This is a genomic window from Methylobacterium planeticum, from assembly GCF_008806345.1.
In the GTDB taxonomy this organism is placed as follows: Bacteria; Pseudomonadota; Alphaproteobacteria; order Rhizobiales; family Beijerinckiaceae; genus Methylobacterium; species Methylobacterium planeticum.
The window spans coordinates 55,118-110,486 of record NZ_VZZJ01000011.1; the positions used below are offsets into that span (position 1 = coordinate 55,118).

The following is a 55,369-nucleotide window of genomic DNA, read 5'->3' on the forward strand; positions in this document are numbered from 1 at the left end:
AGCACGAGGCCGATCGCCCGCTGGAGGTCGACCGGGAACGGGCCGTCGAGGGCCTGGGGGCTCGCGTCCGCGGCCTGCGCCGCCCGGGCCCGGGCGACGAGATCGGGGAGCCAGGTGCGGAGGTCGGCGAAGAGCGGGTCGATCCGGGCCCGGCGCAGGCCGGGATCGTAGCCGTCGAGGAGCGCGTCGTAGGGCGCGAGGCCGAGCACCGCCCCCTTGGCGGCGCCGATCTCCCGCTGCAGCCGCAGCACCTCGGCGAGGTCCGGGGCGAGCAGGGGAAAATCGGCGGTGCGCCGCGCCTCGCGCCAGGTCATCTCGGCCCGCGACACGGCGCGCGAGCTCGCCTCCACGAGGTCGCGCGGCACCGCGGAGGCGTGGATCCAGGCGCGGCGCATCTCGCGCAGGTTCGCCCCCTCCCAGGGGCCGAGCCCCGCGGCCTCGTCCTCGGCCGCCGCGAGGCCGTCGACGGTCTCGGGCCCGGTCAGGATGTCGTGGGCGAGGCCCTTCAGCACGGCGAGCTGGTCGGCACGGGGACCCGCCGCACCCTCCGGCATCAGGGTCTGGGCATCCCAGCCGAGGATGCCGGCGGCATCCTGCAGCGCGGCCAGGCGCGCGAAGCGGCTCTCCAGGGCACGATAGGCCTGCATGCGGTCTCCCCTCTCGGTCGCGCCCGAGGATAGGGGCGCGGGGTGCCGGCGCAAGCCGGCCTCAGCGCTGCGCCGACGCGCCCTTGATCGCCGAGCCCTCGGCCGCGAGCCGCGTCGCCACCGCCCGGATCACCGCGGCGGCGCGCGTGACGCCGGCCCGGTCGACGTCGAGATGGGTGGTGACGCGGATCTGGCTGCCGATTGCCCGGATCCGCACGTCCTCGGCGAGGCAGGCCTCGGCGAAGGCGGCGGCCGAGACGCCCAAGCCCGCGACCGAGAAGCACAGGATGTTCGACTGCCCGGCGGTCGGGTCGAAGCCGAGGCCCGGCAGGTCCGCGATCGCGGCGTGCAGCAGGTGCAGGTTCTGGTTGTCGGTGCGCAGCTGCTCGATGTGGTGGTCGAGGGCGTAGAGGCCGGCGGCCGCGATCACCCCCGACTGGCGCATGGCGCCGCCGAGCCGGTACTTCCAGCGCCAGGCCTCGACCACGAACTCCTTCGAGCCGCACAGCACCGCCCCGACCGGGCAGCCGAGGCCCTTGCTGAGGTCGAGCCAGACGCTGTCGAAGCCTCGCGCGTACTCGGCGGCCGGGATGCCGGTGGCCACCACGGCGTTGAGGAGGCGCGCCCCGTCGATATGGGCCTTGAGCCCCCGCCCCTGCGCGATGTCGCGGATGCGGCGCATGTCGGCAAGGTCCCAGACCGAGCCGCCGCTGAAGCTCGTGGTCTGCTCGATCGAGACCAGGGCCGAGCGCGGGGCGGTGCGGGCGGGCGGGCGGATCGCCGCCTCGAACTGCGCCGGGCTGTAGATCCCGGCCGCCGTCCTCAGGGGCGCCACCGAGACGCCCCCGATCGCGGCCGAGCCCGCCGCCTCGGTGTTGTAGATGTGGGACTGGTCGTCCACGATGATCTCGTCGCCGGCCCGGGTCTGGACCAGGATCGCCGCGAGGTTGCACATCGTGCCCGAGGGCATGAACACCCCGTCCTCCTGGCCGAGGAGCGCCGCGACCCGGTCGCAGAGGGCGCGGGTCGTCGGGTCGGAATCCGACTGCTCGTCGCCGACGACGGCCCGCGCCATGGCCTCGCGCATGCCCGGGGTCGGGCGGGTCTGGGTGTCGCTGAAGAGGTCGATCGTCACGGGGTCCCTCGCCTCGGCATTCGCGGGTCGTCTCGGCCGGCCGGTTATGCGTATGATCGCGGCGACGTGAATGCAAAATCCGCGTCGCCGCGCATCCGGGGGTCAGCCTGCCCAGGCAAGAGGCACGATGCCTCCCCGGGTTGCGCCGCTTCATTCCAGTTGAATTTTGTATTACAAATTCAACTGGAGACAAGAAGCCCGCTTCCGGGCCCGAGGAGGATGACGACGCGATGGCAGCGAGCGCTGAGCCCGTGACCAGCCGCAGGGCCGCGGCCCGCCAGGATTCCGGGCTCGCCCGGCGCCTCGCGGAGGCGCTGCAGGGCGAGGTGCGCTTCGACGCCTTCACGCGGGGGCGCTACGCCACCGACGCCTCGATCTACCAGATCGTCCCCGCGGGCGTGGTCTTCCCCCGCACCGCCGCCGATATCGCCGCCACCCTGACGATTGCGGCCGAGCACGCCGTCCCGGTGATCATGCGGGGCGGGGGCACCTCGCAGAACGGCCAGCCGATCGGCTCCGGCCTCGTGGTCGATTGCTCGCGCCACTTCAACGGCATCCTGGCCTACGATGCCGAGGCCGGCACCGTCACGGTCGAGCCCGGCATGGTGCTGGAGCGCCTGAACGCGCGGGTGAAGGCCGACGGCTGGTTCTTCCCGGTCGAGCCCTCCACCGCCACCCGCTGCACCATCGGCGGCATGGCGGGCAACAATTCCTGCGGCGCCCGCTCGCTTCGCTTCGGCAAGATGAGCGACAACGTCCTGAGCCTGGAGGCCCTGTTCCACGACGGCACGCCCTTCGGCTTCGGGCTCACCGGCAACGAGGCCGGCGGCGCCACCGGGGGCGCCCGCGCCGAGGACCTCGCCCGCCGCATGGTGGCGCTCGCCGAATCCGAGCGCGCGGAGATCCTGCGCATGTATCCGCGGGTGCAGCGCCGGGTCGGCGGCTACAACCTCGACGCGCTGATCGAGCCGCGCCCGAACCTCGCCCACCTCCTCGTCGGCTCGGAGGGCACCCTCGCCGCCACCACGGCGGTGACGCTCAGGCTGTCGCGCCTGCCGGTGCACCGGGTCATGGGGGTCTGCCACTTCCCCTCCTTCCGCGCCGCGATGGAGACCACCCGGGCGATCGTCGACCTCGATCCGGTGGCGGTCGAGCTCGTCGACAACAACGTGCTGGTGCTCGGCGCCGACATCCCGCTGTTCCGCACGACGCTGGCCGACATCACCCGGGGCCGGCCGAACTGCCTGCTCCTCGCCGAGTTCGCGGGGGACGACCGCGACGCGCTGATGCGCGACCTGAGGCGCCTCGACGCCTGCATGAGCGACCACGGCTTCGCCGACGCCGTGGTGGAGGTGCCCGAGCCCGCCCGCCAGAAATCCGTCTGGGAGGTGCGCGAGGCCTGCCTCAACATCATGATGTCGATGAAGGGCGACGCGAAGCCGGTCTCCTTCATCGAGGATTGCGCGGTGCCCCTCGAGCACCTCGCCGACTACACCGACGCGGTGACGGAGGTGTTCACCAGGCACGGCACCCGCGGCACCTGGTACGCCCACGCCTCCGTCGGCTGCCTGCACGTCCGCCCGATCCTCAACATGAAGGACGGGGGCGACGTCGTGACGATGCGCGCCATCGCGGAGGAGACCGCGGAGCTGGTGCGCCGCTACAAGGGCTCGTATTCGGGCGAGCACGGGGACGGCATCTCCCGCTCGGACTATGTCGAGCCCCTGTTCGGCGCCCGCCTCGCCCGCGCCTTCGAGGCGGTGAAGGACGGCTTCGACCCCGACAACCGACTCAACCCCGGCAAGATCGTGCGCCCGCTGCACATGGACGACCGGGCGCTGATGCGCTTCGGGCCCGGCTACGCGGCGACCGAGCCCATGGCGACCGCCCTCGACTGGTCGGACTGGGGCGGCTTCGGCGCGGCCGTCGAGATGTGCAACAACAACGGCACCTGCCGGAAGCTCGCGGGCGGGGCAATGTGCCCCTCCTACCGGGCCACCCGCGACGAGCAGCACCTGACCCGCGGCCGCGCGAATTCCCTGCGCCTCGCCATCTCCGGGCAGCTCGGGCCGGAGGCCTTCACCAGCCCCGAGATGAAGCGCACGATGGACCTGTGCGTCTCCTGCAAGGCCTGCCGCCGGGAATGCCCGACCGGCGTCGACATGGCCAAGATGAAGGTCGAGTTCCTGCACCATTACCACGCCCGCCACGGTCTGCCCCTCAAGGAGCGGCTGGTGGCCGGGCTGCCGCTCTATGCCGGGATCGCCGCCAAGCTCGCGCCGCTCCTCAACCTGCGCGACCGCTACGCCCCGCTGGCGCGGCTCTCCGAGCGGGTGGCCGGCCTCTCGGCCCGGCGCACCCTGCCGCGCTGGCGCCGGCCCTGGGCCGAGACCGGCGAGGCCGCTCATCCGGACGACGTCGCGGGCAGCTTCCGGGACGTCATCCTGTTCGGCGACACCTTCAACCGCGCCTTCGAGCGCGAGAACCTGGAGGCCGCCGAGCGCGTCCTCACCGCCGCGGGCTACCGGCTGCACCGGGTCTATCCGCCGAAGGGCCGCCGGCCGCTCTGCTGCGGGCGCACCTACCTCGCCTCCGGCCAGACCGACCGCGCCCGGGCCGAGGCGCGCCGCACCCTCGCGGCGCTCCTGCCCTTCCTCCGCGCGGGTGCCCGCGTGGTCGGCCTGGAGCCCTCCTGCCTCCTGACCTTCCGGGACGAGTTCCAGGCCCTGCTGCCCGGCGCCGAGGCGGACCTCCTGGCCCGGAACAGCCTGCTCCTCGAGGAGCTCCTCGCTGCCGACCTCGCGGCGGGACGCATCGCCCTCGGCCTCGCCGACCAGGGCGGCCGGGTCGCGCACCTGCACGGCCACTGCCACCAGAAATCCTTCGGGGCCATGGGCGCGGTCGAGACGGTCCTGCGCCACGTGCCGGGCCTCGACGTGCGGGTCGTCGAGTCGAGCTGCTGCGGCATGGCAGGCGCCTTCGGATACGGCGCCGACACCATCGACGTGTCCCTGGCCATGGCCGAGCTGTCCCTGTTCCCGGCGCTCCGCAAGGCCGGCCCCGACGACCTCGTGGTCGCGGACGGCACCTCCTGCCGGCACCAGATCCACGACGGGCTCGGACGGGATGCGGAACATGTGGTCCGCGTACTCGATCGTGCCTTGATCCCTCGACACTGAATTCGCCGGAGCTTAAACGTAGCTTGGAGTTCGGGCTCCACCCCCTAAAAATCGTTGAACCATGAACAAAATTGATCCGGGACTCGGCATCAGCCGGCGATATCTCCACGACGAGGTCGCCGATCGGATGCGCGAGCTGATCCAGTCCGGCGAAATGGAGCCGCGCGCCCGCATCAACGAGGGCGAACTCACCGAACGCTTCGGCATCTCGCGCACGCCCCTGCGCGAGGCGATCAAGATCCTGGCGACCGAGGGCCTTCTCGAGCTCCTGCCGAACCGCGGGGCGCGGGTGGCGAGCATCTCGCAGATCGAGATCGAGGAGATGGTGGAGGTGATCGCCGGCCTCGAGGCGACGGCGGCCGACCTCGCCTGCCGGACGATCACGGATTCCGACATCGACGTGATCGCGGCGGACCACGCGCGCATGGTCGCCGCCTGGGAGCAGGCCGACGAGGCCGGATATTTCCGCCTCAACCGCGCCATCCACGAGGCGATCATGAGCGCGAGCCGCAACGCCACCCTGGCGGGCATCTACACCAGCCTGTCGGGGCGCATCCAGCGCTCGCGCTACCGCGCCCACCAGACCGCCGAGCAATGGGCCCGGGCGGTCGCGGAGCACGAGGAGATGATCGCCCTGCTGCGCGCCCGCGACGGCAGCGGCCTCGGCATCCTGATGCGCGAGCATATCCGCGGCAAGAAGCAGGTCATCGCGGCCAATTACGGCGACGCCGGGGGCGAGCAGGGCTCGGCCCCCGTCCCGGCCGACCAGACCGCCGAGCCCTGAGGCGGCGACGCGGGAGCGTCACCCCGGGACGCCGCCTCGGAGGCCGCCTCGGGCCCGACGCGCGCGTCAGGCCCGGGGAGCCGGACGGGAGCGGCGATCGGGCCCTGAAGGCCCTTCACGCCGCCGCGTTGATCGAGCGCATGTTCGCCACGAGGTCGGAGAAGCGGTCGCCCTGAACCACCACGTGAGCCCGCAGCGATTCGGCCGCCCGCACCTCATCGCCGGAGGCGATCGCCTCGACGATCGCGGCATGCTCGGCAAGCGATTGCGAGAGGCGCTGGCGGACGCGCAGCTGCAGGCGGCGGAAGGGGGCGAGGCGGCGGCTGAGCTGGCGGGCCTGCTCGCCCAGGAAGGCATTGCGGCAGGCGCGGTAGACCACCGTGTGGAAGACGTAGTTCTCCTGGTAATAGGCCTCGGTGTCGCCGGCCTCCGCCGCGCGGGCGCAGGCGGCGAGCGCGTCCCGCAGGGCGGCCTCGTCCTCGGGAATCAGGCGCCGGGCCGCGAGGCGGCCGCAGGAGGCCTCCATCTCCGCCATGGTCTCGAACATGGCGAGCAGGTGCTGCGGCTCGGGCGCGCTGACGATCGCGCCCTTGCGCGGCTTGGTCTCGACGAGACCCGTCATGGTCAGCTGGATCAGGGCCTCGCGAATCGGGGTCCGCGAAACGCCGAATCGCTCGGCGAGCTGCACCTCGTCGAGGCGCGCCCCGAGGGCGAGCCGCCCATCGACGATCTCGTCCTCGATTGCCTGCTTGAGACGCTGGGCCTGGCTCATCGCGCTTCCCTCCCGGTGGGAAGAATTTTCCAACCGGCGCTATTATGCAAGACGGTTGACAAAATATACAAGAGACCCTCTTCTATATATCAGACGGTGCATTCAATATAAAACGGTGCACCGCACAAGGACGGCGCCAACGTTGTGCGCCGCGGGAGAAGAACGCCATGCCGCTGACACGACGCCACTTCCTCGCCTCGGGCCTCGCGGCCCCCGCCATCCTGACCTTCGGCCTGAATGCTGCGCGCGCGGCCACGATCTTGAAATTGTCGCACCAGTTTCCCGGCGGCACGATCGACGAGGGCGACTTCCGCGACCGGATGTGCCGCAAGTTCGCGCAGGCGATCGCCGAGCGCTCGAAGGGCGCCCTGGAGGTGCAGGTCTATCCCGGCTCGTCGCTGATGAAGACGAACGCCCAGTTCGCCGCCATGCGCAAGGGCGCGCTCGACATGTCGCTCTACCCCTCGCCCTACGCGGGGGGCGAGATCCCGGAGATGAATATCGGCCTGATGCCGGCGCTCGTGAGCTCCTACGAGCAGGCGATCGCCTGGAAGAAGGCGCCGGTCGGCCGCAAGCTCACCGAGCTCCTCGACCAGAAGGGCATCATCCTGGTCTCCTGGGTCTGGCAATCGGGCGGCGTCGCCAGCCGCGAGCGGCCCCTCTACGCGCCCGCGGACGCCAAGGGCCTCAAGGTCCGGGGCGGGTCGCGCGAGATGGACCTGATGATGAAGCAGGCGGGGGCGGCCACCCTGTCGATCCCCTCAAGCGAATCCTACGCCGCCATGCAGACGGGGGCGTGCGACGCGGTGATCACCTCCTCCACCAGCCTGATCTCGTTCCGGCTGGAGGAGCTGGCGAAGGCCCTCACCTCGGGCCGCGAGCGCTCCTACTGGTTCATGCTCGAGCCGATCATGATGTCGAAGACCGTGTTCTCGGGCCTGCCCAAGGACCAGCAGGACCTGATCATGACCATCGGCGCCGAGCTCGAGACCTTCGGGCAGGCGGGCGCGAAGGCCGACGACACCAAGGTCGAGGAGATCTTCGCCAAGGCCGGCGCCAAGGTGCAGAACCTCGACGAGGCGACGCTGGGCAAGTGGCGCGACATCGCCCGCGAGACCGCCTGGAAGGATTACGCGGGCAAGAACGCCAATTGCGCCGAGCTCCTCAAGCTGGCCGAGCAGGTGTCATGAGCCACGCCTTCGACGCGGCCTCGGCGGCAGCCGAGACGCACGCCGCGCCCGAGCCCCGCGTGCCGGGGCTCCTCGGCGCCTTCGACCGGTCCCTGAAGGCCGTCAACCACGTCATCATGCTGCTCGGCGGCGGCGCCCTGGTCTGCGCCTGCCTCGTGCTGAGCTACAGCGTCGTCATCCGCTACGTCCTGCACGAGCCCACCGACTGGCAGGACGAGATGGCGGTGTTCCTGATCGTCGGCGCCACCTTCTTCTCGGCCGCCGCCGTCCAGGCCAAGCGCGGCCACGTGGCGATCGAGGCCCTGACCGGCTTCCTCTCGCCCCGGGCCAACCGGGCCCGCCTGCTGATGGCGGACGTGGTCAGCTTCGTGTTCGTGGTGTTCTTCGCCTGGAAGAGCTGGACGCTGCTGCACGAGGCCTGGGTCGACGGGCAGGTCTCGCAGTCGAGCTGGGGGCCGCCGCTCTGGATTCCCTACGTCCTGATGGCGGTCGGCATGAGCCTGCTCGGCCTCCAGTTCGCCCTGCAGATCGCCGAGGAGATCCTCTACGGCGCCGAGAAGGCCGGCTGGGCCAAGCCCAAGATCGGCCTCGGGGCCGACATCAACCGCGACGTCCACGGCCGCCCCGACCTGACGCCGGAGGGCACGCATCCCCTGGGCGATCCCCTGGGCAACACCCGTCCGGACACGAAGATCACGGGGAGCCATCGATGAGTGTCGCGGCAATCGGCCTCCTCTACGCGGGGGCGACGCTGAGCGTGATGCTCGCGGGCATCCCCATCGCCTTCGCGCTCGGCTTCGTGGCGCTGGCCTTCATGTTCGTGTTCATGCCGGGCTCGTCGCTCGATACGGTGGCGCAGAACGTCTACGAGGAGATGGCCTCGATCACCCTCCTGTCGATCCCGCTCTTCATCCTGAAGGGCGCGGCGATCGGGCGGTCCAAGGCCGGCCAGGACCTCTACACCGCCATGCATGCCTGGATGCACCGCATCCCGGGCGGCCTCGGCATCGCCAACGTCTTCGCCTGCGCGCTGTTCGCCGCCATGGCGGGATCCTCGCCCGCCACCTGCTCGGCCATCGGCTCGGCCGGCATCCCGGAGATGCGCAAGCGCGGCTACTCGCCGGGCTTCGCGGCCGGCATCATCGCGGCGGGGGGCACGCTCGGCATCCTGCTGCCGCCCTCCATCACCATGATCCTCTACGCGGTGGCGGCCGAGCAGTCCCTCGGACGGCTCTTCCTCGCCGGCATCGGGCCGGGCCTCCTGCTGGTCGGCCTGTTCGCGGCCTGGGCGGTCTACCGCTTCCGCTCGGAATACGCCTCCGCCAAGGTGGCCTACGAGCGCGGCGGCGTGACCTCGCCGATCCTGGCGGAGGACACCTACAGCATGCGGGAGCGCTTCTCGACGCTGCCGCGGGTGCTGCCCTTCGTGATCCTGCTCACCGGCGTGATGGTGGCGCTCTACGGCGGCTACGCCACGCCCTCCGAGACGGCCGGCCTCGGCGGCCTGCTCGCCCTCGGCCTGATCGCGATCATCTACGGGGTCTGGCGCCCGAAGGACGTCAGCCCGATCCTCACCGCGACGCTGCGGGAATCGACCATGCTGATGCTGATCATCGGCATGTCGCTCCTCTACGCCTACGTGATGAGCTACCTCCACATCTCGCAATCGGCCGCGGCCGCGATCGTGGCGATGCAGCTCTCCAAGTGGGTGCTGCTGGTGACGATCCTCGCCATGGTGATCGTGCTGGGCTTCTTCCTACCGCCGGTCTCGATCATCCTGATGACGGCGCCGATCATCCTGCCGCCCCTCAAGGCCGCCGGCTTCGACCTCGTCTGGTTCGGCGTCGTGATGACGATCACCATGGAGATGGGGCTGATCCACCCGCCCGTGGGGCTCAACATCTTCGTGATCAAGAACATCGCCCCCGACATCCCGCTCTCGGACATCATCTGGGGCACGCTGCCCTTCGTGATCCTGATGGCGGTGGCGATCCTGATCCTCTGCCTCGTCCCCGGCATCGCCATGTGGCTGCCGAACGCGCTCCTGCCGACGACCCGCTAGGACGGGCGAGGGCGGCCACGAACGGCAGAGCGGCCTGGGCCCGGGAGGTCCGGGCCGCTCCGCGTTCTGGGGCAGCGGTGTCGGGCTCGTTTGTGTCGCTACGGATCCGTAACTACACTTGCGATGATGACGCTGCGCTTTACCTGGGACTCGGCCAAAGGCCGAGAGCAACCTGCGCAAGCACCGCGTCGGCTTCGAGACGGCGGCACGCGTGTTCGTCGATCCCTTCGCGCTCAGCGAACAGGATCGGATCGAGGGCGGCGAATTCCGCTGGCGGACCCTCGGGCTCGTGGACGGAGTCCTGATGCTCCTCGTCGCCCATGCGGTGCACGACGCGGAGGACGGCTCGGAGATCATCCGGATCATCTCGGCCCGAAGGGCCACGACGCAGGAGCGACGAGGCTATGAGCAGGAACGATCGCGTCACCTTTGATCTCGATCCACAGCGGGCGCACGCCCTGACCGGGGCGGAGCGGGCGGAGATCGCGGCCCTCGCCGCCCTGCCCGATTCCGCGATCGACACCAGCGACGAGCCGGAGCTGAACGCCGCGTTCTTCGCGAAGGCGGCGCGCAACCCGTTCTACCGTCCGGTGAAGGCGCAGCTCACGGTCCGCCTCGATGCGGATGTGCTGGCCTGGCTGAGGGCCGGCGGTCGCGGCTACCAGACCAAGATCAACGCGATCCTGCGGCAGGCGATGCTGCGGGACGCGGCCGGCGACTGAGCGGCGCCTCAGCGCCCCGTCCAGTTCGGCGGGCGCTTGGCCAGGAAGGCTTCCATGCCCTCGCGAAAATCCTGGCTCATGTAGCATTGCAGGATGAGGTCGTCGCCCGGGCCGGTATCGCCCTCCTGCAGGCGGCGCAGGCCCTCCTTGGTGGCCCGGAGGGTGAGCGGCGCGTGGCCGGCCAGCAGCGTCGCCAGCTCCGTGGCGCGGGCCTCGAGGGCGGGCGCGTCCGCCACCACCTCGCTCGCGAGGCCGATGGCCAGGGCCTCCTCGGCGCCGACGAGGCGGGCGGTGAACAGGATGTCCTTGACGCGGGCCGGGCCGATCAGGCCGGAGAGCCGCTTCAGGTTGCCCTGGGACAGGCAATTGCCGAGCGTCCGGGCGATCGGGAAGCCGAAGCGGGCGTCGCGCGTGGCGATGCGCAGGTCGCAGGCCGCCGCGATCGCCGCGCCCCCCCCGGTGCAGGCCCCCGCGATCGCCGCGATGATCGGCACCCGCAGCCCCTCCAGGCTCCCGAGCACCCGGTCCATGAAGCGCTCGTAGCCGAGGGCGTCCTCGGCCGTCGTGAAGCTGCGGAACTGGGCGATGTCGGTGCCGGCCGCGAACGCCTTCTCGCCCGCCCCCGTGATGATCACCGCCTTGATGCCGGCATCCGCCTCGATCTCGCGGGCGAGCCCGATCAGGCCCTCGTACATCGCGAAGGTGAGGGCGTTGCGCGCCTGCGGCCGGTTCAGGACGATGCGGGCGATACCGCCCGCATCCTTGGTGAACAGCAATTCGTCGGTCGGCGAGGCGGTGTCGGCTGTCATCGCGGGATCCTTCGTCCGGAACGGTGCGGGCGCGCGTCGGGCCCTATCACGCCAGGGTCTCGCGCACGACGCCGCGCGCGATCAGGCCGTCGATCTCGTCCTCCGGGTAGCCGGCGCCGCGCAGGATGGCGCGGCTGTGCTCGCCGAGGAGCGGCGCCGGCCCGTGGACCCGGCCGGGGGTCTGCGAGAACTTGACCGGCAGGCCGAGGGTCCGCATCGGGCCGATGCGGGTGTGGTCGACCTCGACCACCATCTCGCGGGCCCGGGTCTGCGGGTCCGCGTGCATGGCGGCGACGTCGAGGACGGGGCCGGCCGGCACGCCGCCGGCCTCGAGGCGGGCGAGCCAGTCGGCCGAGCTCGCCTCCCGGAAATGCGGCGCGAGGGCGGCCGCCAAGGCCTCGCGGTTCGCCATGCGGTCGCGGTTCTGGCCGAAGCGGGGGTCGTTCGCCAGATCCTCCGCCCCGAGGACGGCGAGGAGGCGCAGCCAGTTCGTCTGGTTGGCCGCCCCGATGGTGATCCAGCCGTCGGCGGTCTCGAAGGCCTCGTAGGGGGCGTTGAGCGGGTGGGCCGAGCCCATCGGGCCCGGCGGCACGCCGGTCGCCATGCTGATCGCCGATTGCCAGTAGGTCAGGGTGATGCCGGCCTCGAACAGGGAGGTGTCGACGACCTGCCCCTCCCCGGTCCTCAGCCGGTGGACGTAGGCCGCGAGCACCCCCATGGCCGCCAGGATCCCGGCGGTGATGTCGGTGACCGGAGGCCCGCACTTCATCGGCGGCCGGCCCGCGCCCTCGCCGGTGATGCTCATCAGCCCGCTCATGCCCTGCGCCACGAGGTCGAACCCGGCCCGGTCCGCGTAGGGGCCGGAGCGGCCGAAGCCCGAGAGCGAGGCGTAGATGAGCCCCGGGAACTCGGCCTTGAGGCTGTCGTAGCCGAGGCCGAGGCGCTCCATCGTGCCGGCCCGGTAGTTCTCGATCAGGATGTCGGCCCCGGCGAGCAGGCGGCGCAGGACCAGTTTGCCCTCCGGCGCCTTGAGGTCGAGGGCGATGCCCTGCTTGCCCCGGTTCATCATCAGGTAGGCGGCGCTCTCGCCCTCCAGCGCCGGCGGGACGGAGCGGCGGGTGTCGTCGCCGCCCTCGAACTTCTCCACCTTGATCACCTCGGCGCCCATGTCGCCGAGCATCAGGCCGCAGACCGGCCCCGCCATGATGTGGGCGAGCTCGATCACCCGAACCCCCGCGAGGGGGCCGCTGCGCTGGGTTGCGTCGTCCTGCATCGGCCGGATCCTCAGCGGGTCACCGCGGCCGCCCCCGGCAGGGGCGGGATCGCCTCGTCGGCGTCTTCGACGAAGGGACGCTCCGGGTGCATGGTGAAGGCCAGGACGGCGCCGAGCAGGCAGAGGCCGATCGAGCCCGCGAAGGGCAGCCTCCAGTCGCCCGTCATGTCCACGACGAGGCCGAACACGATCGGCGAGACGATGGCGGCGACCGCCGAGCCGGTGTTCATCAGGCCGCTCGCCGTGCCGGCGAATTTCGGCGCGATGTCCATCGGCACCGACCAGATCGGGCCGATGACGAGCTCCGCGAAGAAGAAGCCCGAGGACAGGAGCAGCGCCACCGCGGTGAGGTCCCGGGTGAAGAACACGCCCGCGAGGCTCGCCGCCGCCCCGAGGAAGCCCACCACGATGATCGAGAGGCGGGCGAGCTTGATGCTGCCGGTGCGCTTGAGGATGCCGTCGCTGAGGACGCCGCCCAGGGTGTCCCCGACGACGCCCGCGAAGAACACGCCCGAGGCGAAGAGCGCCGAGTTCTTCAGGTCGAGGCCGTAGCTCTGCTTGAAGAAGGTCGGCAACCAGCCGAGGAACAGCCACAGGGTCCAGCCGTAGCAGAAATACGTCAGCGTCACGGGCAGGATGCGCTTCGTGAGGCGGCCCCACGGCACCGATTGCTGGGCGCCGACCTTGCGGGGCGGGGGCAGGAGGTCGAGCTCGGCCTGGGTGATGTTCTTGTGATCGGACGGGTCGTCCCGGAAGTAGATGTACCAGACCACGACCCAGATGAAGCTCGCGAATCCGAGGATCACGAAGCTGTAGCGCCAGCCGACATGGTAGATCAGGAAGGCGACGATCGGCGGGGCGACCGCGTTGCCGAGGCGCGCGAAGGCGTGGGTGATGCCCTGCGCGAAGCCGCGCCGGCCCGGCGCCGTCCAGTTCTGCATCGCGCGGGTCGCGGTCGGGAAGGTGGCGCCCTCGCCGAAGCCGAGGAGCACGCGGGCCAGGAACAGGCTGACGATGCCGCCGACGAAGCCCGTCAGGATCGTCGCGGCCGCCCAGATGATGCCACAGGCGAGGAGCGTGCGGCGCGCCCCGAACTTGTCGCCGACCGAGCCGCCGATGACCTGGAAGATCGCGTAGGGGTAGGCGAAGGCCGACAGGATCAGGCCGAACTGCGTGTTCGAGATGCCGAGATCCTTCATGATCTCGATACCGGCGGTGCCGATGTTCACCCGGTCGAGATAGGTGATGAAATACATCAGGCAGAGCAGGAACAGCACGCTGTTCGTCGCGCTCAGGCGCTTCATCATGAGCCTTCCCTTTCGTTTCCAACCGTCGTGCCGGTTTGGCCCGGCTTGTCATGCGCGCCGGCCGCTCCCGTTCGGGATGCTCGCCGTCGATGCGACGGGGCCGTCAGGGCCCGCCGCCACGCGTAACGTATATTGAATTCATTATCTGGACATCGAATGCGAATGCAACCGAGGGCGGTGAGTTTCCAGGCTTTCCGCCGGGGCGCAATCCCTCCCGACGCATGGGAGCCGGCCCCCTGCGACGCGGAGCGCCGATGCCGGTGGCCTCGACCCCTCGGGTGATTTTCCCACCGGATCCTGCCGGCGCCTGCGGCGCAGGCGGCGAACGAACCGGTCCGACAGCGCTGGTGATGCGCGTGACCAGCGGCTTGGATCGTTGAACCACACCCGCTAGAGTTGCCTTGCAAACCTAGAGTTTGATTCTTCAGCGCGAGAGAGCCTGTGAGCACCTGCAAGGACGGGAATGGCGATACCTGGGAGATCTATCAGGTCGTCGGAGGCTGGCGCTGGCGCCGCACGGCTTCGAACGGCCGGATCGTCGGCGCATCCACCGAAGCCTATGTGAGCAAGACCCACTGCATCGAGAACGCGCGGCGGAACGGGATGACCTGCACGCCGACCTGAGAGCAAGTCCCGGGGCGCGGGCCAAACGTCCGCGCCTCAGCCCGGCGGCGGCGCGTAGAGTCCAGCCAGGAGCGGGTAGACGTAGTTCGCCTGGGCCGCGGCCGCATCGATGTCCTTGGCCCAGCGGTCGAGTTCGGAGGCGGCGTCGATCGTGCTGTTGACCACCTGCGCGGCGATGGAGGGATCGCAGGGGCGGATCGAGCCGTCCGCGATGCCGTCGGCGATTGGGAAGGCGACGCGTTCCCAGAGCCGGTGCATCGTGCGGGTCACGTCCGCCCGCAGGCCGTCCGGCAGGGCGCCGACCGCGATCCAGCGCAGGAGCGGCCCGGCTTCCGAGAGCTGGTGGGCCACGAGGGTCGCGGTGGCGGCCGCCAGCCGCTCCCAGCCGGTGCCGCCGGCGGCCTCGGCGGCGTCCTGCGTGCGGCGGATCCGATCGAAGGTGCGGGCGAAGCAGTTGGCGACGAGGTCGTCCTTGTTGTCGTTGTGATGGTAGAACGAGCCCTTGGTGACGCGCAGATGCGCCGAGATCTTCTCGACCGAGGCGCCCCGGTAGCCCTGCTCGTTGATCAGGATGGTGGCGGCGCGCAGGAACGCGTCCGTGGGCGCCCATTCGGGATCCGGCAGGGCGAGGTCGAGGCCCGGCGGCCAGGCGCTGCCGGGGGCCGCGAGCCCGTTGAGGACGAGGTCGGCCACCCGGGCGCCGGCGCGGGGGTAATCGTCCGGCTCGTAGCGATCGATCCAGACCCGCATGGTCTGCACCACGGAGACGAGCAGGTGCGTGCGGGCGTTGCGCGCCGTCCGGCCGAGGCCCGCCACCGCGTCCGCCTCCAGGCAGAGGGCCCGCATGCGGCGGAAGAAGGCGTTGTAGGCCGCGAACACCGTCTCGGCCTGGGGGCTCGGCAGCGCGCGCACGTCGTGGAAGCGGATCAGGGCCGGGCGCTCCCCTGTCGCCATGGCGGCGAGGCCGCGGCAGTAGCGGTCGAGGAACAGGCGCAGCCGCGCCTCCGGGCACTGCGCCGCCTCGGCCTCGGCGATCAGGGCGTCGAGCCAGGCGATCTTGGCGAGGAAGCAGGCCGCCGCGAGGTCCTCCTTGCGGCGGTAATAGTAGGTGATCGAGTTCGTCATCAGGCCGACGCTGCCCGAGACGTCGGCGAGCGAGGTGCCGCGGATGCCCCGTTCGTTGAAGCGCTTGGCGGCCGCGTCGAGGATCGCCCCGCGCTTCTGCTCGAAGCGCTTGGTCTGGCGCGGGGCGGGTCGGCTCGTGTCGGACATACCGTGGGTTGAGCATGGGCGCGCCGGGCTGACAAGCGCGCCGGCCGGCGCGGAGCGCGGGGCCCGGAACGCGAAAGCGGGGGCCGGCGGCCCCCGCTTCCTTGCCGTCCCGAGCCGCTGTCCGGCGCCCGGCGTCAGACCGTGGCGGGCTCCAGCCGGCCCTCGGGCGCGGCGGTGCGGGGGGCCGGGTCGAGGACCTTGCCGCGGGGGCCGACCCAGGTGCCGACCCACTTGCGCTGCCAGACGAAGAGGCAGCCGAGCACCACCGCGGCGATCACCGCGTAGGCGACGAAGCCGATTGCGAAGGAGCCCGTATACTGCTTCGAGAGGCCCATCACGTTCGGCAGGATCGCGCCGCCGAGCGCCCCGACCTCGCCGATCATCGAGCCGGCCACCGCGGTGTTGGTGGGCCAGCGCAGGGGAACGAGCTGGAACAGCGCGCCGTTGCCGGCCCCGAGGGCGGCGAAGCAGAGCATGAACAGGATCGTGGTCAGCGCGAGCGAGGGCGCCGCGGTGAGGAGCAGGAAGGAGCCGATCGCGGCGAGCAGCACCACCGACAGGACCAGGATGCCGCCGACCCGGTCGGCGAAGTAGCCGCCGACGATGCGGATGCCCGAGCCCATGATGGCGGCCAGCATGGTGAGGCGCCCGGCCTCGACCTTGGTCACGGCGAACTGCTCGTAGAAGAAGGTCGGCAGGAAGTTCGATAGGCCGATGAAGCCTCCGAAGGTGATGATGTAGACGAGGCTGAAGGCCCAGCCGTCCTTCTCGAACAGGCAGGCGACGTGCTGCTTGAAGGACTGGTGCTCGCGGTCCGGCGGCTCCTTGGCGAAGACGATCATCACCACGAGGGGGATCAGCATCACGACGCCGGCAAAGCCGTAGACCGCCTGCCAGCCATAGGCCTGGGCGAGCGGGGGGGCGAAGAGCACGGCGAGCACGGTGCCGGAATTGCCGGCGCCCGCGATGCCCATGGCGAGGCCCTTGTGCTCCGGCGGGAACCAGCCGGAGCCGAGCGACAGGGCGACGCCGAAGGAGGCGCCCGCGATGCCGAGGAGCACGCCCATGGCCAGCACGTCGTTGAACGAGTGCACGAGGAAGAACCCGAACGCCATCGCGGCGATGATGAGGCTCATCTCGGTGATCGCCGCGTTCTTGCGGCCGATATACTGGGCCAGCACGCCGAGGGGGAAGCGCATGATCGCGCCCGCCAGGATCGGCAGCGAGATCATGAACCCGGTCTGGGCTGGGGTGAGCTTGTAGGTCTCGGTGATGAACGGGCCCATCGCGCCGTTCAGGACCCAGATCGCGAAGCAGAAATCGAAGTACAGGAAGGCAGAGAACAGCGTCGGCGGGTGACCCGACTTCATCACGGTCTTGAAACTGGCCATGGGGGTGCTCGTCTTGTGGCGCGGTGTGCCTGTGGCGACCGCTCGTTCCGGGATTTCCGGACTCACACCGTCCGCATTGCGGGGCGCCGTTGCCCCGCGTGCCGCCGGGAGGCGACGGGGACGACTAAGCAGCAACCGTGCCAGAGGCGGCCGCGGCGGCGCCTGCCGGCTGCGGCGCTCCCGTTCGGTCGGGCCGGGGGGCGAGCGGCAGATTGCTGCACCGCAAGGCAGCCTGCCCAGGAAACGGGCGGCTCGCCGGCGGCGGATCCGCCGGAGGAGGACACTTTCGAAACCCGCGCGGATCGCGCCGGTTCGTGGTGTGCGGGCGCGGGGGGCCGGTCCTGGTTCCGGGATGCGCGGACACCCCCGCGCGGCTCGGGGCCGCCCCGTCGCGCCACGCCGTCGTCGAGACGGCCCTGAGCGACGATCACTCGCCTTTGTCTCGGAAAATTGCAACTTTTACTTGATTTAATCCCGTCTTACCGAGTCTATGCAAAACATTAACCCAACAAGACGTAGACAATCGAGACGTTGTCGGGAATTCTCTGCCGGCCTGCCGGGAGGTTCGGTCCTCATGGGCCCTCATGCACGAGCCTGCGGATACGGGACGCCACCGGCGCGGCATCTATGGGAGCGCCATGCTGCGCGTGTGTTCGGCTTTCTCGGGAGCTTCGGCGCGATCGTCGTGCCGTTCGCGCTCCTGGCCCTGCCAAGCGCGAAGGTGGTGGCCGTCGTCGTGGCGCCGGGAAGTGATCCGACCGATCTCGCCCGGATCGTCGCGCAGGCCGACGGCGCGATCGTGAACGCGGGCGGTTCGGACAACGTCATCCTCGCTCGCTCGGACAGCGACGGCTTCGTCTCCCGCCTCTACGCCGCCGGTGCCCACCTCGTCCTCAATGCCGACCTGGCCAAACGCTGCGGCCCCGCTGCCTTGCGCGCCGCATCCATCCCAACCGAGGCTTCGCCGCGATGAGACACCTTGACGGTCTGCGAACGTCCTTCGCCCGGTTCCTGATCCTGCTGCTGTGGGGGCACGTCCTGATCGTTGCGGGAGCCGACGCCATCCTGACCCGGGGCCTGCCCGCCCAGGCTCCGATCGTCGCCGCCATCTGCCTCGCCGGCATCGTGACCGTGTTCTGGCTGCGCGACCCGGTCGGCACGGCGACACGGCTCGTGAGCGCGCTCGCGCTGGTCGGCATGGCGGCCGTCCTCCTCGTCGTCTTCACCGACCATCCCTGGCAGATCGATCTGCATCTGTACTTCTTCGCCTGTCTCGCCGTCCTCGTCGGATGGTGCGACTGGCGCGTGATCCTGGCGGCGACGTTGGCCACCGCCCTGCACCACCTCTCCCTCGATCTCGTGATGCCGGCCCTGGTCTTCCCGGGCGCCGACCTCGATGTCGCGCGGGTGGTGCTGCACGCGGTGATCGTGCTGATCGAAGCCGGCGTCCTGATCTGGACCTGCCGGACCATCGCACAGGCGTTCGTGACGCTCGCGGCTTCCGAGCACGAGGCGCAGATGCAGCTCGGCCGTGCCAGTTCGGCCGAGCAGGACGCCGAGCGGGCGCGCGCGACGGTCGAGGTCACGCGTCGGGAGGGGGTCGAACACGTCGTCCGGACCTTCGAGGCGACGGTCCTCAACGTCATCGGGCTGGTGTCGTCCTCGGCCTCCGAGCTTCAGGCCATGGCCCGGACCATGACCGCCACCGCGGCCACGGCCGCCAGCCAGTCGGCCACCGTGGCGTCGGCCGCCGAGGAAGCGGCGGGCAACGTCGGCACGGTGGCGGCGGCCGCGGAGGAACTCGGCGCCTCGGTCCGGGAGATCGGCCGGCAGGTCGGCGGCTCGGCCGATCTCGCCCGGATCGCGGTCGCCGAGGCGGATCAGACCGGCGCGCTGGTCCTGGAGCTCAACGCGACCGTGGCGCGCATCGGCGACGTCGCCGGCATGATCTCCGGGATCGCGAGCCAGACGAACCTGCTGGCTCTCAACGCCACGATCGAGGCGGCCCGCGCGGGCGAGGCGGGTCGCGGTTTCGCCGTGGTGGCGGCCGAGGTGAAGGATCTCGCCGGTCAGACCGCCAAGGCAACCGAAGAGATCGCCGCTCAGATCGGCCGGATCCAGGCCTCGACGGATCAGGCGGTCACGGCGATCGGCGGCATCACGGGCCGCATCCAGCAGATCAGCGCCGTGGCGACCTCGATCGCGGCCGCCGTGGAGCAGCAGGGCGCGGCTACCCAGGAGATCGTGCGCAATATCTCGCAGGCCGCGATGGGCACGGGCGAGGTGACGAGCAACATCGCCCGGGTGGCCGGGGCAGCCGAGCAGACCGGAGCAGCGGCAGGCGAGGTGCTCGGGGCGGCCTCCGGCCTGTCGCACCACTCCGAGACCCTCGCGGCCGAAGTGGGACGCTTCATCCAGACGGTGCGCGCCGCCTGAGCGAAGGGCGGCGTGAGGCATTCCGGTCCGCTGTCGGAGGCGGCCGAACCGCCCGCGTGCGGGCCGGACAGCGCATCGGCCTCAGCGGCAGGCGGTGACCGTGCGGACGATCCAGCCCTCGCCCTCCTGCCAGAGCTTGCGCCGGCTGCGGGTGCAGTTCGCCGCCGGGGCCTCGCCCGCGGTCCAGGTGACGCCCGGGGTCACGCCCGGCGCGGCGGGGGGCTTGGCGGGGGGCTTGGCGGGGGCCGCGGCGGCTGGGGGCGTCTCGCCGCGACGCGCCTCCGAGGGCGTGGCGACCAGGCAGGATGCCAACAGGGCGAGCACGGCCGAGGTCGTGCGGACGGGCCGAGACAGGGGAACCGGCACGGGACGAATCCGAGAATCGAGGGGAAGCGGGACGATCGGCGATATGCGCCCGGTCTCAGCATTCGGCAATCGGAAACACCGGGTTTTCCCACGATCTCATCCGAAATGGTGAAGAGCCCGCGCGCGAAAGCTGACGGACAGGCTCGCCGCGGCGTTGACGATCCGTCGACCATCTTTCGAACGCGAGGCCTCGCAGGGTCATGCGACCCCGCTATGCAGATCCCGACACGTGACGCGGGCCCCCCAACTTTGCTAGGAGCTTGCACAAGTCGAGCTTGGCCGCCAGCGTGCGGTCGGCCGAACACCAGGCCCGCGCCTCGTCCATCGGATGACTGGCAGGGCTCGAAGGGACGTCTCGAAACCCATGTCCAGACTGACGCGCCGCACTGTGCTCACCGGCTCGATGACGGGCCTCGTGCTGCTCAAATCCACGCTCTCCGGGCTCGCGCAGAGCGGTCCCCTGCCGGGGGACGCCATCGACGGGTTCGCCGGCTACGACGACGACCGGCTCTACCGCGACGAGAACGGGGCTCTCTACCGCCGCCGGGGCGGCCAGTACGTCCCGTATTCGGGCCAGGAATCCTACGGCCGCCCGGTGCCGGGCACCGAGACCGAGCCGCCGCGCCGCCGCGCCTTCGACGAGACGCCCCCCCCGCGCGGCCAGCCCGGTCAGCCGGGCCAGCGCGCGATGGTCGAGCGGCCGGTCGATGACGGCCCGATCGACTATGCCCGCGCCTACGCGGCCGTCACCGACGATCCCTTCCCGGTCCAGGCCTTCAACTGGAAGAAGGCGAATCCGGTCTTCCTGCGCCAGGAGGTGGCCTATCCGGGCCGCCACGAGCCCGGCACGATCGTGATCGATCCGCGCGCCCACCACCTGTTCCTCGTGCAGCCGGGCGGCCGGGCCCGCCGCTACGGCGTCGGCGTCGGCAAGCAGGGCTTCTCGTGGTCGGGCACCTCCACCATCAACTCGAAGCAGGCCTGGCCGGACTGGTACCCGCCCAAGGAGATGATCGCCCGTACGCCGAAGCTCGCCCGCGAGGTGACCAAGCTCCAGAGCGGCCTCGGCGTCGAGGGCGGCACGCGCAACCCGCTCGGCGCGCGCGCGCTCTACCTGTGGCAGGACAACAAGGACACGCTCTACCGCATCCACGGCACCCTCGAGCCCACCTCGATCGGCCACAGCGTCTCGTCCGGCTGCATCCGCATGATCAACCAGGACGTGATCGACCTCTACGGCCGCGTCAGTGTCGGCGCCAAGGTGGTGGTGCTGAGCTGAGACGCCTCAGTCGCCGGTGTGCTCGGCGACGTAGCGGCCGAGCGCGCTCGCGGCGTTGAGCATGTGGGCGCGCATCCGCCGGGCGGCCGCCTCGCCGTCCCCCTCGGCGATGGCGGCCAGGATCTCCCCGTGCTCGGCGCGCGAGCGGCGGATGCGCTCGCCCTGGCGCAGCTGCGTCCGGCGGAAGGCCGAGAGCCGGGTCCGGATCGCGAGCGCCTGCTCGGCCATGAAGCCGTTATGCGTCGCCCGGTAGAGCGCCTCGTGGAAGCTGCGGTTGAGGGCGTCGTAGGCGTCGAAATCGTCCGCATCGACGAGGCGGCCGGACTGCTCGTGCAGGTCGAGGAGGGCGCTGCGCTCCAGGGGCGTCATCCGGTAGGTGGCGAGGCGCACGCACATCGCCTCGACCTCGGCGGTGGTCTCGAACATGTCCATGATGCGCTCGGGCGTCATCCGGGTGACGACGACGCCGCGCCGGGGGCGGACCTCCACGAGGCCGCTGAAGGCGAGTTGGCGCAGGGCCTCGCGGACCGGGGTGCGCGAGGCGCCGAAGCGGTCGGCGAGCTCCTGCTCGTCGAGGGCGATGCCGGCCGCGAGCGTGCCCGCCGCGATCTCGTCCGTCAGCGCGTTGCGGATCTGGTCCGAGAGGAGGCCGCGCGCCTCGACGATCCCATCCATGGCGTCCCCCGATGCCTCGCGCGGCCGCCGTCCGGCCGCGCGAGGCATTCCCCTCCGTTAGACGTGCGGGCAGGCCCGCCTCATCCCACCAGCGCCCGCACGATCAGGAAGAACAGCGACGGGCCGACGAGGCAGCCGATGCCGGTGTGGAACGTCGCCGTCAATGCGCCGTAGGGCACGAGCTTGGGATCGGTGGCGGCGAGCCCGCCCGCGACGCCGCTCACCGTGCCCATCAGGCCGCCGAAGGCCATGGCCGAGCGCGGGTTGTCGAGGCCGATCAGCCGGGCGACGAGGGGCGTGCCGACCATCACCATCACGGCCTTGGTCACGCCGGTGGCGATCGACAGGGCCATGACGGTGGAATCCGCCCCCAGGGCCGCCCCGGTCACCGGGCCGACGATGTAGGTCACGGCCCCCGCGCCGATCGTGGTGATGGAGACCGCGTCGTGGTAGCCGAAGGCCATCGCGGTTAGCGCCCCGACGATGAAGGGCAGCACGGTGCCGAGCGCCAGCGCCGCCACGCCGAGGAGGCCGGCCCGGCGCGCCTCGATCACGTCGACCTCGAAGGCGGTGGCGACGATGGCGAAGTCGCGCAGCATGGCGCCCCCCATCAGGCCGATGCCGGCGAGAGCCGGGATGTCGGCGACGCCCTTCTGCCCGCCCGTGATGCGCCCGCCCACATAGGCGAGGACGAGGCCCAGGACGATGGCGATGGCCGAGCCGTGGACGCGCCCGCGGGTCAGGCGCTTGCCCATGAAATTCGAGATCAGCATCAGGGCGCCGACCGCCGCGAAGGCGGTGACGAGGCTCTGCTCGACGAAGACGTGCTCGATCATGTGCAGCATGGCGCTCACCTCCGGTCGGTCGCGAGGGCGGGGGCGGGCCGAGCCGGCTCGCCGTCCGTGTCGCCGCCGATGACGGAGCCGCCGTGCTCGACCTCGGGGCTGGTCTCGGCCGTGCGCCGGCCGATCCGGCCGAGCAGCGCCACGAAGGCGAAGCAGATCAGCAGCGAGCCGGTGGCGGCGATGATCACGATCGGGCCGCCGCTCACCGCCGCCACGACGTTCTGCTGCGCCGCCATCGCGACCACGATGGGGATGTACATCGTCGCCCAGAACTCGACGCCGAGCTTGGTGCCGTGTCCGAGCTTGCCGTTGCGGAGCATCCAGACGCGGGCCGCGATCAGCAGGATCATGGCGAGGCCGACGCCGCCGACATTGGCCTTCACGCCGAGGGCGACCCCGAGAAGGTCGCCGAGATAGACCCCGATCAGGGTGCAGAGGGCGAGGAGCGCGACGCCGAAGATCGTCATCGGCCATCCCCCGACCGTGAGAACGGGACGGGAGCCAAACCGGCCCCGATGCGCGTTGTGTATGCACAAGCCATGTGGCGCTTCCTTCCTGTATCCGCCGATTCGTTTTTTATTGCGCTCAGAATACACAGAGTTGACTTATGCGCAATACAGGATACAAAAGGGGGATTGAACGCGCGCTCTGGATGCGGCATGCCCTTGACCGGCGCATCCCGTATACGGACGGCGACGCGAGCAGGGAGCGGAGCGGATGAGCGGCTGGCGTCGGGAACGGGCAGCCCGCGATGCGCGGATCGAGGCGGGCCGGGCGCATGCGGCGGGCAAGGTCGTGGCGGCCGCCTCGGTGGTCGACCTGCTGGAGGCGATCCTGCGCCCAGGCGACCGGGTCTGCCTCGAGGGCGACAACCAGAAGCAGGCCGATTGCCTCGCGCGGGGCTTGAGCCAGTGCGACCCGGCCCGGGTGCACGACCTGCACATGGTGCAGTCGGGCATCGTCCTGCCCGAGCATCTCGACATCTTCGAGCAGGGCATCGCGAAGCGGCTCGACTACTCGTATTCGGGCCCGCAGGGGGCCCGCATCGCCCGGATGCTCTACGGCGGCCAGATCGCGCTCGGCGCCGTGCACACCTACCTGGAGCTGTTCGCCCGCTACTTCATCGACCTGACGCCGAACGTGGCGCTGATCGCGGGCGTCTCGGCCGACCGGGAGGGCAACCTCTATACGGGGCCGAACACCGAGGACACGCCGACCGTGGTGGAGGCCACCGCCTTCAAGAACGGCGTCGTGGTGGCGCAGGTCAACGAGATCGTCGACCGGGTGCCCCGGGTCGACATCCCGGGCGACCGGATCGACTTCGTGGTCGAGGCCGACAAGCCCTTCTACGTGGAGCCGCTCTTCACCCGCGACCCGGCCGCGATGACCGAGACGCAGATCCTGATGGCCATGATGGCGATCAAGGGGATCTACGCCGAGTACGGCATCCGCCGCCTCAACCACGGCATCGGCTTCGGCACCGCGGCGATCGAATTGCTGCTGCCGACCTACGCCGAGCGGCTCGGGCTGAAGGGGAAGATCGCGACGCACTGGGCGCTGAACCCGCACCCGACCCTGATCCCGGCGATCGAGTCGGGCTGGGTCAGCCAGGTCCATTGCTTCGGCTCGGAAGTCGGCATGGACCGCTACATCCGCGAGCGGCCGGACGTCTTCTTCACGGGGGCGGACGGCTCCCTGCGCTCGAACCGCGCCTTCTGCCAGACGGCCGGGCTCTACGCCTGCGACCTCTTCATCGGCTCGACTCTCCAGATCGACCTGTCGGGTCATTCCTCGACCGTCACCCAGTCGCGGGTGGCGGGCTTCGGCGGCGCGCCCAACATGGGCTCGGACCCGCACGGGCGCCGCCACCCCTCCGACACCTGGATGAAGGCGGGCCGCGAGGCCCTGGTCACCGGCGACCCGGCCCTGATGCGCGGGCGCAAGCTCGTGGTGCAGATCGTCGAGACCTTCGGCGAGAAGCTGGTCCCGACATTCGTGGAGAAGCTCGACGCCCTCGAACTCGCGCGCAAGCTCAAGCTCGAACTCGCCCCCGTGATGGTCTACGCCGACGACGTGACCCACATCGTCACGGAAGAGGGCATCGCGAACCTCCTCCTATGCCGCGACGCCGACGAGCGCGAGCAGGCGATCCGGGGCGTGGCGGGCTATACCGAGGTCGGGCGCGGGCGCGACCGCGCCATGGTGGAGCGCCTGCGCGCGCGGGGCATCGTGCGCCGGCCGGAGGATCTCGGCATCGAGCCCCTCGACGCCGACCGCTCGCTGCTCGCGGCAAAGTCGATCAAGGACCTCGTGCACTGGTCCGGCGGCCTCTACGAGCCGCCGGCGAAGTTCCGGAACTGGTGATGTCCGCCCCGCTCGTCCCGCGGCGCGCGCGCCCCGCGGCCGGCGCGTCCCGCGGCACGCCGGACCGGACGCGGGTCCCTCTCCCGAACGGATGGGAGGTCCGTCGCGGCGCCTCCGCGCGGTCCGGCCCCCAGGAGTCTTGAGCGATGGAAAAGCTGACCTTCCGGCACGCCACGAAGAAGCCGCTTGCCGGCGCGAAGGCCCAGGCGATCACCGGCGTGGTGGCCTCCGGCAACCTCGAAGTGCTGCTCGAGCGCGCGCTGCCGCCCGATGCCTGCACGGTCGAGATCGAGACGCCGATCAACGGCTACGGCGACGTCTGGGAAGCGGTGGTGGCCGATTTCGTGGCCCGCGCCCAGCCCGGCGGCATCCGCATCACCATCAACGACGGGGGTGCCCGTCCCGACACCGTGTCCCTGCGCCTCCTCCAGGGCGCCCGGCTGATGGAGGTCTGACGTGAGCGACCGGATCACCGATCCCGCCACGACGAGCTGGTACGAGGCGAGCGCCCGCGCGCGCCTCGACGGCCTCCTCGACCCCGGGAGCTTCCGCGAGTTCATCGGCCCCGAGCAGCGCCGGATGAGCCCGCACCTGCCCCTGTTCGACCTGCCCCGCGCCTTCGACGACGGCATGATCGTCGGTGCCGGCCGGCTCGACGGGCAGGCCGTGCTCGTGGCCGCGCAGGAGGGCCGCTTCATGGGCGGCGCCTTCGGGGAAGTCCACGGCGCCAAGCTCGTGGGCCTCCTGCGCGCGGCCCTCGACCAGAAGCCCGCCGCGCTCCTGATCCTGTTCGACACCGGCGGCGTGCGCCTGCAGGAGGCCAACGCGGGCGAGACCGCCATCGCCGAGGTGATGCGGGCGATCACGCAGGTGCGCGCGGCGGGCGTGCCGGTGATCGGCCTCATCGGCGGGCGGGCCGGGGCCTATGGCGGCGGCGGCCTCATCGCCGGCACCTGCTCGCGGCTCGCGGTCTCAGAGGGCGGGCGCATCAGCGTCTCGGGCCCGGAGGTGATCGAGACCAACAAGGGCGCGGAGGAATTCGATTCCCGCGACCGGGCCCTCGTCTGGCGCACCATGGGGGGCAAGCACCGGCGCCTCACCGGCGGCGCCGACGCCTTCGCGGACGACACGGTGGCGGCCTTCCGGACGGCGGCGCTCCGGCTGATCGACACCGCGCCGGCCTTCGACCTCGCGACGCTCGAGGCCGAGCAGGCGCGCCTCGAAGAGCGCATCGCGCGCTTCGGCGATTGCCGCGACGGCACGGAGATCTGGGCCCGGCTCGGGGCGAACGACCCGGCCGCGATCCCGGCCATGACCACGGCGGAGTTCGACGCCCTGCTGGCCCAGATCGGGGAGACCACGCATGACGCTCGCTGAGATCCTGACCTCGCTCTTCCCCGACGGCCACGCGGTCTCGGTCGCGGACGGGCTCGTGAGCGGCGACGGCCCGTTCCGCGGCGCACGCCTCGCGGTGGTCGGCGTCGACGGCAACACGCCCCTCGGCATCGAGGGGGCCGCCCGCCTCAGCCGCCTCGTTCTCGACGTGGTGCGGGCCGGCGGCGGCACGCCGATCCTGGTGGCGGTCGATTCCGACAGCCAGCGCATGAGCCGGCGCGACGAGCTGCTCGGCCTGAACGAGTACCTGGCGCATCTCGCCAAGACCCTGCTCCTGGCCGATGCGAGCGGCCATCCGACGGTCGGCCTCGTCTACGGCCACACCGCGGCCGGCGCCTTCATCGCGACGGCGCTCGCCACCCGCGTCCTCGTGGGGCTTCCGGGCGCGCATCCGAGCGTGATGGACCTGCCCTCGGTCGCCCGCGTCACCAAGCTGCCCCTCGACAAGCTGGAAGCCATGGCGAAGGACACGCCGGTCTTCGCGCCGGGCCTCGACAACATGGTGCAGACGGGGGCCGTGCAGGGCGTGCTCGACCCGGCCCGGCCGCTGGCGCCGCAGATCGCGGCCGTGATCGACGCGATGCCGGCGGGCGATACCCGCGACGCCCTCGGGCGCGAGCGGGCCGGCCGGCCGGTGGCGCAGGAGATCGCCGCCCAGGTGGTGCGGGAAGCCGCCCTTGGCTGAGCCCGCCCGGCCAGGGTGCCACCGGCGCCACGACCTCCTCGACCCGGAGCCCGGCGCCTGGGCCGCCGCCCTCGCGGCGCGGCCCGATCTTGCAGGCGTGCCGCGGGTTGCGGATTGGGCGCGGGGGGGCTGGCCGGTCATCCTGCGGCGATGGAACCCAGGCGAGGCGCGCGACGGCATCCCGGTCGGGTTGCCCCTGCCGCCCGCGGACGGCAAGCGCCGGATCGGCCTCACCCTGCCCGCCGAGGCAGTGCGGCCGCGCCCGCCCGTCACCGTGGCACAGGCCCTCGACGCGGCGCCCCCGGCCTGGCACCCGACCCTCACGGCCCTCGACGCCCTCGGCCGCCGCCACGACCGCGCGCCGCTCCTGTTCGGCAGCCTGCTCTGGCAGCACCTCACCGGCCTCGCCTACCTCTCCGGCCGCTCCGACCTCGACCTGCTCTGGCCCGTGGCCCCTCCGATCGATCCCCGCTTCCTCGACGCGCTCGCGGCCCTCGACGCCGATGCGCCGATGCGCCTCGACGGCGAGATCCTCCTGCCCGACGGGCGCGGCGTAAACTGGCGCGAGCTTCACGCGGCCGCCCCGGACGACGACGTGCTGGCCAAGCACCGCGACGGGCTCGTCCTCTGCGCGGCGCGCGACCTGTTCACGGGGAGGTGCGCGGGAGAGGCAACGGGAGAGGCCGCGTGAGCGCCCTCGCGGTCGCGTGGCGGGCCCCCGCCGAGACCGGCCTTCCCGAAGCGATCGCCCGCCTCGCCGTCGCCTGCCTGCACGGCGAGCTCGAGACCTATCCGAAGCCCGGCCTCGTCTCGCACGTGGACAGCGGCAGCCACGCGGACATGGATGCGGACACCTTCCGGGCGAGCGCGGCGGCCCTCGAACCCGCCTTCGCCGACCTCGCCCGGGCGGGCGCGGCGGGCGAGCCGATGCCGGCGCTGCGCCGCATCGGCATCGCCGCCGAGGCCGCCATGCGCACGGCGACCGGGGGCGTGAACACCCACCGCGGCGCCATCTTCGGCCTCGGGCTCCTCTGCGCGGCGGCCGGGGCGACGCGGCCGGGGCCCCCGGCCCGAACCGACCGCGCCCCGCAGCCCACGCGCGGCCGCATCCTCGAAATCGACCGGAACCGGAACCGGGATGGCTGCGAGACGGCCTTCGCGGGCGGCCCCCTCGGGGCCCTGGTCCGGTCCCGTTACGCCGAGGGCATCCTCGACGGGCCGGTGCTGCTGCACGCGCCCGGCGCTCGGGCGCGCCGGCGGCACGGGGTCGGGGGGGCGCCGGCGGAAGCCGCCGCGGGCTTCCCGACCCTCTACGGCGTCGGTCTGCCGGCGCTCCGGCGCGGGCGGCGGCTGCGCCCGCAGGATCCGGAGGCGGCGCGGGTCGAGGCCTGCCTCGCCCTGATCGCGCATCTCGAGGACACGAACCTCCTGCACCGGGGCGGGCCGGAGGGCTACGCCTTCGCCCGGACGGAGGCCGCCCGCTTCATCGCCGAGGGCGGCGTCGCCCGGGCGGATTGGCGGGCGCGGGCCGAAGCCCTGCACCGGCGCTTCGTCGATCGGAACCTGAGCCCCGGCGGGGCGGCGGATCTCCTGGCCATGACGCTGTTCGTCGATGCGGCCGAAGGCGATGCGGCCGGGGGAGAGGCCCGGTGACGCTCGCGGTGCTGCTCTCCGGCCAGGGCGGCCAGCACGCGGGCATGTTCGACCTCACGGCCGATCATCCGGAGGCGCAGCCGATCTTCGCGGCGGCCGGGCCCCTCCTCGGCGCGGATCCGCGCGCGGTCGCCCACACCGGCGGTCCGCGTCTGCACGAGAACCGGACGGGGCAGATCCTCGTCTGCGTCGCGGGGCTGGCGGCCTGGACGATCGTGCAGCGCGCGCGCCCCGCCCGCGTCGTGGTGGCGGGCTACAGCATCGGGGACCTCGCCGCCTGGGGCTGCGCCGGCCGGTTCGCCCCCGAGACGGTTCTGCGCCTCGCCGCGGCGCGGGCCGAGGCGATGGATGCGGCCGCCGCCCCCGGCCACGGGCTCGCGGGCATCCGCGGACTGGCTGTCTCCCGGATCGACGCGATGGCGCGCGCGCGAGGCTGCCACCTCGCCATCCTGAACGCGCCCGACAGCGTCGTGGTGGGCGGCGAGAGGGCCATCCTCGAGGGCCTCTGCGCGGAGGCCCTGGCGGCCGGGGCCCAGCGCGCGGTGCTGCTGCCGGTGCACACGCCCTCGCACACGCCGCTCCTCGCGGAGGCCACCGAGCGGTTCCGGGCCAGCCTCGCGGAGGCGCCGACGCTGCGTCCCCGCGGGGGAGCACGCCTTCTCAGCGGCCTCGACGGCGCGCCGGTCTTCGATGCGGAGGCGGGCGTCGAGAAGCTCGCCCTGCAGATCTCGCGACGGATCGACTGGGCCGCCTGCCTGGAGGCGGCGCGGGAGGACGGCGCCGATGCCGTCCTCGAACTCGGGCCGGGGCATGCCCTCGCGACCATGGCGCGGGCGGCGCTCCCCGACGCCAGGGTCCACGCGATCGAGGATTTCCGCTCGGTCGCGGGGGTGACGGACTGGCTCGGCGAAGCCTGAGGGCTCAGGAATCGAGGGTGTCGTCGTCCTCGTCGATGTCGAGCAGGAAGACGATGTCGGCCTCGTCCTCGTCGGCCTCTGCGTCGCCGGCTTCGGCGTGGCGCGGGTCGGACTCGAAATCCGCCTCCGAATCATCCTCGGCCAGCGCATCCTCGAAGATCTCGACCTCGTCCTCGGTGGCCGGGCGGATCTTCAGCTCCGAGGTGCCGTTCCAGAGCGGGCGGCCCTCGCTCGTCATCGCCTGGATATCCTCCTTGAAGCCGTCGCAGGTGAAGAGGTCGCGCGCGACCTCCTCGGTCCCGTTGATGACCGCCACCGCCGTGCCGTCGATCTCAAGGGTGAACATCGGTCGAAATCCCTCTGCGTTTGTCGCGCAGACCCTGTAGGGGTGAACGCACGGCCCGCCAACCCTCGCGCGCCGCCCTATATCGCTCACGCGCGCGCCGTCTCCCCGTCGGCGCAACCGGCAAATTCCTTGCACGAACCCGCGCGGGCACGGCTGCCCCTCTCACCCCTCATCGAAGGAAGCACAGCCCATGCGGATCAGGCTCGGGTGCGAACTGAGCTATGCCTTTCCCTACCCGACGCCGATGATCGTCATGCTCAACGTGCATCCGTCGCGTGTTCCGGCCCTGGAGGCGGAGGACGCGCTGACGACGGTGCCGCCGGTCCCGGTCGAGCTTTACCGCGACAGCTTCGGCAATGTCTGCGGCCGCCTCGTCGCGCCGGCGGGCAACTTCACGATCGGGACCGACGTGGTGATCCGGGACGGGGGAGCGCCCGATCCGGCCGAGCCGGAGGCCGAGCAGCACGCGATCGAGGCGCTGCCCGCCGAATCGCTGATCTACCTGCTGCCGAGCCGCTACTGCGAATCGGACCTCCTCTCGAACGAGGCGTGGCGGCTGTTCGGGCATCTGGCGCCGGGCTGGCCGCGGGTGCGGGCGGTCTGCGACTTCGTGCACGCGCACGTCACCTTCGGGTACGAGTTCTCGCACCGGGACCGGACCGCGATGGACACCTACGCGGGCGGCCGCGGCGTCTGCCGTGACTTCGCCCACCTCGCCGTCGCCTTCTGCCGGGCCCTCAACGTGCCGACGCGCTACTGCACCGGCTACATCAGCTTCATCGGCGAGCCCGAGCCGCACGCGGCGGGGGATTTCGCGGCCTGGATGGAGGTGTTCCTCGGCGGGCGCTGGCACGTCTTCGACCCGCGCAACAACAAGCCGCGGATCGGGCGCGTGATGGTGGCCTTCGGGCGCGACGCCGCCGACGTGCCGCTCACCCACACCTTCGGGCCGAACTCCCTCGTGGGCTTCCGGGTCTGGGCCGACGAGGTCGCGGCGCTCGCAGCGATCGAGGAGGCGCCGGACGCGCTGCCCGGCGAGGTCCAGCCGCCGCAGACCATGACGACGCGAACGGCCTGAGGCCGATCGCGCAGAGGGGCCGGCGGGCGCCTCAGGCGCCGCCGCCGCCCCGCGCGATCGCGCGCTTGACCACGCCCTGGACCTCGGGGTTCGAGAGGAACAGGTCGTGGTTGATCAGGCCGCCGCCGTAATCGGAGGCGTCGGCGACCCGGACGCCGAGGGCCTCCAGGCGCTCCCGGTCGGCCGCGCCCGCCCGGACGATGCCGCCCGCGATGGTGCTCGACAATTCGAGGGCGCGGTCGTTCGTCGAGGAGATCACCGTGATCTTGTTGACGTCGGGCCCGAGCCGCTCGACGCCCTTGGTGAACAGGTCGATGTCGATATCCGGGGCGGCGAGCACCACGGCGCCGATGCGCGCCATCGCGGCCTCGCCGGCCTCCGCCCGCACCATGCGCAGGGTCTCGAGCGTCAGCAGCGTGCCCATGGAATGGGCCACGATGTTGATGCGCCCGCCGCTCGGCGAGTTGGCGAGGGCCTTGATCAGGTCCTCGAAGGCGTCGCGGGACCAGAGGGCGCTCTCGCGGTCGTAGCCGTAATCGAACGTCGCCGCCGCCGAGGGCCAGGTGAACAGGCCCGAGACGCCGCGGAAGCGGATGCCGTCGGACAGGCGCGCCGCGCTCACGGCCGCCGACTCGAACGATTCGCGGTAGCCGTGGACGTAGATCAGCACGTCGCGCCCGAGCGCCGCCTGCGCGAAGGCCCCCGCCGCCGACCCGCCGGTCTCGACCTTGGGCACCGTGCCGATGGTCCAGTCGCCGGTGACGACGGCCGAGACCTTGCCGAGGAGCGAGCGATCCGGGGGCGACAGGCGCACCTCGGCGAAGCTCAGGCCACGGCCGCGCTCGGAGCTGAAATACGGGGGCTTCGGCGGGCTGCCGACGGGCTTGCGGGTCGTGGCGACGAGCAGGACCGGCATCACGTCGAGGGCCGATTGGCGCTCGGGCGTCACCACCGCGCCGGTGACGAGGCCGTCCGCCACGCAGGCCCCGAGGCTCGGCGCGAGGCCCGCCACGCCCATCAGGGCGCCGAGGCGGACGAAGGTGCGTCGGGTGGGCCGATCTGTCTGGCGCATCATGATGGTGTCGGTCCCGCACGGATGGCCGGACGCCGATGCGCCCGGTCCGGTCATCCCTAGCCCCTGGCTGACAATCTTGGCCATGACAGGGCACGGGCGTGGCGGTGCCGCCTGAGAATTGCGGGCGGGCCCCGGGCTGTTGCGCCCGCGGCACAGGGTGGGCGGCTCACCCCAGGGTTGCTTGCGGCCACGCACAGGCCACCGCATGATCCTCGATCGTCAGGCGACACCTCTTCCGATCGCGACGGCCCGCTTGCAGGCGGGCTTGCGGCGAGTTGGCCCGACGCCGCCATTCGAGTGGGCGGATCGGAGAGGGGGTGAGCCATGTGATCGGGTTTGCGATCATCACCATCACGGTGACGAAAAACGCCAGCGCGTGGTCTCTGACCATCACGGTGGCGCTGATCTAGGGATCGCGTCATCCATCGTCTGAACAGGACAGCGCGAGACTGCAACTCTCGCGGCGTCCGCCTTCGGCTGAGACGATGCCGTTTTTAGAGGGCAATACCGCCTTCGTTTCAAATGCGCGCCTCCCCTCGACGAACGGCCGCGCTCCCGGCATGAAGGGCGCATGGCCGTTCCTCCCGCACTCGACCTCGACACGCTCCGCGAACGCCTGCTGGCCGGCAACCGCGCCGCCCTCGCACGCGCGATCACGCTGGCGGAATCGAAGCGCGCGGATCACCGGACGGCGGCGCGCGACCTGATCGACGCGGTGCTGCCCCAGACGGGCGGCGCGATCCGGGTCGGCATCACCGGCGTGCCCGGGGTGGGCAAGTCCACGACGATCGACGCCCTCGGGGCGAACCTCACGGAGGCCGGCCACAAGGTCGCGGTGCTCGCCGTCGACCCCTCCTCGTCGCGGACCGGCGGCTCCATCCTCGGCGACAAGACCCGGATGGCGCGCCTCGCCGTCGACCCCAACGCCTTCATCCGGCCCTCGCCCTCCTCCGGCACCCTCGGGGGCGTCGCCGCCAAGACCCGCGAGACCATGCTGCTCTGCGAGGCGGCGGGCTTCGACGTGATCCTCGTCGAGACGGTCGGCGTCGGCCAGTCTGAGACGGCGGTGGCCGACCTCACCGACTTCTTCCTCGTCCTGATGCTGCCGGGGGCGGGCGACGAGCTGCAGGGCATCAAAAAGGGCATCCTCGAACTCGCCGACATGATCGCGGTCAACAAGGCCGACGAGGGCGAGGGTGAGCGCCGGGCGAACGCCGCCGCCTCGGAATACCGGGCGGCGCTGCATATCCTGACGCCGCCCTCGGCCACCTGGACGCCGCCCGTGGTGACGATCTCGGGGCTCAACAACAAGCGCCTCGACGCGATGTGGCAGAAGGTCGTCGACCACCGCGAGAAGCTGACCGCCACGGGAGAGATCGCCAAGCGCCGCCGCGCGCAGGACGTGAAGTGGATGTGGGCCCTCGTGCACGAGCGCCTGCACCAGCGCCTCGTCGGCTCCCCCGAGGTGCGCAAGGCGACGGCCGAGGCGGAGGCCGCGGTCGCGGGCGGCGCGCATTCGCCGGCCGCCGGCGCGGAGACCATCGCGACGCTGATCGGCCTGTGACGGGACACGGTCCCCTCCTGATCACCGGGTTCGGTCCCTTTCCGCGCATGCCGGTGAACCCGAGCGCGGCGCTCGCCCGCCGCCTCGGCACGCTCCCCCGCCTGAGACTGGCGCTGGGGCAGCCGCCGCGGGTGCTGGAGCTGCGCACCCGCTACGACGCGATCCCCGAGACCTTCGTGCCCGCCCTGGCCGAGCGGCCGGTGGCGGTGCTGATGTTCGGCGTCGCCGCCAGCGCCCAGCGGCTGCGGGTCGAGATGCGAGGCCGCAACCGGGCGAGCCGCCTGTTCCCCGACGCCTCCGGCACGCGGCCCGCGCGCCTGACCCTCGATGCGGACGGCCCGGCGGAACGGCGCAGCAGCGTGGCGGCGGCGGCCCGCGCCGTCCTGCGCCGCCACGGGGTTCCGGCGGCGGCCTCGCGGGATGCCGGGCGCTACCTCTGCAATGCGAGCTATTACCGGGCGCTGGCCGAGGCGTGCCCGGTCCTGTTCCTGCACATCCCGCCCCGCGCGCCGCCTCATGCCCGGGTCCGGCGGCCGGCGCAGGGACGGGCCGCGACCGATTCCGAGCGCCTCCTGCGGGCGTTGACCGGCATCGCCGCTATGCTCGCGCGGCGGGGCCGGGGCGGCCACTGACCGGTCAGGCCGCGTCGGAGGCTGCAGAGGCGGGCGCCCGGCACGGCGGCAGCGGCGGACAGGGTACCGCCTTCGTGTGGTCCGCTGCGTGGGAGCTGGTCCGGCCGCGACGGTCGCCTCGACCCGGAATGCCGGGGAGAAACCCTGAGGGATCCGCCCCGGTCCACGCGACGGGACGCGCCCGTACCCCAACGGGCCCGGCTTCAGGAAAAACTGCGCCGTGGCGGTGCACAAACGCCCCTTCGGGCGTTTGGTGACCGACGGATACCGGCGGCCGTGCTCCCCGCGCAGCCGCACGGAGACCGAGAGAGGAGACCACCATGGTTGATACGGATCGCATCGCCGGCACCGCCAAGGAACTCGGCGGCAAGGTTCAGGGCGCCGCGGGCGACTTCGTCGGATCGTCCCGCGAATCCGTCGAGGGCCGGTTCCGCGAGGCGCAGGGCAAGGCCCAGGACGCCTACGGCCAGGCCAAGGACACCCTGCGCAACGTCGCCGACGATGCCGCCGACTATGCCGGCGACGCCTATGACCGCGGCAGCGCCTACCTGCGCGACGGCAGCCGCGCCGTCGGCTCGCGCGTCGAGGAGAACCCCCTCGTCGCGCTGCTCATCGCGGGCGCGGTCGGCTACGGCCTCGCCCTGCTCCTGCACGGGCGCCGCTGAGCCGCGCCGGAACTCTCGCCCTCCGGCCGCCGCGGCCGGAGGGCGGGCCGCGCTACTGCGCGGTCCAGCCGCCGTCGACCGAGAGGTTGGCGCCCGTCATCTGGGTCGCAGCCGGCGAGCACAGGAACACCGCGATCGCCGCGACCTGATCGACGGTGACGAATTCCTTCGTCGGCTGCGCCTTGAGGAGCACATCCTCGATCACCTGCTCCTTCGTCAGCCCCCGCGCCTTCATGGTGTCGGGGATCTGGCTCTCGACGAGGGGCGTCCAGACATAGCCCGGCGAGATGCAGTTCGCCGTGATGCCGTGGGTGGCGAGTTCGAGGGCCACCGATTTCGTGAAGCCCGCGATGCCGTGCTTGGCCGCCACATAGGCGGACTTGAACGGCGAGGCCACGAGGGAGTGGGCCGAGGCCACGTTGACGATGCGCCCGAAGCCCCGCGCCTTCATGCCCGGCACCGCCGCATGCACGGTGTGGAAGGCGGAGGACAGGTTGATGGCGATGATGGCGTCCCACTTCTCCGGCGGGAATTCCTCGACGGGCGAGACAAACTGGATGCCCGCGTTGTTGACGACGACGTCGATCCGCCCGAAGGCACCTTCGGCTTCCTCCATCATGGCGGCGATCTCGGACGGCTTCGTCATGTCGGCGCCGGAATAAAGCGCCCTCACGCCGCACTCCGCCTCGATGCCGGACCGGATCGCCTCGATCTCGTCGGGCTTGCCGAAGCCGTTGAGCAGGATGTCGGCCCCCTCGCGGGCCAGCGCCTTGGCGATGGCGAGGCCGATTCCGCTCGTGGAGCCGGTGATCACGGCGGCCTTGGATTTCAGGATCATGGGTGTCCTCACTGCTTGGCGGCCCCGGCGCGAGGCGATGGCGGCGTCGGTCCGGTGTTGTAGCGGGAGGCATGCGGCGCGGTCACCCGTCCGGGCGGCCCCGCGGGGTGACGCTCGCACGAACCTGTCGCCCGCTCCCGGCACGCCGCTCGATCGGTCGCCGCGCCCCGGCGCCGTTGACACGCCGGTCCCGCTTCGCCAGTTTCCGCGGCGCCTGGGGCCGGGCGCCTCGCGGCGACGCCGTATCGTTGCCACATGCGCCTGCGAGACGGCCCCCTGGCGGCTCGGACACGCGCGGTGGGCCGGACCCTTTCTTCCGATACGATCTCCGAAGACGGTGTGATGCGCTCCTATCTCGACTTCGAAAAGCCCGTTGCGGAGCTGGAGGCGAAGCTCGAGGAATTGCGCGCCGTGGGCGAGCGCGACGGCGCCGTCTCGATCAGCGAAGAGGTCGGACGCCTCGAGGTGAAGGCGGCCCAGGCCCTCGCCGAGATCTACGCCAATCTCACGCCCTGGCAGAAGACCCAGGTCGCCCGACATCCGCAACGGCCGCACTTCGTCGATTACTGCGCCGGGCTGATCACCGATTTCACCCCGCTGGCGGGCGACCGCAGCTTCGGCGAGGACGAGGCGATCGTCGGCGGCTTCGGACGCTTCCAGGGCCGGCCCGTCTGCGTGCTGGGCCAGGAGAAGGGCGCCACCACCGAGACGCGCCTGCGCCACAATTTCGGCATGGCCAAGCCCGAGGGCTACCGCAAGGCGGTGCGCCTGATGGAGCTCGCCGACCGCTTCGGCCTGCCGGTCCTCGCCTTCGTCGACACCGCCGGCGCCTTCCCGGGCATCGAAGCCGAGGAGCGCGGCCAGGCTGAGGCCATCGCCCGCTCGACCGAGGCCTGTCTCGCCCTCGGCGTGGCGAACGTCGCCCTCGTCATCGGCGAGGGCGGCTCGGGGGGCGCCATCGCCCTCGCCACGGCCAACCGCGTCCTGATGCTGGAGCACGCGATCTACGGGGTGATCTCCCCCGAGGGTGCCGCCTCGATCCTGTGGCGCGACCAGGGCCGGGCGCACGATGCGGCCACCGCCATGAAGATCACCGCGCAGGACCTGCTGCGCCTCGGCATCATCGACACCATCGTGCCGGAGGCGACCGGGGGCGCGCATCGCGACCGGGAGGGGGCGATCACGGCCGCGGGCACCGCCCTCGCGGCGGCATTGGCGGAGTTCGACGGAATGGGCGCCGCCGAGATCCGCGACCGGCGCGCCGCGAAGTTCCTCGAGATCGGGCGCAAGCTGTGAGCCGGACCGGGGACGGCTCGTCGAGCCGCCCCTTCCCCATCCCCTTCGCCATCCCCCGCGCCGCCGGCCTCCTGCGCTCGCTCCGCCGCATCGGCGGCCGGACCGCGCGGGAGCCCGGACTCGTCAACCACGTCTCGCTCGGCACCCATTGCCACATGGCGCAGGTGCTGAAGACCCTCGGCCTGCGCACCTGGTCGGGGCCCTTCGACTGGATCTTCTCGACGCCCGGCATGGTCCGCGACTGCCTCGCGGACGATTTCGCCACCCTCCTCGACCGCTCGCAATTCGAGACCATCCCGGTCGCCGAGCGCCCGGAGCCCGGAATCGGCCGCTGCCGCCACCGGCTCTACCGGGAGCGCTACGACCACCCTTGCGTGTTCAACCATCACGATCCGGCCTCGAGCGCGGCCGACTACACCTTCCTGACCGAGGGGGTGCGCCGGTTCCGGACCGCCCTCGGCACGCCTCGGGCCCGGAACCAGTTCTGGATGATGACGGCGCTCGACACGCAGGCCGAGGTCGTTGCCCATATCTGCGACGTTTTGGCGCGTCATGGCGATGGAAACCGCCTGATCGTCATCCAGGTCGCCGCCGGACAGACCGAGCCGCGTGCCGCTCTGCGTCAGGCCGGCCCGAACCTGCGCTGGCTGTCCCTCGAGACCCGCTCGGCCTCCGTCGGCCTGCGCTTCGCCGACCCGGCGGACGACCGGGCGCTCGCGGCGCTTGTCGAGCGTGAATCCGCACATCCCGGCCGGCCCTGAGCGCTATGCACAGGAGGGCGCCACCGTGTCTTCCGGATCATTGCGGTAAGGCCCGGGTAAGTTTAACGGGGCTAATGGGTTGGGGAGTGACGTTCGACGGGTGGATCCCCCGCGGACGGTTGGTTTTGAGGACGGGGTTCCCCATGGCTTTGCGTCCGCTCGCGGTTGCGAGTCTCATCGCGTTCGCGCTCTCCCTCGGCGCCTGCCAGGACGGCACGTTCGGCGGCGGCGGCTCGACCCGTCACCTGACGCCGATCCCGCCGAAGACCCTCGCGCTCATGCAGACCAAGGGGATGTCGCAGGGCGACCCGATCCTGATCCGCGCCTACAAGAAGGAAGCGGAGATGGAGGTCTGGAAGCGCGGCGCCTCCGGCCAGTACGCCCTCCTGAAGACTTTCCCGATCTGCCGCTGGTCCGGCCAGCTCGGCCCGAAGACCAAGCAGGGCGACCGTCAGGCGCCGGAGGGCTTCTACACGATCACCCCGGGCCAGATGAACCCGAACTCGGCCTATTACCTCTCCTTCGACACCGGCTACCCGAACGCCTTCGACCGGGCGAACGGCCGCACGGGCAACTATATCATGGTCCACGGGACCTGCTCGTCGGCCGGGTGCTTCGCCATGACGGACGAGTCCATGGCCGAGATCTACGCGGTCGCCCGCGAGGCTTTCGCCGGCGGGCAGCGGGCCTTCCAGTTCCAGTCCTACCCGTTCCGGATGACGGCGCAGAACGTCGCGAAGTTCCGCAACGACCCGAACGCCCCGTTCTGGAAGAACCTCAAGGAGGGCTCGGACTACTTCGAGGCGCTTCGCGAGGAGCCGAAGGTGGGCCAGTGCGGCAACCGCTACGTCTTCGGCGGGGCCGACGCGGCGGCGGGCTCGTGCAGCCCGAAGGTCGACACGCTGGTCGCCGAGAAGCGCGAGAAGGACAACCAGGAGATCGCCGCGCTGATCGCCAAGGGCACGGCGGCGACGCGCGTGGTCTACGACGACGGCGACCAGAACCCGGTCTTCCGCGGCCAGACGACGGGCGCCATCGCGAGCCTCGGCTCCCAATCCGAGCAGGAACTGGCCTACGCGCCCAAGGATTATGCACGCCACAATCTCGGCGACGTCAGCCGGCCCGAGAGCCTGGCCGCCGGTCCGCGCGAGGTCGAGGTCGACGCGAAGGGCCGGCCCGTGATGATGGCCGCCGCGGAGGCGCCGATCCCCACCAAGGCCGCGGCCGCCGCCCTCGCCAGGAAGGGCACGCCCAAGGACGAGAAGAAGACCGCGGCGCCGACCCTGATGGCGAAGCAGGCGGAGCCCATCGTCGAACCCAACAAGTCGATCGAGCCCAGCAAGCCTGCGGCTCCCGCCCGCGTCACCGTGGCGGATGCGGACGGCGACCCGTCCGCCTACCAGAAGGTCTTCGGCACCCTCTTCGGCAAGGCCGCGCCGGCCCCCACCCCCGCGACCCCGGCGGTCGACGCCGCCCTGCCGGCCCAGCCCGAGCCCACGCCGGTTCAGGCCGCGCGGAACGCCCACGCGGCGGCCCATCCGGCCAGGAAGGCCCCGGCGCCCGTCGTCAAGTCGGCGAAGGTGGAGGCCAAGGCGCCGGAGAAGCGCGCAGCGGATCCCGCGAAGAATTGAGGGCTGCGGACGCACGCGCGTCCCGGTCAAAAGAATAGGGGCCCCGCGAGGGACCCCTTTCTTGATTGCCGTGATGCCGGCGACTCACATGCCGCGGCGCATGTCCCGACGCATCTCGCGGCGCATCATGCGACGCTCCATGTGACGGTGCATCGCCCGGCGCTCCATGCGCCGATGCATCATGCGGCGCTCCATCGGGGTCATGTAGACATGAGTGATGGCGTCGGGGGCGGTCACGCCCATGGGCGCGCCCGGAGCGGCCGAGGCGGAGGTCGCGAGGCTCGCACCGCCGAGCGTGGCGAGAACGGCGATGGCGAAGGACAATTTCCTCACTGAGCAGACTCCTGGTCTCTGAATTCCGAGCGCGGCACCCGGTTTTTTCTCCGGGAAGGGGCTCCCGGAGAGGGGTCTCGCGCCTCGCGGCGCGGCGGGTCTCCGCAGGGACCCGCCGGCTACAACTTCTGGATCAGAGATTCGTTTCCTCGAAAGCCTTCACCCACTCGGCGCAGATGCCGGAGCGGACGATGTCGTCGCGGGTGAACTCCACCACGGGGACGGGCATCATGCGGCTCTTGATGAGGTGGATGACGGTGCGCAGCCCCGAGGTCTCGCGCAGGTCGGTCTGCGAGACGTCGCCGTTGATGATGACCTGGCAATCGTCGCCGATGCGGGTCAGGAACATCTTGATCTCGGCGGTGGTGGTGTTCTGCGCCTCGTCGAGGATCACGAGGCAGTTCTTGAAGGTGCGCCCGCGCATCACCTCGAAGGGCACGATCTCGATGTCGCCGGTCTTGAGGGCGATGTCGAAGGCGGCCGCGCCCATGCGCTCCTTCATGGCCTCGGTCAGGGGGGCGACCCAGGGGGCGATCTTCTCCTCGAGGGTGCCGGGGAAGAAGCCGAGGGAGCGGCCGGAGGGGACGTTGGGCCGGGTGATCACCACCTTGGCGATCCGGCGCTGCCGGAGCTGGTCCGCGGCGCGGGTCCCGGCGATGAAGGTCTTTCCGGTGCCGGCGGGGCCGAGCACGATGACTTGGGCGTGGAGGGCGAGGGCGTCGAGGTACTCGGCTTGTCGTTCCGTCAGGGGTTGGATGGGGCTTAAGTTCCGCTCCTCATCGAAGCGGGTCCGGTGCATGCGGACCGGGCGATCTTCAACCAGCTCAAGTCGTGCGCGCCGTCTTTTCATCGATCAACACTCCAACTGGACTTGCCAACCTGGACTTGCCAATGCGCCGTATCGCGAAACCTGTCTAACTGCGTTGCTCCTCTTACCTGTGAGCCAATCGCAAGCGGGCACGCAGGTTCCACCGCGCCACGCAAAGCCTGTGGAGAGCGCTCGGCCCTTCGAACGCGCGGTGCTGATCTGACGCATGCAATGCCCGCACCATGCCCAGCGGGTCACGACAGCCGCGTGACCATGCGGGGCGAGGCCTGCGTCAAATCGGCAACACTCGGAGATGGCGTGGAAGGGAGGGGTCAGGCGCTCATGGAGCGCACGGGGCAGGCAGGATGACGCGGCATCCGACACGACCTCAGCCCTTGCTCGCCCGCGTTCGGGCGATACCGGCCGACCCTGCCGCCCCCTGTAGTCCGGGCTTGGCCGGCGGGACGCCTCACCCCGGCTGGAGGAAGCTGTCGAGAACCATCTTGCGGCCCGCCTTGTCGAAGTCAACGGTGAGCTTGTTGCCGTCGACCCCCGCCACGGTTCCGGGCCCGAACTTGGTGTGGAAGACCCGCATTCCGCCCGAGAAGGCCGAGGGGCTGCCGGTCGATTTGGCGATGAGCTCGCCCTCGATCTGGCGCGGGCCGCCGGCGGAGCGCCCGGCCGCCCGCCCGCCGGGCGCGGAGCCGAAATTGCGTCCGCCGGCCGAGGTGTTGGCCTGGGCCCGCTGCCAGCCGGGCGTCCCGTAGGACGAGCCGAAGGGCTGCGGGTTGCGGTCGAAGCGCGAGGCGCCGGCCGAGAAGTGGGCGGGCGCCTCGATCACGTCGACGCTCGCCTCCGGCAGCTCGTCGATGAAGCGCGAGGGGATCGTCGAGGACCAGAGGCCGTGGATGCGCCGGTTGACCGCGAAGGAGAGCTTGGCGCGCTTGCGCGCCCGGGTCAGGCCCACATGGGCGAGGCGGCGCTCCTCCTCGAGCCCGGCGCGCCCGCTCTCGTCGAGGGCGCGCTGGTTCGGGAACAGGCCGTCCTCCCAGCCGGGCAGGAACACGGTGTCGAATTCGAGCCCCTTGGCGGCGTGCAGCGTCATCAGGCTGACGCGGTCGGCCCCTTCCGCCTCGCTCGCATCCATCACCAGGGCGACGTGCTCGAGGAAGGCGGCGAGGTCGGGGAACTCCTCCATGGAGCGCACGAACTCCTTGAGGTTCTCGAGGCGCCCGGCGGCGTCCGCCGAGCGGTCCTTCTGCCACATCTCGGTGTAGCCGGATTCCTCCAGAATCGTCTGGGCCACCTCGGAATGGGGCATCGTCTCGATGGCGCGCGCCCAGCGGGTGAAGCTCTCCACGAGGGCGCGCAGCGTCGAGCGCACGCGGGGCTTCAACTCGTCCGTCTCGACGAGCTTGCGGGCGGCGAGCAGCAGCGGGATCCGCTCGGAGCGGGCGTAGCCGTGCAGCTGCTGAAGCGTCGCGTCGCCGAGGCCGCGCTTGGGCGTATTGATGATGCGCTCGAAGGCGAGGTCGTCGGCGGGGTTGGCGGTGATGCGCAGGTAGGCCAGCGCATCGCGGATCTCGGCCCGCTCGTAGAAGCGCGGGCCGCCGATGACCCGGTAGGGGAGACCGAGCTGAACGAAGCGGTCCTCGATCTCGCGCATCTGGGCCGAGATGCGCACCAGCACGGCGATCTCGGCGAGCGGATGCTTCGTCGCCTGCAGGGATTCGATCGACTCGGCCAGCAGCCGCGCCTCCTCCTCGGAATCCCAGGCACCGCTGATCGTCACGCGCTCGCCCGGCACCTCCTCGGTGCGCAGGGTCTTGCCGAGGCGGCCCTCGTTCTTGGCGATGAGCCCCGAGGCGGCGGCGAGGATGTGGCCGGTCGAGCGGTAGTTGCGCTCCAGCCGGATGACGGCGGCGCCCGGGAAATCGTGCTCGAAGCGCAGGATGTTGTCGACCTCGGCCCCGCGCCAGCCGTAGATCGACTGGTCGTCGTCGCCGACGCAGGCGACGTTGCGGTGCCCCTGCGCCAGCAGGCGCAGCCAGAGATACTGCGCCACGTTGGTGTCCTGGTACTCGTCCACCAGGATGTAGCGGAAGCGCTGCTGGTAGTTCTCCAGCACGTCCGGGTTCTCGCGCCAGAGCTTGAGGCAGAGGAGCAGGAGGTCGCCGAAATCGACGGCGTTCAGGGTCGCGAGGCGGGCCTGGTAGGCGGCGTAGAGAGCGCCGCCCTTGCCGAACGCGAAGGCGCCGGCCTCGCCGGGGGGCACCTGCTCGGGGCCGAGGCCCCGGTTCTTCCAGCCGTCGATGGCCGAGGCGAGGGCGCGGGCGGGCCAGCGCTTCTCGTCGATGTTCTGGTCGGCGATGACCTGCTTCATCAGCCGCAGCTGGTCGTCGGTGCCCAGGATGGTGAAGTCGGATTTCAGGCCGACGAGCTCGGCGTGGCGGCGCAGGATCTTGGTGCCGATGGCGTGGAAGGTGCCGAGCCAGGGCATGCCCTCGCCGGCCGGCCCCACCAGCGCGCCGATGCGCGCCTTCATCTCCCGCGCGGCCTTGTTGGTGAAGGTCACCGCCAGGATGTCGAAGGGGCGCGCCTTGGCCGTCGCGATGAGGTGGGCGATGCGGGTCGTCAGCACCCGGGTCTTGCCGGTGCCCGCGCCCGCGAGCACGAGGACGGGTCCGTCCGTCGTCTCGACGGCCCGGCGCTGCTCGGGATTCAGGCCCTCGAGATAGGCGGCCGCGGCAGGCTTCAGCCCGGCCATGGCGCGGGCGGCGAGGGAGGTCGGTGGGCGCGGCGCGTGCGCGTCCGGTCCAGGCGTCATCGCCGCATCAGGGGACTTCTGCATCGGCCTTCACTGGACCAAAACGCGAACGGCGTCGAGGGTCGAGGCCATCCGGCAGCCGGCGGACCGGCCTTGATCGGGGGCGGGGGTGTCGTCACATCGGGCCTAGCCGCCCTCGAACACGGGACCCGCCATGCGCGCGCCGCACCTTGCCGCCCTCTCCCCCCTGTTGCTTCTGATCGGCTCGCCGGCCCCGGCCCAGGGGCTTCCGAGCTCGAACCTCAACAGCATCAACAATTCCCTCGCGCAGCAGAGCCAGGCCCGCACCCTGCGCCAGCAGCAGACGACGCAGTCGAACGAGCTGCGCATGCAGATCCAGCGCAACGAGATGCTTCGCCCGAACCCGGCGCCCGTCCCGGTCATCCTGCCGCGCCGCTGAGATGCGCGCCGGTTCACCCTGGCGGCGGATTGGGGGTGAGGACCGGCTTCGTTATGCTATGTCCGCTCCGGGGGCCCGGGCCGGCCAGCCCGATCGGGCGCCGGAGGCGGCATCGTGGTCCCGTGGAACCCGCTCCGGGGCGCGGGACGTGAGGCGGAACGAACACGGTGCGTGACATCCTGACCGCGCTTGCGGGCGCCGTCATCCTGATCCTCGTCGCGGCGCTCGCCGTCCCGCCCTTCATCGACTGGCAGGGCTTGCGGACGACCGTCGACCGCGCCATCGGCCGCTCCCTCAACCTGCAGGCCCGCAGCGAGGGGCGGATCGAGGTGCGGCTCCTGCCCTCGCCGCGCCTGCGCCTCGACCGGCTGCATCTCGGCGACGAGCCGGGCAAGCCGGCCCTGGACGCGCGTTTCGTCAAGGCCGAGATCGCGCTGACGCCGCTGCTCAAGGGCGAGGTCCGCTTCACCGAGACCCGGATCGGCCGCGCCGAGGTGAGGCTGCCGGTCGCCGAGGGCGACGCCATCCTGCTGCCGCCCGACCTCTCCGCGTCCCTGCGCGGGCGGGACCTCGCCATCGAGGATTTGCGCATCCAGCAATTCCTCCTGACGACCCTGGTGCCCGCGACCGGGCGCACCGACCAGGTCGGCGCCGAGAACCTGCGGGTGCAGGCCCCGTCGCTCGCCGGGCCCTGGCGGGTGGAGGGCGCGAGCCGCGGGGTGCCGTTCCGCTTCGCCAGCGGCGAGCCGACGCCGGAGGGCGCCGTCACGGTGAAGCTCTCGGGCGGCGGCGACACCCAGCCGCGCTTCGAGGCCGATGCGCGCATCACCCTCGCGCCCCTCGACCCCGCCGCCGGGACCCGCCCCGGCCAGCCCCGCGCCATGGTGCCGGAATCCGAGGGCTCGGCCCGCCTCGTGGTCGGCCCGCCGACCCAGGCCGCGGGCCCCTACCTGCCCTTCTCCCTCGGCGGCAAGTTCAAGGCGCGGGGGGCGGTGGCCCGCTTCGAGGGCGTCAACGCCGAGATCGATCCGGGGGGCCAGGCGATGCGGCTCGCCGGCTCCGGCCAGATCGACCTGCGCGCCTGGCGCGCCGGGCTGAGCCTGGAAGCGCGCCGGATCGACCTCGACGCCTTCCTGATCTCGACCGCGGGCCAGGCCCTGATCGCCCGCGGCCCGCCGCGCGGCGCCACCGGCCTGCCCGTGATGCTCGACCTCGACCTCGCGGTGGAGAGCCTCGCGCTCGGGCTCGAGGATTGGTCGGGCCTGAAGCTCACCGGCACCCTCGACCGGACCGGCGGCTTCCTCCTCCGGCGCTTACAGGCGCTGGCGCCGGGCGCGGCGGCGCTCACGGGAAGCGGCGAGATCGACACGGAGCCCGGCCCCCGCTTCACCGGCCGGGTCTCCCTCAAGGCGGCGGCGTCGGACGGGGCCGGGCGCTACCTGCGCAAGCTCGGCTTCGAGGGCCCCTTCGTCGGCATCCTCGACGGCCGCCCGGTCGAGGCGAGCGCGGATCTCTCGGCCGCCGCCCCGGATTTCTCCCTGCGCAACCTCCGCCTCCAGCTCGGCGAGGCGAGCGTCACCGGCAATGCCCGCTACGCCACCGGCGAGGCGGGTGGGCGCGGGCGCTTCGACGCGCAGATCGCGGCGCGCGGCATCGACATCGCGGCCTTGCCCTCCTTCAGCAACGCGCTGGCGAGCCTGCACGGCCGCGATCTCGGCCTGACCATCAAGGCGCGGGACGTGCGCTACGGGCCCTCCGGCGCGAATTCGGGCAACGGCACCATCGCGGCGAGCATCCAGTCGGACGGCTCGAGCCTCGTCGTCGACAGCCTCGACGTGACCGACCTCGCGGGTGCCAACGCCAAGCTGTCCGGCCGGATCAACCCGGACGGGGCCGGGCGCATCACGGGGCGCCTCACCGCCCCAGTCGCGGCACCGCTGCTGGCCCTGCTCGACCGGGTCTGGGTCGCGGAGGCGCGCCTGATCCCGGCCTTCCTGCGGGCCGGCGCCCTCGATCTCGGCGTCACCGTGGAGCGGGGCGCCGGCGAGGCGGAGGCGCTGCGCATCGCCGCGACCGGCACGGCCGCGGGGGGCAGCCTCGACGTCTCGCTCCTGAGCCGGGCGGGCCATGTCGACAGGCTCGACCTGACGATCGCGGCGCCGCGGGCGGGGACCTGGTTCGGGCGGGACGACGTCGCGGGCCTGCGCCAGGCCGCGACCCTGACGCTCTCGGGCAAGCGCGCGGCCTCGGGCTCCGGCCTCGACGTGAGCGTCGGCGGCGTCATCGCCGGCGTGACGGTGTCGACCCGCTGGCCCATCGCCCTCGCGCCGGAGGCCGGTCCGCCCGCGTCCGGCGAGCTGCGGGCGGAGGGCGCCGATCTCGGCCCCTTCCTGCCCCTCCTGGGCGCGGCCGCGCTGCCCGGCCCCTGGCCCGGGGATCTCACGCTGTCCCTGTCGCGGGCCGGGGGGGATGCGCGGGCCGACCTCTCCGGGACGATCGCGGGCGGCAGGCTATCGGCCCAGCTCGTCCGGGCGCCCGACGGCGCGGTGACCGGCACCGGCACCCTCGACCGCCTCTCCCTGCCGCAGCTCGCCGCAGCCCTCGTGCTGCCGGCGGCCCCGCGCGGGGCGGACGCGGCGCAGACCGGCCCCTGGTCGAGCGCGCGATTCGCCGCCCCGCCGACGGGCCGGCCGCGCCTCGACCTCGACCTGCGGGTCGGCACCTTCGAGCTCGGGCGCGGGCTCACCGCGACCGCGACCGCATTCACGCTCGGGCTCGACGAGGGCGGGCTCGCGTTGCGCGAACTCACCGGCAAGCTCGCGGAGGGCCGGCTCGCCGGCTCCGCCACCCTCTCCCGGCAGGGCGCCGCCGCGGGCCTCTCCGGAGAAGGCACGCTCACGGACGCCTCGATCCCGCTCCTGGCCGATGGCGGCCCGATCCAGGGGCGGCTCAGCGCGGCTCTGCGCTTCGGCAGCACCGGCGACAGCCCGGCCGCGCTGATCGGGAACCTCGCGGGCAGCGGCGATGTCAGGCTCGCAGGCCTGACGCTGCCCGGCACCGACCCGGCCGCCCTCAGCCGCGCCCTCGCCCGCGTCCTGACGGAGGACGATCCGCTGCGCGAGGGCCGGCTCGCCGCCATCGTCGGGGAGGCGCTCTCGGCCGCCCCCGCCAAGGCCGCCGGGCCGGCCGCCGCCCCCACCACCATCGTCGGCGGGACGCTGCGCGCCAGCCCCCTCGAGCTCGATCTCGGGGCGGCACGCTGGAGCGGCACCCTCGGTTACGATTTCCGCACCGGGCGCCTCGACGCGCGCGGGATCCTCACCGGCGGCAACGTTCCGAAGGACTGGAGCGGCGGCACGCCGTCCGTTCAGCTCGGGCTGACCGGCCCCCTCGCCGCCCCCGCGCGCAGCCTCGATGCCGGGCCGCTGACGAGCGGCCTCGCCGCCCTGGTGCTCCAGCGGGAATTGGAGAAGATCGAGCTGCTGGAGGCCGATCAGGTCGAGCGCCAGCGCCGCCGCGCCCGGGTCGAGATGGACAAGGCCCGCGCCGCGGCGATCCGGGCCGCGGCCGAGAAGGCTGCGGCGGACAAGGCCGCCGCCGACAAGGCGGCCGAGGATGCGGCGCGTCAGGCCCGGCAGCGCGCCCAGCAGGCGGCCGCGGAGGAGAGCGCCCGCCAGACCCGCGCCCGCGAGGCCGAGGAGGCGGCCCGCCGCGCCCGCAGCGATGCGGAGCCCCCGGTGCCGCCCGAGAACCGCCCGATCGAGGTCCGCCCGCCCGCGGCGCAGCCCTGATGTCGGCCTAGGTCGCGGGCGCGGTGTCGCCGAGGGTCCGGTGGCTCGACGCCGTGCTCTCCGCCGCCCTGCCCACCGTGAGCAGCGCGAAGGCGTAGATCAGCCCGACTTCCTCGAGGCGGTCGAAGCGGCCGGCGGCGCCCCCGTGGCCCGCCTCCATGTTGATCCGCATGAGGATCGGGCCGCCGCCCGTCATGGTGGCGCGCAGCTTCGCGACCCATTTCGCCGGCTCCCAATAGGTCACCCGCGGGTCGGTGAGGCCGCCGAGGGCCAGGATCGGCGGGTAGGCCTTGGCCGCGACGTTGTCGTAGGGCGAGTAGGACAGGATGGTCTCGAAGGCCTGCAGGCTCTCGCCGGGATTGCCCCATTCGGGCCATTCCGGCGGGGTCAGCGGCAGGTCGCCGTCGAGCATGGTGTTGAGGACGTCGACGAAGGGAACGTCGGCGATGAGGCCGGCGAAGAGGTCCGGCGCGAGATTCGCGACCGCCCCCATCAGCATGCCGCCGGCGCTGCCGCCATGCGCGACGATGCGCCCCTCGGCCGTGTAGTTCGCCTCGATCAGGGCCCGCCCGCAGGCCACGAAATCCGTGAAGGTGTTGGGCTTCTTCTCGCGCTTTCCGTCGAGATACCAGCGCCAGCCCTTCTCGGTGCCGCCCCGGACATGCGCGATGGCGTAGACGAAGCCGCGATCGACCAGAGACAGCAGGTTGGTGCGGAAGGAGGCCGGCATCAGGGTGCCGTACGATCCGTATCCGTAGAGGAGGAGCGGCGCGGTTCCGTCGAGGGGGAGGTCGCGCCGGTGCAGGAGGGAGATCGGCACGCGTTCCCCGTCCGGGGCCGTGGCGAAGAGGCGCCGCGTGACGTAGGCCGCCGGGTCGTGCCCGCTCGGCACGCTCTGGCGCTTGCGCAGCTGGCGCGCGCGGGTGACGCAGTCGTAATCGTAGGTCTCGGCCGGCGTCGTCATCGACGAGTAGGTGAAGCGGATCAGGGCCGTCTCGAACTCGTGGCCGGGCTGGAGGCCGAGGGAGTAGGCCTCCTCGGCGAAGGCCACCGCGTGCTCCTCGCCCTGCATGTCGCGCACGATGATGCGGGGCCGGGCATTCTCGATCTCGAGGCGCACGAGGTGCCCGCCGATGACGTGCTGGTGGCGGATCATCACGCCGGCCCGGTGCGGGATCAGCTCGCGCCAGGTCTCCCGGCCCGGCGCGTCGAGCCGGGTGGTGACGATCTTGAAGTCCTCGGCCCCGTCCGCGTTCGTCAGGATGAACAGGTGCTGGCCCCAATGCTCCACCGAGTAGATCAGCAGCGGGGTGCGGGGCTCGACCACGCGCGGCGCGGCGCGCGGCGCGGCACGGTCGAGCAGGAAGACCTCCGAGGTCTCGTGGTCGCTCGCCGTGATCGTCAGGTAGGTCTTCGACTGGGTCGTGCCGAGATGCACGAAGAAGCCGGGATCGCGCTCCTCGTAGATCGTCGCGTCCTCGTCCTGGGAGGTGCCGAGGACGTGGCGCATGACGCGGGCCGGACGGTGGTTGGCGTCGACCGCCACGTAGTAGAAGGCCGTCGCATCCGCAGACCAGACGGCCTCGCCGGAGGTCGCCTCGACGCGGTCGTCGAGGTCCCGGCCCGTCTCCAGCTCCCGCACCCGGATCGTGTAGAGTTCGGAGCCCTTGGTGTCTGCGCTCCAGGCGAGCCGGGCGTGGTCGTCGGAATGGACTGCGGCCGCGAGCTCGAAGAAGGGCTGACCCTCGCCCTCCCGGTCGCCGTCGAGGAGGATCGTCTCCCCGGCCTCCGGCCTGTCGTCGGCGACGGTCTCGCTGTCCTGGCCCGTCAGGACCATGAGATTGCGCGGGCGCCGGCAGACCAGGGGTTGCTGGCCGCCCTCGCGGTGGCGGGTGTAGTAGGCGAAGGGCCCGTCGGGCTCGGGCACGCCGCTCTCGTCCTCGCGGATGCGCCCGCGCATCTCGGCAACCAGGGTGGTGCGCAGATCCGAGACCTCCGCGAGCGCCGCCTCCGCGTAGGCATTCTCGGCCTTGAGATGCGCCAGGATGTCGGCCGGCAGGGCGGCGGGATCCTTCAGGACGTCGCGCCAATTCTCCGCCTTGAGCCAGGCGTAATCGTCGGTGAGCGTGCGGCCGTGCACCGTGTAGCTGTGGGGGCGGGCCGCGGCGACCGGCGCCTCGGTTCGAGCGGTCAAGGTGGAGCGATCAGACGCCATCGCCGGAATCCATTCGAGAAGCGGGGTGGCGGCGCGGGGCCGCCGTCGGCTGCATGTGCCGTGCGGACGCCCAATGAGCAAGGCGCGGGGAGCCATGCGCGGGGCGGAAGGCCCGGAGCTTTCTCGGCCGGAACGCGGGATCCGCGGCGTTCCGGGGGGCCGCCCGCGCCTGCGCCGGGGTGTCACAACCTAGAACTGTAAAGCTTGGACGCTTCGGCGTGATTGTGTGTGATCGGGCAATCCCGTCAAATTGAAATATTATGCAGGAAAGTTGATTTCACGTATCCATGCATAGCCGATCTGTCTTGCGAGTGCATTCCAGATATCCTACAGAGATCTCGTGGCGGGAGGGGCCGCCACACTTCGAAGATCACTTGCGGGTAGTCGGGTGGAAGCTGATGGAGCTGTCCGCCGGATGCCGGACAACGACGGTATGATGGGTACCTGACGTCCGGACCTCGATGCTCGCAGCGCGTCAAGGGAATTTTTCCGATCATGAACGATACAGAACACGCGGTCGATTTCATCGAGCTCGCCGGGGACATCGTCTCGGCCTATGTCAGCAACAACCCCGTCCCCCCGGGTGAGCTGGCGCAGCTGATCGCCCGGGTCCACGGGGCCCTCGTCCAGGTTGCGAGCGGACAACCTGAGGCCAAGGCCGCCGCGGCCCCGCAGCAGCCCGCCGTGCCGGTCAAGAAGTCGGTGACCGCCGATCACATCGTCTGTCTCGAGGACGGGCGCACCTTCAAGTCCCTGAAGCGGCACCTGCGCGCCAAATACGACCTCAGCCCCGACCAGTACCGGGCCAAGTGGGGCCTGCCGCCGGATTACCCGATGGTCGCCCCGAACTACGCCAAGGCGCGCTCCGACCTCGCCAAGGCGATCGGCCTCGGCCAGTCCCGCAGCGGCGATTACGACGAGGCCGCCTGATCGCACGGGCCTGACATGACCGCCCGGGGAGATCCCGGGCGCTTCCCGGCGGGAACGGCGCGCGCCCTGCCTTCATTATGCTGAGGACGCGACTGCCCCGCTCGCGGATCCCCGTCGAAGCGGGACGGCCGGCTGATCCGGAGGCCGCCATGACCCAGCCCCAGGATTCTCAGACCAACGATTCCCGGACCAACGATTCCCGGACCGAGAATAGCGCGGCGGACGAACCCGCGGCGGCCCTCGCCCGGACCAACGCCGTCCTGGCCGAGTGGGCCGCGCGCTCGGCGGCGGACAGCGCGTCGCTGATCGCCCGGCTGGAGCGCATGGGCTACGCGGTGGAGGGCAAGTCGGAGGAGGAGATCGCCGAGGTGCTGAAGCACCCGCCGACGCGCTCCCCGGCAGCGTGACGCTCCACTGGGAAAACGGCGTCAAGTCTTGATCTAGGATATATTTCCGTTACCTCAAGTTCGGTGACGCAACCTCCGTTGCGTGTGCGTGGCGGAACAAATCATGAACAAAGACCCTCGATCCGGTTCCTGCTCCCCCTCCCGCTCCTCTTGCCGCGCCGCTTCCCGCCCCGCTTCGGCGGCCGAAGCCCCGCTGTCCCGCGAGGCGCTCCGCCTGCTCGCCGCCCTCGCGGCCCCCGGCGCCTACGCGATCCCGGACCCGATCGAGGACGGCACCCTGATCCTGCGCAGCGGCGGCGCCGGGGTCTCGGTCGGGGGCGGCCGCTTCCCCGCCCCGGCCGGCGACAGCCTGGTGGCGGCCGACCTCGCGGCGCGGGAGCCCGGCCCCCGCGGACGGCTCAGCCTCGGCCCCGCCGGCCAGGCCCGGCTGCGGCGCGCCGCGGCCGTCCGCGAGCTCGGCCCGGAGGCGGCCTTCCTCGGCCAGCACCTCGACCTCGTGCCGGATGCGGAGGCGCCCGGCGCCCCGGGGGGCGCCCAAGCGAGCGCCCAGGCGCGCCTGCGCGACGCCGCCGAGAGCCCCCTCGCCTGGATGGCGCGGCGGCGCGGACGCGACGGCGCCCCCCTCCTCGACGCCGCCTCCTACGAGGCCGGCGAGCGCCTGCGCCGGGACATGACGGGCGCCATGATGCTGCCCCGGATGGGGACGGATTGGGGGGCGCCGCGGGTCGACGGCTCGGGCCCGCGCGACCCCGCCTCGGCCTCGGACGCGATCCTGGCCGCCCGCCAGCGGGTGCGCGGCGCCCTCGACGCGGTGGGCAGCGACCTGTCGGGCCTGCTCCTCGACCTCTGCGGGCACCTGAAGGGCCTCGAGCGGATCGAGCTGGAGCGGCGCTGGCCGGCCCGCTCCGCCAAGGTCGTGGCGCGCATCGCCCTCGGGCGGCTGGCGGAGCATTACGGCCTGGAGCGCGAGGCGGTGGGGCCCGCGCGGGCCCGGACCCGGCTGTGGCGGGCCCGGGCCTGAGGGCGGATCCCTCCTGGGGGCCGGCGCCGGAGGGCGCGGCTCACTGCGCCGGCTGGACGAGCTTCCGCGCCTCGCGGTGGATGCGCTCGTCCATGGCGCGCAGGCCGCCGGCGCGCTTCGAGCTGATGTGGTTGCCGAAATCGAGCTGCTTGAACACGTCGAGGCCGTTGGTGGCCAGGATCGCGTCCGGCGGCTTGGTGTCGTAGATCGCGATCATGATCGCCACGAGGCCGCGGGTGATGCTCGAATCGCTGTCGCCCAGGAGCCTGACCCGGGGCGGGTCCTGGGCGGTGTCGAGATGCGAGTCGAGCCAGACCTGGCTCTCGCAGCCATGCACCCGGTTCGCCTCGCTGTGCTTGTCGGCGGGCAGCGGCGGCATCGCGCGGCCGAGCTCCATCACGTAGCTGTAGCGCTCCTCCCAGTCCTCGATCAGTTCGAAGTTCTCGATGATGGTGTGGATCGGAGGAAGCATCGGCAGCCGGCTGAGGTCGAAGGGGCGTCGGGGAGGATATAGGGCCGCGCGCGCCTCGATGCGACTCGGCCGCGACAAGGCGGCAAGGTGGCAAGGCTATGTGCGGCAGGGCTGGGTGCGGCAAGGCCGGGTGCGGCGAGGCCGGGCCGGCGGGAGCGGCCCGCCTCAGGCGTCGGCGCTGACCCGGGCCTCGGGGAGCTGCAGCTCGAGGGGGTCGGCCAGGGTCGCCGTGCCCCGCACGGCGATCTCGGCCTGGGCCGCGTAGGCGGCGATCAGGCGTGGCCCGAGCTTCGGCACGTTCGGGCGCCCCGCCGCGACGGCGTCCCCCGACCCCGACACGATGCTGAGCCCCACCGGCCCCCCCGCCGTGGCGTCGATGTCGATCGCGATGGCGCAGGCCACGCTCTCGGCGGTGGCGTCGAGGCACTCGGCCACGATCTCGGCCACGATCATCCCGAGGGCGTTGGCGGTGCGGGGCTCGACGAAGCTGGTGCCGCGCCCGCCCACCGTGACGCCGATGCGGCCGGCCCGGCGCAGCTGCCCGAGCCCGGAGGCGAGGCGGTGGAGGTAGTCGCGCAGGTCGATCGAGGCGATGTGGGGCGCCTCGTGCAGGTGCTGCTGCACCAGCGCGATCGCCCGCACCCGCTGGCCCAGCGCCTCGAAGCTGCCGCGGCAGAGGTCGGGGGCGGCGCGGCCGTAGAGGCCGATCAGGCTGACCATCACCTGCAGGTTGTTGCGGACCCGGTGGTAGACCTCGGCGAGCAGGGTCTCCTTCTCGACGAGCGCCTTCTCGATGTTCTCCTCGGCGTGCTTGCGGTCGGTGATGTCGAAGCAGGAGCCGAGATAGCCGTGGAACACGCCCTCGTCCTCGAGGGGGCGCCCGGTCTCGAGGAGCCAGCGATAGGCGCCGTCGTGCCGCCGCAGCCGGAACTCCACCGTGAAGGGCTCGCGCGCCGCGAAGGCGTCCGCCACCAGGGTGGCGTGCCGGTCGAAATCGTCCGGGTGCAGGCCGCGGCGCCAGCCCTCGCCGATCTCCTCCTCGGCGGTGCGGCCCGTGAAGGTGAGCCAGCACTCGTTGTGGTGCACCGCGCGCCCCTCGGGGTCGGCGCGCCACATCATCAGCGGCACGAAATCGGCGAAGCGCCGGAAGGCATCTCCGACCTCGAAGCGGCCCGGCGTCGTCCCGGTCGATGGTGTGTCGGCTGCCATGATGCTCCCGATTCGCCCGTTGCTCCTGGCTGATGTGCGCAATGCAGGCGCCGGTCAACGTGCCGAGCGGTGCGCCGTTCCGGCTCCGAGCCGGCTTGGAGCCGGCTCGGAGTTGGCTCGGAGCCGGCCTGGAGCCGGCCTGGAGCCGGCCTGGAGCCGGGAGCGCCGGGGGATCACGACCGAGGGTTGCCGCGACCCCGGGCCTGCCACCCGGCCCGGCCGCGCGACGCCCGGTCCAGCGCGCGCCGGGATGCGGGGCCCTGAGGCCGGGCGCGCGGCAAGGCCCGGGCCGCACCGACGGCAGGCGCGCGCCTATGGAAGGGCTCCGCCCCCCGCCCCATATCGGCCGCATGACACCCCTCGAGTCCATCCTGAAGGTCCTCGACGCCCTGATCGCCGCGGACGACCCGGTCGGGGTCGAGACCGCCGACCGGGCGATCTGGGACTACCTGTCGGGCTTCGACGGCCTCAGCGCCCAGGCCCGGGCCGCCGCGGACCTCGCGGAGGCCCTCGAATCCTGGCCGGTGCGCTCCTCCCTGACCCCGACCATCCGGGGCCTCGTCGCCCGCCACCGGGGCCGCCTCGACGCGCCCTCCGCCTGAGGGCGCGACCGCGCCCCGTCCGCCACCGGCCACCCGGCCCGATCAGAATAAAAGCTCAAAATAGGCTTTTATGGTTGACAGCGCGACGCTCCTCGGCTATCCATGACCCACGCTCCAGAAGTGTGACGAGACGGGCGACGGAGGGGGACATGCCGCTGGCGGGCCATCCTCCGGAGGCGCACGAGGCGGTGGCGCGCCTGATGTGCGCGACCGACCGCACCATGGCGTCGATCGCGGCCGAGACCGGCGTACCCGCCAACACCGTCAGCACCTGGAACCGGCGCGCCGGCTGGCGCCCGGCGACCTACGCGAAGCCCCTCGCCCTCGACCCGGCCCTCTGGCCCGAGGCGCGGCGGGCGGCCCTCGTCCGGCTCTACCACAACCCGGCCGTCGACCTCGCCGACCTCGCCGCCGCCCTGGGGGCGGCGCGCTCCGGCGGGGGGCGCCTGTTCAGGGCCTGCGGCCTCCTCGGGCGCCGGCGCCGGGCCGGGCTGCCCCCCGCCCCGGCGGATGCGGAGCGCACCCGGGACGGGCCGAGCCTGCGGGCGGCCCTGCGCGGGCACGTCGCCCGGCAGATCGCCCTCTTCGATGCCGGTCTCGACGCCGCGCTCCAGGGCCAGGGCCCGGGGGTCTCGGATTCGGCCCGGGTCCTGCGCGACCTCGGCGGGCTGAAGCGCCTGCTCGAC

General features: G+C 71.9%; 53 protein-coding genes (2 of these 53 cut by a window edge). 32 read left to right on the forward strand and 21 right to left on the reverse strand.

Annotation, left to right across the window (positions count from 1 at the left end; translation table 11 throughout):
- Together F6X51_RS14275 and F6X51_RS14280 are read right to left on the reverse strand one after the other, a co-directional pair.
- Positions 1-647 carry the 5' end (the start) of a carboxypeptidase M32 gene (locus tag F6X51_RS14275; protein ID WP_150964344.1) on the reverse strand. It extends 847 nt beyond the left edge of the window, so only the first 647 of its 1,494 coding nucleotides appear in the window; it begins with the start codon at positions 645-647; the stop codon falls past the left edge of the window.
- A gap of 61 nt (positions 648-708) precedes the next feature.
- Positions 709-1,782, reverse strand: coding sequence for a threonine aldolase family protein (locus tag F6X51_RS14280; RefSeq protein WP_407658553.1), 1,074 nt, complete (start codon positions 1,780-1,782; stop codon positions 709-711).
- A gap of 230 nt (positions 1,783-2,012) precedes the next feature.
- Between F6X51_RS14280 and F6X51_RS14285 the strand changes: the two genes are divergently transcribed.
- Entirely contained in the window at positions 2,013-4,961 is a 2,949-nt protein-coding gene (locus F6X51_RS14285) for an FAD-binding and (Fe-S)-binding domain-containing protein (protein ID WP_150964345.1), read from the forward strand.
- A 61-nt stretch (positions 4,962-5,022) separates the two neighbouring features.
- Positions 5,023-5,745: a GntR family transcriptional regulator gene (locus F6X51_RS14290; protein WP_150964346.1), complete on the forward strand. Its 723-nt coding sequence runs from the start codon at positions 5,023-5,025 to the stop codon at positions 5,743-5,745.
- Positions 5,746-5,860: 115 nt separating this feature from the next.
- Here F6X51_RS14290 and F6X51_RS14295 read toward each other — a convergent pair whose 3' ends face one another.
- Positions 5,861-6,517, reverse strand: a complete 657-nt coding sequence (locus F6X51_RS14295) for a GntR family transcriptional regulator (RefSeq protein ID WP_150964347.1) — start codon at positions 6,515-6,517, stop codon at positions 5,861-5,863.
- A gap of 167 nt (positions 6,518-6,684) precedes the next feature.
- Between F6X51_RS14295 and dctP the strand changes: the two genes are divergently transcribed.
- The 5 genes from dctP to F6X51_RS14320 all read left to right on the forward strand — a co-directional run bounded on the left by dctP (position 6,685) and on the right by F6X51_RS14320 (position 10,491).
- The gene (gene dctP, locus F6X51_RS14300; RefSeq protein WP_150964348.1) at positions 6,685-7,707 is read left to right on the forward strand and encodes a TRAP transporter substrate-binding protein DctP; all 1,023 of its coding nucleotides are present in this window, start codon (positions 6,685-6,687) and stop codon (positions 7,705-7,707) included.
- Positions 7,704-8,420, forward strand: a complete 717-nt coding sequence (locus F6X51_RS14305; protein ID WP_150964349.1) for a TRAP transporter small permease — start codon at positions 7,704-7,706, stop codon at positions 8,418-8,420. Before dctP ends, F6X51_RS14305 begins: the two co-directional genes overlap by 4 nt.
- A complete protein-coding gene (locus tag F6X51_RS14310; RefSeq protein ID WP_150964350.1) occupies positions 8,417-9,769 on the forward strand; it encodes a TRAP transporter large permease in 1,353 nt (450 codons plus the stop codon). The genes F6X51_RS14305 and F6X51_RS14310 overlap by 4 nt, the downstream gene beginning before the upstream one ends.
- A 211-nt stretch (positions 9,770-9,980) precedes the next feature.
- Positions 9,981-10,202, forward strand: a complete 222-nt coding sequence (locus F6X51_RS14315; protein WP_407658555.1) for a BrnT family toxin — start codon at positions 9,981-9,983, stop codon at positions 10,200-10,202.
- Positions 10,174-10,491, forward strand: a complete 318-nt coding sequence (locus F6X51_RS14320; RefSeq protein WP_150964351.1) for a BrnA antitoxin family protein — start codon at positions 10,174-10,176, stop codon at positions 10,489-10,491. The genes F6X51_RS14315 and F6X51_RS14320 overlap by 29 nt, the downstream gene beginning before the upstream one ends.
- Positions 10,492-10,499: 8 nt before the next feature.
- Here the strand turns inward: F6X51_RS14320 and F6X51_RS14325 are convergent, their stop codons facing one another.
- Genes F6X51_RS14325 through F6X51_RS14335 form a run of 3 tightly spaced genes read right to left on the reverse strand, consistent with a single transcriptional unit; the run spans position 10,500 to position 13,880 of the window.
- Positions 10,500-11,300 (reverse strand): enoyl-CoA hydratase/isomerase family protein, encoded by an 801-nt coding sequence (locus tag F6X51_RS14325; RefSeq protein ID WP_150964352.1) that lies wholly within the window; start codon positions 11,298-11,300, stop codon positions 10,500-10,502.
- Between the two features lie 46 nt (positions 11,301-11,346).
- Positions 11,347-12,573 carry a CaiB/BaiF CoA transferase family protein gene (locus tag F6X51_RS14330; protein WP_150964353.1) on the reverse strand — a complete coding sequence of 409 codons (1,227 nt, stop codon included), beginning with the start codon at positions 12,571-12,573 and terminating at the stop codon, positions 11,347-11,349.
- Positions 12,574-12,584: 11 nt separating this feature from the next.
- Complete coding sequence (locus F6X51_RS14335; protein ID WP_150964354.1) at positions 12,585-13,880, reverse strand: MFS transporter; 1,296 nt, start codon at positions 13,878-13,880, stop codon at positions 12,585-12,587.
- Between the two features lie 441 nt (positions 13,881-14,321).
- On the opposite strand from F6X51_RS14335, the gene F6X51_RS14340 reads away from it, so the two are divergent.
- The gene (locus tag F6X51_RS14340) at positions 14,322-14,504 is read left to right on the forward strand and encodes a DUF1508 domain-containing protein (protein ID WP_150964355.1); all 183 of its coding nucleotides are present in this window, start codon (positions 14,322-14,324) and stop codon (positions 14,502-14,504) included.
- A 36-nt stretch (positions 14,505-14,540) separates the two neighbouring features.
- Here F6X51_RS14340 and F6X51_RS14345 read toward each other — a convergent pair whose 3' ends face one another.
- The gene (locus F6X51_RS14345) at positions 14,541-15,776 is read right to left on the reverse strand and encodes a TetR/AcrR family transcriptional regulator (RefSeq protein WP_150964356.1); all 1,236 of its coding nucleotides are present in this window, start codon (positions 15,774-15,776) and stop codon (positions 14,541-14,543) included.
- 134 nt (positions 15,777-15,910) lie between these two features.
- Positions 15,911-17,167 carry a nitrate/nitrite transporter gene (locus tag F6X51_RS14350; RefSeq protein ID WP_150964357.1) on the reverse strand — a complete coding sequence of 419 codons (1,257 nt, stop codon included), beginning with the start codon at positions 17,165-17,167 and terminating at the stop codon, positions 15,911-15,913.
- A gap of 649 nt (positions 17,168-17,816) precedes the next feature.
- Here F6X51_RS14350 and F6X51_RS14355 point away from each other — a divergent pair.
- Both F6X51_RS14355 and F6X51_RS14360 read left to right on the forward strand, forming a co-directional pair.
- A complete protein-coding gene (locus F6X51_RS14355; protein WP_150964358.1) occupies positions 17,817-18,140 on the forward strand; it encodes a hypothetical protein in 324 nt (107 codons plus the stop codon).
- Positions 18,137-19,603: a methyl-accepting chemotaxis protein gene (locus tag F6X51_RS14360; protein WP_150964359.1), complete on the forward strand. Its 1,467-nt coding sequence runs from the start codon at positions 18,137-18,139 to the stop codon at positions 19,601-19,603. The genes F6X51_RS14355 and F6X51_RS14360 overlap by 4 nt, the downstream gene beginning before the upstream one ends.
- Before the next feature lie 81 nt (positions 19,604-19,684).
- Here the strand turns inward: F6X51_RS14360 and F6X51_RS14365 are convergent, their stop codons facing one another.
- Positions 19,685-19,969 carry a hypothetical protein gene (locus F6X51_RS14365; protein ID WP_150964360.1) on the reverse strand — a complete coding sequence of 95 codons (285 nt, stop codon included), beginning with the start codon at positions 19,967-19,969 and terminating at the stop codon, positions 19,685-19,687.
- Between the two features lie 364 nt (positions 19,970-20,333).
- Between F6X51_RS14365 and F6X51_RS14370 the strand changes: the two genes are divergently transcribed.
- Positions 20,334-21,248, forward strand: a complete 915-nt coding sequence (locus tag F6X51_RS14370) for a L,D-transpeptidase (RefSeq protein ID WP_150964361.1) — start codon at positions 20,334-20,336, stop codon at positions 21,246-21,248.
- 6 nt (positions 21,249-21,254) lie between these two features.
- On the opposite strand, the gene F6X51_RS14375 is transcribed toward F6X51_RS14370, so the two are convergent.
- From F6X51_RS14375 to madL, 3 genes are all read right to left on the reverse strand, one after another.
- A complete protein-coding gene (locus F6X51_RS14375) occupies positions 21,255-21,923 on the reverse strand; it encodes a GntR family transcriptional regulator (RefSeq protein WP_150964362.1) in 669 nt (222 codons plus the stop codon).
- A gap of 80 nt (positions 21,924-22,003) precedes the next feature.
- A complete protein-coding gene (madM, locus tag F6X51_RS14380; RefSeq protein WP_150964363.1) occupies positions 22,004-22,768 on the reverse strand; it encodes a malonate transporter subunit MadM in 765 nt (254 codons plus the stop codon).
- Between the two features lie 5 nt (positions 22,769-22,773).
- On the reverse strand, positions 22,774-23,235 hold the full coding sequence (gene madL / locus F6X51_RS14385) for a malonate transporter subunit MadL (RefSeq protein WP_150964364.1): 462 nt from the start codon (positions 23,233-23,235) through the stop codon (positions 22,774-22,776).
- A 250-nt stretch (positions 23,236-23,485) separates the two neighbouring features.
- Between madL and mdcA the strand changes: the two genes are divergently transcribed.
- The 7 genes from mdcA to F6X51_RS14420 all read left to right on the forward strand — a co-directional run bounded on the left by mdcA (position 23,486) and on the right by F6X51_RS14420 (position 29,782).
- Positions 23,486-25,132 carry a malonate decarboxylase subunit alpha gene (mdcA, locus tag F6X51_RS14390; protein WP_150964365.1) on the forward strand — a complete coding sequence of 549 codons (1,647 nt, stop codon included), beginning with the start codon at positions 23,486-23,488 and terminating at the stop codon, positions 25,130-25,132.
- Between the two features lie 146 nt (positions 25,133-25,278).
- Positions 25,279-25,587 carry a malonate decarboxylase acyl carrier protein gene (gene mdcC, locus F6X51_RS14395; RefSeq protein WP_150964366.1) on the forward strand — a complete coding sequence of 103 codons (309 nt, stop codon included), beginning with the start codon at positions 25,279-25,281 and terminating at the stop codon, positions 25,585-25,587.
- Position 25,588: 1 nt separating this feature from the next.
- The gene (locus F6X51_RS14400; RefSeq protein ID WP_150964367.1) at positions 25,589-26,509 is read left to right on the forward strand and encodes a biotin-independent malonate decarboxylase subunit beta; all 921 of its coding nucleotides are present in this window, start codon (positions 25,589-25,591) and stop codon (positions 26,507-26,509) included.
- The gene (gene mdcE / locus F6X51_RS14405; RefSeq protein ID WP_150964368.1) at positions 26,496-27,212 is read left to right on the forward strand and encodes a biotin-independent malonate decarboxylase subunit gamma; all 717 of its coding nucleotides are present in this window, start codon (positions 26,496-26,498) and stop codon (positions 27,210-27,212) included. The genes F6X51_RS14400 and mdcE overlap by 14 nt, the downstream gene beginning before the upstream one ends.
- Complete coding sequence (gene mdcG / locus F6X51_RS14410; protein ID WP_150964369.1) at positions 27,205-27,903, forward strand: malonate decarboxylase holo-[acyl-carrier-protein] synthase; 699 nt, start codon at positions 27,205-27,207, stop codon at positions 27,901-27,903. Before mdcE ends, mdcG begins: the two co-directional genes overlap by 8 nt.
- Complete coding sequence (gene mdcB / locus F6X51_RS14415) at positions 27,900-28,865, forward strand: triphosphoribosyl-dephospho-CoA synthase MdcB (RefSeq protein ID WP_150964370.1); 966 nt, start codon at positions 27,900-27,902, stop codon at positions 28,863-28,865. Before mdcG ends, mdcB begins: the two co-directional genes overlap by 4 nt.
- The gene (locus F6X51_RS14420) at positions 28,862-29,782 is read left to right on the forward strand and encodes an acyltransferase domain-containing protein (protein WP_150964371.1); all 921 of its coding nucleotides are present in this window, start codon (positions 28,862-28,864) and stop codon (positions 29,780-29,782) included. The genes mdcB and F6X51_RS14420 overlap by 4 nt, the downstream gene beginning before the upstream one ends.
- Before the next feature lie 4 nt (positions 29,783-29,786).
- On the opposite strand, the gene F6X51_RS14425 is transcribed toward F6X51_RS14420, so the two are convergent.
- The gene (locus F6X51_RS14425; protein WP_150964372.1) at positions 29,787-30,128 is read right to left on the reverse strand and encodes a hypothetical protein; all 342 of its coding nucleotides are present in this window, start codon (positions 30,126-30,128) and stop codon (positions 29,787-29,789) included.
- Positions 30,129-30,318: 190 nt separating this feature from the next.
- Between F6X51_RS14425 and F6X51_RS14430 the strand changes: the two genes are divergently transcribed.
- On the forward strand, positions 30,319-31,206 hold the full coding sequence (locus tag F6X51_RS14430) for a transglutaminase-like domain-containing protein (protein ID WP_150964373.1): 888 nt from the start codon (positions 30,319-30,321) through the stop codon (positions 31,204-31,206).
- A gap of 31 nt (positions 31,207-31,237) precedes the next feature.
- Here the strand turns inward: F6X51_RS14430 and F6X51_RS14435 are convergent, their stop codons facing one another.
- On the reverse strand, positions 31,238-32,281 hold the full coding sequence (locus F6X51_RS14435; protein WP_407658557.1) for an alpha/beta hydrolase: 1,044 nt from the start codon (positions 32,279-32,281) through the stop codon (positions 31,238-31,240).
- Between the two features lie 571 nt (positions 32,282-32,852).
- On the opposite strand from F6X51_RS14435, the gene meaB reads away from it, so the two are divergent.
- The 3 genes from meaB (at position 32,853) to F6X51_RS14450 (ending at position 35,142) form a co-directional block, all read left to right on the forward strand.
- A complete protein-coding gene (gene meaB / locus F6X51_RS14440; protein ID WP_150964374.1) occupies positions 32,853-33,845 on the forward strand; it encodes a methylmalonyl Co-A mutase-associated GTPase MeaB in 993 nt (330 codons plus the stop codon).
- A complete protein-coding gene (locus F6X51_RS14445; protein WP_281407646.1) occupies positions 33,842-34,477 on the forward strand; it encodes a pyroglutamyl-peptidase I family protein in 636 nt (211 codons plus the stop codon). The genes meaB and F6X51_RS14445 overlap by 4 nt, the downstream gene beginning before the upstream one ends.
- Before the next feature lie 320 nt (positions 34,478-34,797).
- Positions 34,798-35,142, forward strand: coding sequence for a CsbD family protein (locus F6X51_RS14450; RefSeq protein ID WP_150964375.1), 345 nt, complete (start codon positions 34,798-34,800; stop codon positions 35,140-35,142).
- A 52-nt stretch (positions 35,143-35,194) separates the two neighbouring features.
- On the opposite strand, the gene F6X51_RS14455 is transcribed toward F6X51_RS14450, so the two are convergent.
- Complete coding sequence (locus tag F6X51_RS14455) at positions 35,195-35,980, reverse strand: 3-hydroxybutyrate dehydrogenase (RefSeq protein WP_150964376.1); 786 nt, start codon at positions 35,978-35,980, stop codon at positions 35,195-35,197.
- 342 nt (positions 35,981-36,322) lie between these two features.
- Between F6X51_RS14455 and F6X51_RS14460 the strand changes: the two genes are divergently transcribed.
- From F6X51_RS14460 to F6X51_RS14470, 3 genes are all read left to right on the forward strand, one after another.
- Positions 36,323-37,276, forward strand: a complete 954-nt coding sequence (locus tag F6X51_RS14460) for an acetyl-CoA carboxylase carboxyltransferase subunit alpha (RefSeq protein ID WP_150964377.1) — start codon at positions 36,323-36,325, stop codon at positions 37,274-37,276.
- The gene (locus F6X51_RS14465) at positions 37,273-38,037 is read left to right on the forward strand and encodes a DUF1796 family putative cysteine peptidase (protein WP_407658558.1); all 765 of its coding nucleotides are present in this window, start codon (positions 37,273-37,275) and stop codon (positions 38,035-38,037) included. The genes F6X51_RS14460 and F6X51_RS14465 overlap by 4 nt, the downstream gene beginning before the upstream one ends.
- Positions 38,038-38,180: 143 nt before the next feature.
- The gene (locus tag F6X51_RS14470) at positions 38,181-39,668 is read left to right on the forward strand and encodes a L,D-transpeptidase family protein (RefSeq protein WP_150964378.1); all 1,488 of its coding nucleotides are present in this window, start codon (positions 38,181-38,183) and stop codon (positions 39,666-39,668) included.
- Between the two features lie 84 nt (positions 39,669-39,752).
- Here the strand turns inward: F6X51_RS14470 and F6X51_RS14475 are convergent, their stop codons facing one another.
- The 3 genes from F6X51_RS14475 to F6X51_RS14485 form a co-directional block, all read right to left on the reverse strand.
- Positions 39,753-40,001, reverse strand: coding sequence for a hypothetical protein (locus F6X51_RS14475; protein WP_150964379.1), 249 nt, complete (start codon positions 39,999-40,001; stop codon positions 39,753-39,755).
- A gap of 133 nt (positions 40,002-40,134) precedes the next feature.
- Positions 40,135-40,851: a PhoH family protein gene (locus F6X51_RS14480; protein WP_150964380.1), complete on the reverse strand. Its 717-nt coding sequence runs from the start codon at positions 40,849-40,851 to the stop codon at positions 40,135-40,137.
- A 427-nt stretch (positions 40,852-41,278) separates the two neighbouring features.
- A complete protein-coding gene (locus F6X51_RS14485; RefSeq protein WP_407658559.1) occupies positions 41,279-43,660 on the reverse strand; it encodes an ATP-dependent helicase in 2,382 nt (793 codons plus the stop codon).
- Between the two features lie 130 nt (positions 43,661-43,790).
- Here F6X51_RS14485 and F6X51_RS14490 point away from each other — a divergent pair, with 130 nt between their 5' ends.
- Positions 43,791-44,036, forward strand: a complete 246-nt coding sequence (locus tag F6X51_RS14490) for a hypothetical protein (protein ID WP_150964381.1) — start codon at positions 43,791-43,793, stop codon at positions 44,034-44,036.
- A 167-nt stretch (positions 44,037-44,203) separates the two neighbouring features.
- Positions 44,204-47,827: an AsmA family protein gene (locus tag F6X51_RS14495; RefSeq protein ID WP_150964382.1), complete on the forward strand. Its 3,624-nt coding sequence runs from the start codon at positions 44,204-44,206 to the stop codon at positions 47,825-47,827.
- Positions 47,828-47,834: 7 nt separating this feature from the next.
- Here F6X51_RS14495 and F6X51_RS14500 read toward each other — a convergent pair whose 3' ends face one another.
- Positions 47,835-50,042: a S9 family peptidase gene (locus tag F6X51_RS14500; protein ID WP_150964383.1), complete on the reverse strand. Its 2,208-nt coding sequence runs from the start codon at positions 50,040-50,042 to the stop codon at positions 47,835-47,837.
- Between the two features lie 495 nt (positions 50,043-50,537).
- Between F6X51_RS14500 and F6X51_RS14505 the strand changes: the two genes are divergently transcribed.
- The 3 genes from F6X51_RS14505 to F6X51_RS14515 all read left to right on the forward strand — a co-directional run bounded on the left by F6X51_RS14505 (position 50,538) and on the right by F6X51_RS14515 (position 52,400).
- Positions 50,538-50,972 carry a MucR family transcriptional regulator gene (locus tag F6X51_RS14505; RefSeq protein WP_150964384.1) on the forward strand — a complete coding sequence of 145 codons (435 nt, stop codon included), beginning with the start codon at positions 50,538-50,540 and terminating at the stop codon, positions 50,970-50,972.
- Positions 50,973-51,121: 149 nt separating this feature from the next.
- Complete coding sequence (locus tag F6X51_RS14510; RefSeq protein WP_150964385.1) at positions 51,122-51,379, forward strand: hypothetical protein; 258 nt, start codon at positions 51,122-51,124, stop codon at positions 51,377-51,379.
- Between the two features lie 103 nt (positions 51,380-51,482).
- A complete protein-coding gene (locus tag F6X51_RS14515; protein ID WP_246696808.1) occupies positions 51,483-52,400 on the forward strand; it encodes a DUF6456 domain-containing protein in 918 nt (305 codons plus the stop codon).
- A 40-nt stretch (positions 52,401-52,440) separates the two neighbouring features.
- On the opposite strand, the gene F6X51_RS14520 is transcribed toward F6X51_RS14515, so the two are convergent.
- Together F6X51_RS14520 and F6X51_RS14525 are read right to left on the reverse strand one after the other, a co-directional pair.
- Complete coding sequence (locus tag F6X51_RS14520) at positions 52,441-52,872, reverse strand: SufE family protein (protein ID WP_150964386.1); 432 nt, start codon at positions 52,870-52,872, stop codon at positions 52,441-52,443.
- Between the two features lie 165 nt (positions 52,873-53,037).
- The gene (locus F6X51_RS14525) at positions 53,038-54,081 is read right to left on the reverse strand and encodes a sensor histidine kinase (protein ID WP_150964387.1); all 1,044 of its coding nucleotides are present in this window, start codon (positions 54,079-54,081) and stop codon (positions 53,038-53,040) included.
- A 350-nt stretch (positions 54,082-54,431) separates the two neighbouring features.
- Here F6X51_RS14525 and F6X51_RS14530 point away from each other — a divergent pair, with 350 nt between their 5' ends.
- Positions 54,432-54,683, forward strand: a complete 252-nt coding sequence (locus F6X51_RS14530) for a hypothetical protein (protein WP_150964388.1) — start codon at positions 54,432-54,434, stop codon at positions 54,681-54,683.
- Positions 54,684-54,832: 149 nt separating this feature from the next.
- On the forward strand, positions 54,833-55,369 hold the 5' portion of the coding sequence (locus tag F6X51_RS14535; RefSeq protein WP_150964389.1) for a hypothetical protein. Its footprint extends 339 nt past the window's final position; 537 of the gene's 876 nt are visible here — the first part of the coding sequence; it begins with the start codon at positions 54,833-54,835; the stop codon falls past the right edge of the window.

Excerpts from the sequence above, each read along its gene's own strand:
- meaB (WP_150964374.1), top strand. The coding sequence starts at position 32,853 with ATGGCCGTTCCTCCCGCACTCGACCTCGACACGCTCCGCGAACGCCTG.
- F6X51_RS14305 (WP_150964349.1), top strand. The coding sequence starts at position 7,704 with ATGAGCCACGCCTTCGACGCGGCCTCGGCGGCAGCCGAGACGCACGCC.
- F6X51_RS14350 (WP_150964357.1), bottom strand. The coding sequence starts at position 17,167 with ATGGCCAGTTTCAAGACCGTGATGAAGTCGGGTCACCCGCCGACGCTG.
- dctP (WP_150964348.1), top strand. The coding sequence starts at position 6,685 with ATGCCGCTGACACGACGCCACTTCCTCGCCTCGGGCCTCGCGGCCCCC.
- mdcC (WP_150964366.1), top strand. The coding sequence starts at position 25,279 with ATGGAAAAGCTGACCTTCCGGCACGCCACGAAGAAGCCGCTTGCCGGC.
- madM (WP_150964363.1), bottom strand. The coding sequence starts at position 22,768 with ATGCTGCACATGATCGAGCACGTCTTCGTCGAGCAGAGCCTCGTCACC.
- F6X51_RS14430 (WP_150964373.1), top strand. The coding sequence starts at position 30,319 with ATGCGGATCAGGCTCGGGTGCGAACTGAGCTATGCCTTTCCCTACCCG.
- F6X51_RS14450 (WP_150964375.1), top strand. The coding sequence starts at position 34,798 with ATGGTTGATACGGATCGCATCGCCGGCACCGCCAAGGAACTCGGCGGC.
- F6X51_RS14530 (WP_150964388.1), top strand. The coding sequence starts at position 54,432 with ATGACACCCCTCGAGTCCATCCTGAAGGTCCTCGACGCCCTGATCGCC.
- F6X51_RS14325 (WP_150964352.1), bottom strand. The coding sequence starts at position 11,300 with ATGACAGCCGACACCGCCTCGCCGACCGACGAATTGCTGTTCACCAAG.
- F6X51_RS14460 (WP_150964377.1), top strand. The coding sequence starts at position 36,323 with ATGCGCTCCTATCTCGACTTCGAAAAGCCCGTTGCGGAGCTGGAGGCG.
- F6X51_RS14345 (WP_150964356.1), bottom strand. The coding sequence starts at position 15,776 with ATGTCCGACACGAGCCGACCCGCCCCGCGCCAGACCAAGCGCTTCGAG.
- F6X51_RS14470 (WP_150964378.1), top strand. The coding sequence starts at position 38,181 with ATGGCTTTGCGTCCGCTCGCGGTTGCGAGTCTCATCGCGTTCGCGCTC.
- F6X51_RS14425 (WP_150964372.1), bottom strand. The coding sequence starts at position 30,128 with ATGTTCACCCTTGAGATCGACGGCACGGCGGTGGCGGTCATCAACGGG.
- F6X51_RS14310 (WP_150964350.1), top strand. The coding sequence starts at position 8,417 with ATGAGTGTCGCGGCAATCGGCCTCCTCTACGCGGGGGCGACGCTGAGC.
- F6X51_RS14320 (WP_150964351.1), top strand. The coding sequence starts at position 10,174 with ATGAGCAGGAACGATCGCGTCACCTTTGATCTCGATCCACAGCGGGCG.
- F6X51_RS14515 (WP_246696808.1), top strand. The coding sequence starts at position 51,483 with ATGAACAAAGACCCTCGATCCGGTTCCTGCTCCCCCTCCCGCTCCTCT.
- F6X51_RS14480 (WP_150964380.1), bottom strand. The coding sequence starts at position 40,851 with ATGAAAAGACGGCGCGCACGACTTGAGCTGGTTGAAGATCGCCCGGTC.
- F6X51_RS14335 (WP_150964354.1), bottom strand. The coding sequence starts at position 13,880 with ATGATGAAGCGCCTGAGCGCGACGAACAGCGTGCTGTTCCTGCTCTGC.
- F6X51_RS14295 (WP_150964347.1), bottom strand. The coding sequence starts at position 6,517 with ATGAGCCAGGCCCAGCGTCTCAAGCAGGCAATCGAGGACGAGATCGTC.
- F6X51_RS14525 (WP_150964387.1), bottom strand. The coding sequence starts at position 54,081 with ATGGCAGCCGACACACCATCGACCGGGACGACGCCGGGCCGCTTCGAG.
- F6X51_RS14485 (WP_407658559.1), bottom strand. The coding sequence starts at position 43,660 with ATGCAGAAGTCCCCTGATGCGGCGATGACGCCTGGACCGGACGCGCAC.
- F6X51_RS14500 (WP_150964383.1), bottom strand. The coding sequence starts at position 50,042 with ATGGCGTCTGATCGCTCCACCTTGACCGCTCGAACCGAGGCGCCGGTC.
- F6X51_RS14455 (WP_150964376.1), bottom strand. The coding sequence starts at position 35,980 with ATGATCCTGAAATCCAAGGCCGCCGTGATCACCGGCTCCACGAGCGGA.
- F6X51_RS14435 (WP_407658557.1), bottom strand. The coding sequence starts at position 32,281 with ATGATGCGCCAGACAGATCGGCCCACCCGACGCACCTTCGTCCGCCTC.
- madL (WP_150964364.1), bottom strand. The coding sequence starts at position 23,235 with ATGACGATCTTCGGCGTCGCGCTCCTCGCCCTCTGCACCCTGATCGGG.
- mdcE (WP_150964368.1), top strand. The coding sequence starts at position 26,496 with ATGACGCTCGCTGAGATCCTGACCTCGCTCTTCCCCGACGGCCACGCG.
- F6X51_RS14520 (WP_150964386.1), bottom strand. The coding sequence starts at position 52,872 with ATGCTTCCTCCGATCCACACCATCATCGAGAACTTCGAACTGATCGAG.
- F6X51_RS14370 (WP_150964361.1), top strand. The coding sequence starts at position 20,334 with ATGTCCAGACTGACGCGCCGCACTGTGCTCACCGGCTCGATGACGGGC.
- F6X51_RS14330 (WP_150964353.1), bottom strand. The coding sequence starts at position 12,573 with ATGCAGGACGACGCAACCCAGCGCAGCGGCCCCCTCGCGGGGGTTCGG.
- F6X51_RS14510 (WP_150964385.1), top strand. The coding sequence starts at position 51,122 with ATGACCCAGCCCCAGGATTCTCAGACCAACGATTCCCGGACCAACGAT.
- F6X51_RS14375 (WP_150964362.1), bottom strand. The coding sequence starts at position 21,923 with ATGGATGGGATCGTCGAGGCGCGCGGCCTCCTCTCGGACCAGATCCGC.
- F6X51_RS14505 (WP_150964384.1), top strand. The coding sequence starts at position 50,538 with ATGAACGATACAGAACACGCGGTCGATTTCATCGAGCTCGCCGGGGAC.
- F6X51_RS14360 (WP_150964359.1), top strand. The coding sequence starts at position 18,137 with ATGAGACACCTTGACGGTCTGCGAACGTCCTTCGCCCGGTTCCTGATC.
- F6X51_RS14290 (WP_150964346.1), top strand. The coding sequence starts at position 5,023 with ATGAACAAAATTGATCCGGGACTCGGCATCAGCCGGCGATATCTCCAC.
- F6X51_RS14285 (WP_150964345.1), top strand. The coding sequence starts at position 2,013 with ATGGCAGCGAGCGCTGAGCCCGTGACCAGCCGCAGGGCCGCGGCCCGC.
- F6X51_RS14490 (WP_150964381.1), top strand. The coding sequence starts at position 43,791 with ATGCGCGCGCCGCACCTTGCCGCCCTCTCCCCCCTGTTGCTTCTGATC.
- mdcA (WP_150964365.1), top strand. The coding sequence starts at position 23,486 with ATGAGCGGCTGGCGTCGGGAACGGGCAGCCCGCGATGCGCGGATCGAG.